This is a genomic window from Pseudophaeobacter sp. C1-32P7, from assembly GCF_041008775.1.
GTDB lineage: Bacteria > Pseudomonadota > Alphaproteobacteria > Rhodobacterales > Rhodobacteraceae > Phycobacter > Phycobacter gallaeciensis_A.
Window position 1 is genome coordinate 112,994 of sequence record NZ_JAXGFR010000008.1, and the last position, 54,461, is coordinate 167,454.

The 54,461-nt window shown below is 61.5% G+C and carries 66 protein-coding genes and 1 tRNA gene (2 of these 67 running past the window's edge); 43 read left to right on the top strand and 24 right to left on the bottom strand.

The window, feature by feature from the left end; genetic code table 11:
* The 4 genes from SM763_RS13155 to acs all read right to left on the bottom strand — a co-directional run.
* On the bottom strand, positions 1-549 hold the 5' end (the start) of the coding sequence (locus SM763_RS13155; RefSeq protein ID WP_274829061.1) for a sodium:solute symporter family protein. 1,233 nt of this gene lie to the left of the window's left edge; the window shows 549 of its 1,782 coding nt (coding positions 1-549); the start codon lies at positions 547-549; its stop codon lies off the left edge, out of view.
* Between the two features lie 2 nt (positions 550-551).
* Positions 552-836 (bottom strand): DUF4212 domain-containing protein, encoded by a 285-nt coding sequence (locus SM763_RS13160; RefSeq protein ID WP_065270513.1) that lies wholly within the window; start codon positions 834-836, stop codon positions 552-554.
* 217 nt (positions 837-1,053) lie between these two features.
* Positions 1,054-1,737, bottom strand: coding sequence for an adenylate kinase (locus tag SM763_RS13165; RefSeq protein ID WP_368998793.1), 684 nt, complete (start codon positions 1,735-1,737; stop codon positions 1,054-1,056).
* A gap of 4 nt (positions 1,738-1,741) precedes the next feature.
* On the bottom strand, positions 1,742-3,703 hold the full coding sequence (acs, locus tag SM763_RS13170; protein WP_368998794.1) for an acetate--CoA ligase: 1,962 nt from the start codon (positions 3,701-3,703) through the stop codon (positions 1,742-1,744).
* 500 nt (positions 3,704-4,203) lie between these two features.
* On the opposite strand from acs, the gene SM763_RS13175 reads away from it, so the two are divergent.
* From SM763_RS13175 to SM763_RS13190, 4 genes are all read left to right on the top strand, one after another.
* The gene (locus SM763_RS13175; protein WP_065270510.1) at positions 4,204-5,220 is read left to right on the top strand and encodes a C4-dicarboxylate TRAP transporter substrate-binding protein; all 1,017 of its coding nucleotides are present in this window, start codon (positions 4,204-4,206) and stop codon (positions 5,218-5,220) included.
* Positions 5,221-5,301: 81 nt separating this feature from the next.
* On the top strand, positions 5,302-5,973 hold the full coding sequence (locus tag SM763_RS13180; RefSeq protein ID WP_368998795.1) for a TRAP transporter small permease subunit: 672 nt from the start codon (positions 5,302-5,304) through the stop codon (positions 5,971-5,973).
* A 9-nt stretch (positions 5,974-5,982) separates the two neighbouring features.
* Positions 5,983-7,383, top strand: a complete 1,401-nt coding sequence (locus tag SM763_RS13185) for a TRAP transporter large permease (protein ID WP_065270508.1) — start codon at positions 5,983-5,985, stop codon at positions 7,381-7,383.
* Positions 7,384-7,795: 412 nt separating this feature from the next.
* Positions 7,796-9,289 carry a globin-coupled sensor protein gene (locus SM763_RS13190; RefSeq protein WP_065270507.1) on the top strand — a complete coding sequence of 498 codons (1,494 nt, stop codon included), beginning with the start codon at positions 7,796-7,798 and terminating at the stop codon, positions 9,287-9,289.
* 127 nt (positions 9,290-9,416) lie between these two features.
* On the opposite strand, the gene SM763_RS13195 is transcribed toward SM763_RS13190, so the two are convergent.
* The 4 genes from SM763_RS13195 to SM763_RS13210 all read right to left on the bottom strand — a co-directional run bounded on the left by SM763_RS13195 (position 9,417) and on the right by SM763_RS13210 (position 13,829).
* The gene (locus tag SM763_RS13195; RefSeq protein WP_368998796.1) at positions 9,417-10,661 is read right to left on the bottom strand and encodes an MFS transporter; all 1,245 of its coding nucleotides are present in this window, start codon (positions 10,659-10,661) and stop codon (positions 9,417-9,419) included.
* Positions 10,662-10,792: 131 nt separating this feature from the next.
* Positions 10,793-11,938, bottom strand: a complete 1,146-nt coding sequence (locus SM763_RS13200; protein WP_368998797.1) for an ABC transporter permease — start codon at positions 11,936-11,938, stop codon at positions 10,793-10,795.
* On the bottom strand, positions 11,935-12,873 hold the full coding sequence (locus SM763_RS13205; RefSeq protein WP_368998798.1) for an ABC transporter ATP-binding protein: 939 nt from the start codon (positions 12,871-12,873) through the stop codon (positions 11,935-11,937). Before SM763_RS13205 ends, SM763_RS13200 begins: the two co-directional genes overlap by 4 nt.
* Positions 12,870-13,829 (bottom strand): HlyD family secretion protein, encoded by a 960-nt coding sequence (locus tag SM763_RS13210; RefSeq protein WP_368998799.1) that lies wholly within the window; start codon positions 13,827-13,829, stop codon positions 12,870-12,872. The genes SM763_RS13205 and SM763_RS13210 overlap by 4 nt, the downstream gene beginning before the upstream one ends.
* A 218-nt stretch (positions 13,830-14,047) precedes the next feature.
* On the opposite strand from SM763_RS13210, the gene SM763_RS13215 reads away from it, so the two are divergent.
* The 10 genes from SM763_RS13215 to SM763_RS13260 are packed head-to-tail and all read left to right on the top strand — an operon-like array spanning position 14,048 to position 21,425.
* On the top strand, positions 14,048-14,923 hold the full coding sequence (locus SM763_RS13215) for a universal stress protein (RefSeq protein ID WP_133245339.1): 876 nt from the start codon (positions 14,048-14,050) through the stop codon (positions 14,921-14,923).
* A gap of 1 nt (position 14,924) precedes the next feature.
* Positions 14,925-16,379: a F0F1 ATP synthase subunit beta gene (atpD, locus tag SM763_RS13220; protein WP_274833439.1), complete on the top strand. Its 1,455-nt coding sequence runs from the start codon at positions 14,925-14,927 to the stop codon at positions 16,377-16,379.
* Positions 16,376-16,834, top strand: coding sequence for a F0F1 ATP synthase subunit epsilon (locus SM763_RS13225; RefSeq protein ID WP_368998800.1), 459 nt, complete (start codon positions 16,376-16,378; stop codon positions 16,832-16,834). Before atpD ends, SM763_RS13225 begins: the two co-directional genes overlap by 4 nt.
* Complete coding sequence (locus SM763_RS13230; protein ID WP_065270499.1) at positions 16,831-17,118, top strand: AtpZ/AtpI family protein; 288 nt, start codon at positions 16,831-16,833, stop codon at positions 17,116-17,118. Before SM763_RS13225 ends, SM763_RS13230 begins: the two co-directional genes overlap by 4 nt.
* Positions 17,115-17,402: an N-ATPase subunit AtpR gene (locus tag SM763_RS13235; protein ID WP_368998801.1), complete on the top strand. Its 288-nt coding sequence runs from the start codon at positions 17,115-17,117 to the stop codon at positions 17,400-17,402. The genes SM763_RS13230 and SM763_RS13235 overlap by 4 nt, the downstream gene beginning before the upstream one ends.
* Entirely contained in the window at positions 17,402-18,070 is a 669-nt protein-coding gene (atpB, locus tag SM763_RS13240) for a F0F1 ATP synthase subunit A (protein WP_368998802.1), read from the top strand. Before SM763_RS13235 ends, atpB begins: the two co-directional genes overlap by 1 nt.
* Before the next feature lie 13 nt (positions 18,071-18,083).
* Positions 18,084-18,329 (top strand): F0F1 ATP synthase subunit C, encoded by a 246-nt coding sequence (locus tag SM763_RS13245; protein WP_065270496.1) that lies wholly within the window; start codon positions 18,084-18,086, stop codon positions 18,327-18,329.
* A 2-nt stretch (positions 18,330-18,331) separates the two neighbouring features.
* The gene (locus tag SM763_RS13250; RefSeq protein ID WP_368998803.1) at positions 18,332-19,066 is read left to right on the top strand and encodes a F0F1 ATP synthase subunit delta; all 735 of its coding nucleotides are present in this window, start codon (positions 18,332-18,334) and stop codon (positions 19,064-19,066) included.
* Between the two features lie 3 nt (positions 19,067-19,069).
* Positions 19,070-20,614, top strand: coding sequence for a F0F1 ATP synthase subunit alpha (locus SM763_RS13255; RefSeq protein ID WP_065270494.1), 1,545 nt, complete (start codon positions 19,070-19,072; stop codon positions 20,612-20,614).
* Entirely contained in the window at positions 20,568-21,425 is an 858-nt protein-coding gene (locus SM763_RS13260; RefSeq protein WP_165832657.1) for a F0F1 ATP synthase subunit gamma, read from the top strand. Before SM763_RS13255 ends, SM763_RS13260 begins: the two co-directional genes overlap by 47 nt.
* An 11-nt stretch (positions 21,426-21,436) precedes the next feature.
* Here the strand turns inward: SM763_RS13260 and SM763_RS13265 are convergent, their stop codons facing one another.
* The 15 genes from SM763_RS13265 to SM763_RS13335 all read right to left on the bottom strand — a co-directional run bounded on the left by SM763_RS13265 (position 21,437) and on the right by SM763_RS13335 (position 31,550).
* Positions 21,437-21,796, bottom strand: coding sequence for a SpoIIAA family protein (locus SM763_RS13265; RefSeq protein ID WP_065270492.1), 360 nt, complete (start codon positions 21,794-21,796; stop codon positions 21,437-21,439).
* A 70-nt stretch (positions 21,797-21,866) separates the two neighbouring features.
* Entirely contained in the window at positions 21,867-23,246 is a 1,380-nt protein-coding gene (locus tag SM763_RS13270) for an MBL fold metallo-hydrolase RNA specificity domain-containing protein (RefSeq protein ID WP_368998804.1), read from the bottom strand.
* 6 nt (positions 23,247-23,252) lie between these two features.
* A complete protein-coding gene (locus SM763_RS13275; RefSeq protein ID WP_274837183.1) occupies positions 23,253-24,083 on the bottom strand; it encodes an LOG family protein in 831 nt (276 codons plus the stop codon).
* Positions 24,084-24,439: 356 nt separating this feature from the next.
* Positions 24,440-24,529, bottom strand: a tRNA-Ser gene (locus tag SM763_RS13280).
* A gap of 501 nt (positions 24,530-25,030) precedes the next feature.
* The gene (locus SM763_RS13285) at positions 25,031-25,291 is read right to left on the bottom strand and encodes a pyocin activator PrtN family protein (protein WP_274866363.1); all 261 of its coding nucleotides are present in this window, start codon (positions 25,289-25,291) and stop codon (positions 25,031-25,033) included.
* Complete coding sequence (locus tag SM763_RS13290) at positions 25,288-26,904, bottom strand: DNA cytosine methyltransferase (RefSeq protein ID WP_368998805.1); 1,617 nt, start codon at positions 26,902-26,904, stop codon at positions 25,288-25,290. Before SM763_RS13290 ends, SM763_RS13285 begins: the two co-directional genes overlap by 4 nt.
* 230 nt (positions 26,905-27,134) lie before the next feature.
* Positions 27,135-27,434: a hypothetical protein gene (locus SM763_RS13295; RefSeq protein WP_368998806.1), complete on the bottom strand. Its 300-nt coding sequence runs from the start codon at positions 27,432-27,434 to the stop codon at positions 27,135-27,137.
* A gap of 13 nt (positions 27,435-27,447) precedes the next feature.
* Positions 27,448-27,678, bottom strand: a complete 231-nt coding sequence (locus SM763_RS13300) for a hypothetical protein (RefSeq protein ID WP_368998807.1) — start codon at positions 27,676-27,678, stop codon at positions 27,448-27,450.
* Positions 27,679-27,766: 88 nt separating this feature from the next.
* Positions 27,767-28,759 (bottom strand): DUF2303 family protein, encoded by a 993-nt coding sequence (locus SM763_RS13305; protein WP_368998808.1) that lies wholly within the window; start codon positions 28,757-28,759, stop codon positions 27,767-27,769.
* A 46-nt stretch (positions 28,760-28,805) separates the two neighbouring features.
* Positions 28,806-29,225, bottom strand: coding sequence for a YfdP family phage-associated protein (locus SM763_RS13310; RefSeq protein WP_274835890.1), 420 nt, complete (start codon positions 29,223-29,225; stop codon positions 28,806-28,808).
* An 18-nt stretch (positions 29,226-29,243) separates the two neighbouring features.
* Positions 29,244-29,519, bottom strand: a complete 276-nt coding sequence (locus SM763_RS13315; protein ID WP_274835889.1) for a hypothetical protein — start codon at positions 29,517-29,519, stop codon at positions 29,244-29,246.
* Between the two features lie 148 nt (positions 29,520-29,667).
* Complete coding sequence (locus SM763_RS13320; protein ID WP_368998809.1) at positions 29,668-29,973, bottom strand: hypothetical protein; 306 nt, start codon at positions 29,971-29,973, stop codon at positions 29,668-29,670.
* 240 nt (positions 29,974-30,213) lie between these two features.
* The gene (locus tag SM763_RS13325; RefSeq protein WP_368998810.1) at positions 30,214-30,495 is read right to left on the bottom strand and encodes a hypothetical protein; all 282 of its coding nucleotides are present in this window, start codon (positions 30,493-30,495) and stop codon (positions 30,214-30,216) included.
* A gap of 346 nt (positions 30,496-30,841) precedes the next feature.
* Positions 30,842-31,066, bottom strand: coding sequence for a hypothetical protein (locus SM763_RS13330; RefSeq protein ID WP_274835886.1), 225 nt, complete (start codon positions 31,064-31,066; stop codon positions 30,842-30,844).
* Positions 31,067-31,187: 121 nt separating this feature from the next.
* Positions 31,188-31,550, bottom strand: coding sequence for a helix-turn-helix domain-containing protein (locus SM763_RS13335; RefSeq protein WP_274835885.1), 363 nt, complete (start codon positions 31,548-31,550; stop codon positions 31,188-31,190).
* Positions 31,551-31,597: 47 nt separating this feature from the next.
* On the opposite strand from SM763_RS13335, the gene SM763_RS13340 reads away from it, so the two are divergent.
* The 9 genes from SM763_RS13340 (at position 31,598) to SM763_RS13380 (ending at position 36,058) form a co-directional block, all read left to right on the top strand.
* On the top strand, positions 31,598-31,861 hold the full coding sequence (locus SM763_RS13340) for a helix-turn-helix domain-containing protein (RefSeq protein ID WP_368998811.1): 264 nt from the start codon (positions 31,598-31,600) through the stop codon (positions 31,859-31,861).
* On the top strand, positions 31,858-32,181 hold the full coding sequence (locus SM763_RS13345) for a hypothetical protein (RefSeq protein ID WP_274835883.1): 324 nt from the start codon (positions 31,858-31,860) through the stop codon (positions 32,179-32,181). The genes SM763_RS13340 and SM763_RS13345 overlap by 4 nt, the downstream gene beginning before the upstream one ends.
* Positions 32,178-32,765: a hypothetical protein gene (locus SM763_RS13350; RefSeq protein WP_274835882.1), complete on the top strand. Its 588-nt coding sequence runs from the start codon at positions 32,178-32,180 to the stop codon at positions 32,763-32,765. Before SM763_RS13345 ends, SM763_RS13350 begins: the two co-directional genes overlap by 4 nt.
* A complete protein-coding gene (locus SM763_RS13355; protein WP_368998812.1) occupies positions 32,758-33,231 on the top strand; it encodes a hypothetical protein in 474 nt (157 codons plus the stop codon). The genes SM763_RS13350 and SM763_RS13355 overlap by 8 nt, the downstream gene beginning before the upstream one ends.
* Positions 33,228-33,509 carry a hypothetical protein gene (locus tag SM763_RS13360; RefSeq protein ID WP_368998813.1) on the top strand — a complete coding sequence of 94 codons (282 nt, stop codon included), beginning with the start codon at positions 33,228-33,230 and terminating at the stop codon, positions 33,507-33,509. Before SM763_RS13355 ends, SM763_RS13360 begins: the two co-directional genes overlap by 4 nt.
* The gene (locus tag SM763_RS13365) at positions 33,502-34,008 is read left to right on the top strand and encodes a hypothetical protein (protein ID WP_274835879.1); all 507 of its coding nucleotides are present in this window, start codon (positions 33,502-33,504) and stop codon (positions 34,006-34,008) included. Before SM763_RS13360 ends, SM763_RS13365 begins: the two co-directional genes overlap by 8 nt.
* On the top strand, positions 33,998-34,645 hold the full coding sequence (locus tag SM763_RS13370; RefSeq protein WP_368998814.1) for a hypothetical protein: 648 nt from the start codon (positions 33,998-34,000) through the stop codon (positions 34,643-34,645). The genes SM763_RS13365 and SM763_RS13370 overlap by 11 nt, the downstream gene beginning before the upstream one ends.
* Complete coding sequence (locus tag SM763_RS13375; protein WP_368998815.1) at positions 34,642-35,253, top strand: hypothetical protein; 612 nt, start codon at positions 34,642-34,644, stop codon at positions 35,251-35,253. Before SM763_RS13370 ends, SM763_RS13375 begins: the two co-directional genes overlap by 4 nt.
* Positions 35,254-35,476: 223 nt before the next feature.
* On the top strand, positions 35,477-36,058 hold the full coding sequence (locus tag SM763_RS13380) for a hypothetical protein (RefSeq protein ID WP_368998816.1): 582 nt from the start codon (positions 35,477-35,479) through the stop codon (positions 36,056-36,058).
* On the opposite strand, the gene SM763_RS13385 is transcribed toward SM763_RS13380, so the two are convergent.
* On the bottom strand, positions 35,977-36,669 hold the full coding sequence (locus tag SM763_RS13385) for a hypothetical protein (protein ID WP_368998817.1): 693 nt from the start codon (positions 36,667-36,669) through the stop codon (positions 35,977-35,979). The genes SM763_RS13380 and SM763_RS13385 overlap by 82 nt on opposite strands.
* Before the next feature lie 293 nt (positions 36,670-36,962).
* Here SM763_RS13385 and SM763_RS13390 point away from each other — a divergent pair, with 293 nt between their 5' ends.
* From SM763_RS13390 to SM763_RS13485, 20 genes are all read left to right on the top strand, one after another.
* On the top strand, positions 36,963-37,316 hold the full coding sequence (locus SM763_RS13390) for a hypothetical protein (RefSeq protein WP_274835874.1): 354 nt from the start codon (positions 36,963-36,965) through the stop codon (positions 37,314-37,316).
* Between the two features lie 40 nt (positions 37,317-37,356).
* Positions 37,357-37,755, top strand: coding sequence for an HNH endonuclease signature motif containing protein (locus SM763_RS13395; protein ID WP_368998818.1), 399 nt, complete (start codon positions 37,357-37,359; stop codon positions 37,753-37,755).
* Positions 37,756-37,894: 139 nt separating this feature from the next.
* Positions 37,895-38,293 (top strand): P27 family phage terminase small subunit, encoded by a 399-nt coding sequence (locus SM763_RS13400; RefSeq protein ID WP_368998819.1) that lies wholly within the window; start codon positions 37,895-37,897, stop codon positions 38,291-38,293.
* Positions 38,280-39,947 carry a terminase large subunit gene (locus tag SM763_RS13405; RefSeq protein WP_368998820.1) on the top strand — a complete coding sequence of 556 codons (1,668 nt, stop codon included), beginning with the start codon at positions 38,280-38,282 and terminating at the stop codon, positions 39,945-39,947. Before SM763_RS13400 ends, SM763_RS13405 begins: the two co-directional genes overlap by 14 nt.
* Positions 39,944-41,224 carry a phage portal protein gene (locus tag SM763_RS13410; RefSeq protein ID WP_368998821.1) on the top strand — a complete coding sequence of 427 codons (1,281 nt, stop codon included), beginning with the start codon at positions 39,944-39,946 and terminating at the stop codon, positions 41,222-41,224. The genes SM763_RS13405 and SM763_RS13410 overlap by 4 nt, the downstream gene beginning before the upstream one ends.
* Positions 41,221-42,153: a S49 family peptidase gene (locus SM763_RS13415; RefSeq protein ID WP_368998822.1), complete on the top strand. Its 933-nt coding sequence runs from the start codon at positions 41,221-41,223 to the stop codon at positions 42,151-42,153. Before SM763_RS13410 ends, SM763_RS13415 begins: the two co-directional genes overlap by 4 nt.
* 104 nt (positions 42,154-42,257) lie before the next feature.
* Entirely contained in the window at positions 42,258-43,580 is a 1,323-nt protein-coding gene (locus SM763_RS13420) for a phage major capsid protein (protein ID WP_368998823.1), read from the top strand.
* Between the two features lie 84 nt (positions 43,581-43,664).
* The gene (locus SM763_RS13425; RefSeq protein ID WP_368998824.1) at positions 43,665-44,024 is read left to right on the top strand and encodes a hypothetical protein; all 360 of its coding nucleotides are present in this window, start codon (positions 43,665-43,667) and stop codon (positions 44,022-44,024) included.
* Between the two features lie 12 nt (positions 44,025-44,036).
* Entirely contained in the window at positions 44,037-44,612 is a 576-nt protein-coding gene (locus SM763_RS13430) for a hypothetical protein (protein ID WP_368998825.1), read from the top strand.
* A complete protein-coding gene (locus tag SM763_RS13435; protein WP_368998826.1) occupies positions 44,612-44,935 on the top strand; it encodes a phage head closure protein in 324 nt (107 codons plus the stop codon). The genes SM763_RS13430 and SM763_RS13435 overlap by 1 nt, the downstream gene beginning before the upstream one ends.
* 13 nt (positions 44,936-44,948) lie before the next feature.
* Positions 44,949-45,428: an HK97-gp10 family putative phage morphogenesis protein gene (locus SM763_RS13440; protein WP_368998827.1), complete on the top strand. Its 480-nt coding sequence runs from the start codon at positions 44,949-44,951 to the stop codon at positions 45,426-45,428.
* Positions 45,425-45,793, top strand: coding sequence for a tail completion protein gp17 (gene gp17, locus SM763_RS13445; RefSeq protein WP_368998828.1), 369 nt, complete (start codon positions 45,425-45,427; stop codon positions 45,791-45,793). Before SM763_RS13440 ends, gp17 begins: the two co-directional genes overlap by 4 nt.
* 51 nt (positions 45,794-45,844) lie before the next feature.
* Positions 45,845-46,294, top strand: a complete 450-nt coding sequence (locus tag SM763_RS13450) for a phage tail protein (RefSeq protein ID WP_368998829.1) — start codon at positions 45,845-45,847, stop codon at positions 46,292-46,294.
* Entirely contained in the window at positions 46,291-46,650 is a 360-nt protein-coding gene (locus tag SM763_RS13455; RefSeq protein WP_368998830.1) for a hypothetical protein, read from the top strand. The genes SM763_RS13450 and SM763_RS13455 overlap by 4 nt, the downstream gene beginning before the upstream one ends.
* A gap of 98 nt (positions 46,651-46,748) precedes the next feature.
* Entirely contained in the window at positions 46,749-46,979 is a 231-nt protein-coding gene (locus tag SM763_RS13460) for a hypothetical protein (protein ID WP_368998831.1), read from the top strand.
* A 1-nt stretch (position 46,980) separates the two neighbouring features.
* Complete coding sequence (locus SM763_RS13465; RefSeq protein WP_368998832.1) at positions 46,981-51,777, top strand: hypothetical protein; 4,797 nt, start codon at positions 46,981-46,983, stop codon at positions 51,775-51,777.
* Positions 51,777-52,682 (top strand): hypothetical protein, encoded by a 906-nt coding sequence (locus SM763_RS13470; protein WP_368998833.1) that lies wholly within the window; start codon positions 51,777-51,779, stop codon positions 52,680-52,682. The genes SM763_RS13465 and SM763_RS13470 overlap by 1 nt, the downstream gene beginning before the upstream one ends.
* A gap of 12 nt (positions 52,683-52,694) precedes the next feature.
* The gene (locus tag SM763_RS13475) at positions 52,695-54,005 is read left to right on the top strand and encodes a hypothetical protein (protein WP_368998834.1); all 1,311 of its coding nucleotides are present in this window, start codon (positions 52,695-52,697) and stop codon (positions 54,003-54,005) included.
* A 12-nt stretch (positions 54,006-54,017) separates the two neighbouring features.
* A complete protein-coding gene (locus tag SM763_RS13480; RefSeq protein ID WP_368998835.1) occupies positions 54,018-54,353 on the top strand; it encodes a hypothetical protein in 336 nt (111 codons plus the stop codon).
* Between the two features lie 3 nt (positions 54,354-54,356).
* Positions 54,357-54,461, top strand: the start of a protein-coding gene (locus SM763_RS13485) for a hypothetical protein (RefSeq protein ID WP_368998836.1). It continues 216 nt past the right edge of the window; the window shows 105 of its 321 coding nt (coding positions 1-105); the start codon lies at positions 54,357-54,359; its stop codon lies off the right edge, out of view.

Here is a 54,461-nt window from a genome sequence, read left to right on the forward strand (position 1 = left end):
GACATATTGCGCGACCTGCGTATAGGTCACGCCCTTCATGCCGCCGAAGACCGCATAGGCAAAGACCACACAGGCACCGATCAAGAGACCGGCGGTGTTGGACACCTCAAGGAAGCGACCAAAGGCAACGCCCACGCCGGTCATCTGGCCGATCACATAGGTGGTGGAGGCGACGATCAGGCAGATCACCGCCACGATACGCGCGGTCGGGCTGTAGAAGCGATCGCCGATGAATTCCGACACGGTGAACTTGCCGAACTTGCGCAGGTAAGGCGCCAGCAGCAGTGCCAGCAGCACGTAGCCACCGGTCCAGCCCATCAGGAAGGAGGAGTTGTCATAGCCGGTAAAGGCGATGAGACCCGCCATCGAGATGAAGGAGGCTGCCGACATCCAGTCCGCTGCCGTGGCCATGCCATTGGTGACGGGATGCACACCCCGGCCGGCCGCATAGAATTCAGATGTGGAGCCAGCACGGGCCCAGATCGCAATGCCGATATAGAGCGCAAAGGACGCGCCCACGAACAGTAGGTTGATGGTAAACTGATCCATGATCATTCCTCCTCGACGCCGAATTCACGGTCGAGACGGTTCATTCGCCAGGCGTAGAAAAAGATCAGGCCCAGGAAGACCAGGATCGATCCCTGCTGGGCAAACCAGAAGCCCAGGTCGGTGCCGCCGACGGCGATGCCCGAGAGCATCGGGCGCAGCAGAATGCCGAAACCGAATGAAACGACAGCCCAGATCACCAGGCTGATGAGAATGATGCGCACATTGGCCTGCCAATAGCCCTTGTCGGCCTCGGCTGCCTTTGCGGCATTGGTTGTGTGGTCCGCCATGGCGGCTCCTCCTTGCTACGGGTTCTGCCTGCCTTGCGCCGGGCGCTGGGCAAGCCTTCTCTGTTTGCCTGCGTTGCCCGCGTTGAAACGGGCAGCCATCAGGCATTAGTCCTTTGGTTGCCAAAGCGAGCTTTGGCGGGTCCATCGGGTATTTCAGGGTTTGGGATGGCCCCCCGGCGGCCGCAGAGCCGACCGGGGATCCGGGTATTGGCCGGGCCTAGGGCGCGGCGGTCTTTACAATCTTTGCCAACCCTTCGGCGACCGCATCAATCTGGCCCATGGCGTCGATCTTCTGCAGCACGCCCTTGCCGTCGTAATAGGCGATCAGCGGGGCTGTCTGTTCGTGATAGGCCGCAAGACGGCTTGCCACTGTTTCGGCATTGTCATCGGCGCGCCGCTTCATCTCGGTGCCGCCGCATTTGTCGCAGGTGCCAGCAACTTTCGGCTGCTTGAACGTGTCGTGATAGCCTTCGCCGCAGCCGCCGCAGGTGTAACGCCCGGCGACGCGGGTCACCATGGCATTATCGTCCACCTCAAGGCTGATGGCAGCGTTGATCTTCTGGCCGGTTTCGGACAGCAGCGCATCCAGCGCCTCGGCCTGAACGGCGGTGCGGGGGAAACCATCAAGGATCACGCCCTTGGCGCAGTCGGGTTCGCCCAGACGGTCGCGCAGGATGGCGATCACGATCTCATCAGAGACCAGACCACCGGATTCCATCACGGATTTCGCGGCTTTGCCGGCCTCGGTGCCTGCAGCCACGGCGGCGCGCAGCAGATCACCGGTCGACAGCTGCACCAGACCAAAGCTGTCTTCCAGCATGCGGGCCTGTGTGCCCTTCCCGGCGCCCGGAGGGCCGAGAAGGATCAGAACAGCAGGGCGGGTCATCACGTTCGTCGACATGCGGTTACCCCTTGTTCGCGCGGTTGGCGATCAGATCGTCCACCACCGACGGATCGGCGAGGGTTGAGGTATCGCCGAGCGAGCCAAAGTCGTTTTCAGCGATCTTGCGCAGGATGCGGCGCATGATCTTGCCTGAGCGGGTTTTTGGCAGGCCGGGCGCCCATTGGATCACGTCCGGGCTGGCAATCGGGCCGATCTCGGTCCGAACCCATGTGCGCAACTCCTTAAGCAGCTCGTCCGAAGGCTCGCGGTCGTTCATCAGGGTGACATAGCAATAGATACCCTGTCCCTTGATCTCATGCGGGTAGCCCACCACGGCGGCCTCGGCCACTGCGGCATGCGCCACCAGCGCACTTTCGACCTCGGCGGTGCCCATTCGGTGACCGGAGACGTTGATCACATCATCGACACGACCGGTGATCCAGTAATCGCCATCTGCGTCGCGGCGGCAGCCGTCACCGGTGAAGTAATAGCCTTTGTAGTCGGCGAAATAGGTCTTCTCGAACCGTTCGTGATCGCCCCAAACGGTGCGCATCTGGCCGGGCCAGCTGTCCTTGATGCACAGGACACCTTCGACACCGTTGCCTTCGATCTCTTCGCCGGATTGCGGGTCCAGAACCACCGGTTTGACGCCAAAGAAGGGCTTCATCGCCGCGCCGGGTTTCAGCGCATGGGCGCCGGGCAGGGGGGTCATCAGGTGACCGCCGGTTTCGGTCTGCCACCAGGTGTCGACGATGGGGCATTTGCCCTTGCCGACGACATCATTGTACCAGTTCCAGGCTTCCGGGTTGATCGGCTCACCCACTGTGCCCAGCAGGCGCAGCGAGGACAGATCGCATTTCTCGACCCATTCGTTGCCTTGGCCCATCAGCGCGCGCAAAGCGGTGGGCGCGGTGTAAAACTGGTTGACCTTGTGCTTTTCGCAGACCTGCCAGAAGCGGCTGGCGTCGGGGTAGGTCGGCACGCCTTCAAACATCAGCGTGGTGGCACCATTGGCCAGCGGACCATAGACGATATAGCTGTGGCCGGTGACCCAGCCCACATCGGCGGTACACCAGTAGATATCGCCATCGTGGTAATCAAAGGTAATCTCATGCGTCATCGCCGCATAGACCAGATAGCCGCCGGTGGTGTGCACCACGCCCTTGGGCTGACCGGTCGAGCCGGAGGTGTAGAGGATGAACAGCGGATCCTCAGCGTTCATCTCGGCAGGCTTGCAGTAGTCGTTCGCCTCGATCGCCATCTCGTTGTAATCGTAATCGCGCCCGTCGATCCAAGTGGTCTGGCCGCCGGTGCGTTTCACCACGAGGCATTTCACCGTGTCCTTGCAATGCAGCAGTGCCGCATCGGCATTGGATTTCAGCGGCGTCTTGCGGCCACCACGGGGGGCTTCGTCGGCGGTGATGACAACCTTGGCGTCCGACCCGTTGATCCGTGCCGCCAGCGCATCGGGGCTGAAGCCGGCAAAGACGATGGAGTGGATGGCGCCGATCCGGGCGCAGGCCAGCATGGCATAGGCGGCCTCGGAGATCATCGGCATATAGATCACGACCCGGTCGCCTTTGCGCACACCCATGGTTTCTAGGATGTTGGCCATCCGGCAGGTGCGGCGATGCAGTTCCTTGTAGGTGATGTGCTGAGCGGCCTCGTTCGGGTCGTCCGGCTCGAAAATGATGGCGGTCTGGTCGCCGCGGGTTTCCAGGTGCCTGTCGATGCAGTTGGCCGCCACGTTGAGCGTGCCATCGGCATACCAATTGATCGACACGTTGCCGAAGTTGTAGTTCACATCCTTCACCGAGGTGAAAGGCTTGATCCAGTCGATCCGTTTGCCCTGTTCACTCCAGAACCCTTCGGGATCTGCGATCGAGGCCGCATACATCTCTTCGTATTTGGCGGCGTCCACATGGGCGCGCGCAACAACGTCGTCCGACGGCGGATACACTTTGCCTTCAGGCTGCGTGGTCATCTGGTGTCCTCCCTGACTTCCCTTCAGTTTGTCACCGGACAGCCACGGGGGCCGGGTGTCAAACCGTTTCCTTCCTCGACGGCCATAATAGGGAAAGTTGAAAATTTGTGAATAAGGGGCCGGAAAGTAACGATTTGTTTGTGAATGAATTTCCTGCGTGCCTTGCACTTGTAAATTTTCAGGGCGAAATCCGTGCAAAACCCAATTTTTACGGGTGATTGGGAGTCAACGATACCGGCACTCTGCCTGGGCGGGTATGGGGCTTTTGTGCAAGATTTCCGAAGGGAGGGGGTGTTGCTGTCGGTACGGACATGCGGCAAATCGCGCGCGGATCCGCACGCCGTACCTTTTGCCGGGTTCTGAGGTGGGCTCACGGAGCTGTCAGCAAAACGTCCGGGCCGGGGCTTGGCAGTGCGCCGCCTTACAGGTAGCTTACTGCGCAAGCGTTCCAAAGGACAATGTCCACGACTGCAAGGAACGCAGAATGGGAGAGATACAACATGAATAAACTTCTGACTGCCGCCGTGGCGGCTGCTGCGGGATTTGCAATTGCCGGTGAGGCCGCTGCGACCGAATGGAACGTTTCGGTCTGGGGCAAACGCCGCGCCTTTACTGAGCATGTCGAGAAACTGGCCGAACTGGTCAGCGAAAAGACCGATGGCGCCTTTACCATGAACGTCAGCTATGGCGGCCTGTCGAAACCGCGTGAGAACCTGGACGGGATCTCGATCGGTGCCTTCGAAATGGCACAGTTCTGCGCCGGCTATCACCGCGACAAGAACCCGTCGATCACCGTGCTGGAGCTGCCGTTCCTGGGCGTGAACAACCTGGCCGAAGAAGTTGCCGTCAGCCACGCTGTCTATGCACATCCCGCCGCTGCCAAGGATCTGGCGCGCTGGAATGCCAAGCTGCTGATGACTTCGCCCATGCCCCAGTACAACCTGGTCGGCACCGGCGAGCCCCGCGACGAGCTGGCTGAATTCGACGGCATGCGTGTGCGCGCGACCGGTGGTCTGGGCAAGGCCTTCGAAGCCGTGGGCGGGGTCCCGACCTCGGTGCCTGCGACCGAAGCCTATAACGCGATGGAATCGGGCGTTGTTGATACGGTCGCCTTTGCGCAGCACGCGCATCTGTCCTTTGGCACCATCAACAAGGCAGACTGGTGGACCGCGAACCTGAACCCCGGCACCGTGAACTGCCCGGTTGTGGTCAACACCGACGCCTACGACATGCTGAGCGATGCCGAGCGTGAGGCGCTGGACAGCTCGGTTGACGAGGCGATTGCGCATTACCTCGACAACTACGGCAAGCTGCTGACCAAATGGGACAGCGTGCTGGAAGAAAAAGGCGTTGAGAAAGTCATGATCTCGGAAGAACAGCTGGCCGCGTTCCGCGCCAAGGCTGCCGACCCGATCCGTGAACAGTGGATCAAGGACATGACCGCTCAGGGCATTCCGGGCCAGGAACTCTATGACCTGGTGATGAAAACTCTGGAAGACACACGCGCGGGCAACTAAATCCCGCGTTGCAGGAGCAGGCCGGGACCACTCTCCCGGCCTGTTTTTGTTTCCGTTCTCTTGAAATGAAAGGTGGGGGCCATGGCGGGAAACGCCGCGGTATTGGAAGACGACAGTCTTGTCAGTCGTCTTGACAGACGTTTGTTGCAGGTCGAACAGGTGCTGGCGCTGATCAGCGGTCTGGCGGTCTTTTCTCTTATGGTGCTGGCAGTGGTTTCTGTGGGCGGGCGGAATGCCTTTAACGCCCCGCTGCCGGGGTATGTCGACTGGATCGAACAGGCGATGCCGCTGATCGCCTTCATGGGCATTGCCTATGTGCAGCGCGAAGGTGGTCATATCCGTATGGATATCGTGATTGGTGCCCTGCGCGGCCGGGCCCTGTGGCTGTTCGAACTGTTCTCGGTGCTGTTGATCCTTGCGTTGATGATCTGCCTCGTCTGGGGCAGCTGGGCGCATTTTGCGCGTTCGTTCGATTTCGCCGCGCCCCTGTGGAGCCGTGACAGCTCGATCGACATCGGTATTCCGCTCTGGCCGGCCAAATTGCTGGCGCCGGTGGCCTTCTCGGTTCTGTGCTTGCGTCTTGTGCTGCAGGTTTGGGCCTATGGGCGGGCGCTGGTTCTGGGGCTGGACGCTCCGGCAGCAGTGCCGCTGATTCAGGATGCCGCCGCGCAGGCCGCCCATGAGGCAGAGATGCTGACCGGCCATGACGACGCGCCCGGCGACGGCGCCGACTGCCGAAACTCTCAAGGATAGGAAAAGCACATGGAACCGATTGAAATCGGCCTGTGGGTCACGGGTTTTCTGTTGATCCTGGTCGTCACCGGCATGCGCGTTGCCTTTGCCGCAGCTCTGGCCGGTCTGGTTGGGCTGACATGGATCTTCTGGGCCAAGTTTGGCTATGATCCCTCCCGCTTTACAAAGGCGCTGACCATTGCCGTTAAAACCGCCGGGCAGGTGCCACATTCCAAGGTCTCAAGCCAGGCATTGTCGCTGATCCCGACCTTCATCCTGATCGGCTATCTGGCCTATTACGCAGGTCTGACCAAGGCGCTGTTTGAGGCAGCCAAACGCTGGATCGCCTGGTTGCCGGGCGGGCTTGCGGTTTCGACCGTTTTTGCGACCGCCGGCTTCGCCGCCGTGTCTGGCGCCTCTGTTGCGACTTCGGCGGTGTTCGCACGGATCGCGATCCCGGAAATGCTGGCCATCGGATATAACAAGCAGTTCGCGGCTGGCGTTGTGGCAGCAGGGGGCACGCTGGCCTCGCTAATCCCGCCCTCGGCGATCTTGGTGATCTACGCCATTATCGTTGAACAGGACGTGGGCAAGCTGTTGCTCGCGGGCTTTATCCCCGGCGCCTTCTCCGCAGTGATCTACGGGCTGCTGATCGTCGGCATCGCGATGATCTTCAAAACCGTCGGCCCACCGGTCAAAGGCTTCACTTGGAAGCAGCGGTTTGCGGCCCTGCCGGGCGCGCTGCCGATCATGTTCGTGGTCGTGATTATCATCTTCTTTGTCTACAATCCCTTTGGCGAAGCCTGGGGCACCCCGACAGAAGGGGGCGCACTCGGCGCCTTTGTGGTCTTCCTGATGGCGCTGTGGCGCGGCATGAAATGGGCCGAGCTCAAGTCGGCGCTGCTGGAAACCGCGAAACTGGCGGTGATGATCTTCTCGATCATCTGGGGCGTTCTGATCTACGTGCGCTTCCTCGGTTTTGCCGATCTGCCGGGCGCGTTTTCGGACTGGATCACCTCGCTTGAGATGTCGCCGATGCTGATCCTGATCTGCATCCTCTTGGCCTATGCGGTGCTGGGGATGTTCATGGACGCCATCGGGATGCTGCTGCTGACCTTGCCGGTTGTCTACCCTGCGGTGATGGCGCTGAACGGCGGCGAAGCCGTGTCGGCTGCGGATAGTGCATTCGGCATGAACGGCACCATGTGTGCGATCTGGTTCGGCATTCTGGTGGTGAAGATGGCTGAGTTCTGCCTGATTACACCGCCAATCGGTCTCAACTGCTTTGTTGTGGCCGGGGTACGGGATGACCTGACGGTGCAGGACGTGTTCAAGGGCGTGACACCCTTCTTCATCGCCGATGCCATTACCATCGCGCTGCTGGTCGCCTTCCCGGGGATTGTGCTCTACCTGCCATCGCTGGCTGGATAAACGCAAACCGCAGCACAAAGAAAGCAGGCCGTCCCTCATTCTGTGAGGGGCGGTTTTTTGTTTGAAAGCCAGAAAATGGGTAGCGGGTATGCCTTGGGGTACTAGCTTTTCCTGATTCGAAACGCCGGTGCTATCGTTAAATGTACGATAAATGAAACTGCGGTCGCAATGCGATCACTTTGCTGCCTGCTCATTTTTTGAGCGTTATCCGTTTGAAAAGTAAGTAGACATCCCAATCCACATGCGAAAGCGCGCTTGATTACGCCTTTTGGATGTTACAGCCACGCATCTGCACTTTTGATCGGAGAAACACAATTGTCTAAATCTTAAATATTGAAGGCGCTAATTCCGCAAATTCATCGTGAAAAATTGTATCACGATGAGATCTTGTAAATTGTAGTGAGGACAAACAATGGTGCGTGACACTCAGGATACCCTTGCAAAGTTTGCTTTGACGGGGAACGACCACGAACAATTGGTTCGGGCTGGCAAGATGGTCATGCCGATCCTTGATGATGCCCTCGAACATTTTTATTCGTTTGCGGTCGCAGATCCCGAGATCGCGCAATTCTTTCCGGACGACAGCGTGATGGCCCACGCCCGGTCCGCGCAAAAAAAGCACTGGCAGCGGCTTCTGTCCGGTACCTTTGACGAGGCCTACTTCGCCTCAGCCGAACGTGTCGGCACGGTGCATTTCAAGATCCAGTTGCCCTTTTCGATGTACCTCTCCGGCTATTCGCGGGCCAATGCATATATCCAGCAGCGCTTGCTAGAACGCTCTGGGGCGCTTTTGGGTAAATTCGCCAAGCGCAAACATGGGGAAATCCTTGGCACATTGACCCGTGCCTTTGCCTTTGACACCTATCAGGTGATTGAGGCCTATTTCGCGGCGCAGAAGGCAGAACAGGACACGGCGTTTAAGTATCTGAGTGACGGAATTAAGCGGATGTCGGAACGGGATCTGTCGCAGAGCATCCCCGGCCCCGATGAAAGCGACTACCCCGCACGCTACGATCAGGTGCGCCAGTCGTTCAACGAATTGATGGGCTCTATGCGGGATATCATCGTTACCATTCAGGACTCGACCGGCAATCTGAACCGCGTGGCCAGCGAGGTGAGCCAGTCTGCTGGGGATCTGTCCCGCCGGACCGAAACCCAGGCGGCGACGCTGGAAGAAACCGCCGCGGCGGTGGAAGAGATCAACAACAGCATGCGTTCCTCAACAGAATCGACATCAAAGACCGAAGAGGTGGTTCTCGTCACCCGGAACAACGCCGCAACAGGAAATGAGGTCGCCGAACAGGCGGTCCTGAAAATGCGCGAGATTTCGGAGTCATCGGTGCAGATTTCCCAGATCATCAGCGTCATCGACGACATCGCCTTCCAGACCAACCTGCTGGCGCTGAATGCCGGGGTCGAGGCGGCCCGTGCAGGCGATGCCGGTCGTGGCTTTGCCGTGGTAGCCTCCGAGGTGCGGGGACTGGCGCAGCGTGCCGCCAATTCCGCAAAAGAGATCAAAAGCCTCGTGACGTCCAGCACGCAGCATGTCGATGCAGGCGTCGCGATGGTGGATCAGGCGGGGGCCGCGCTTACCAGTATCGTTCAGGAGATTGAGACGGTTTCGGGGCTGACGGCAGATATCGTCAATTCGGCGCGGGCTCAATCTACAGGCCTGTCTGAGATTTCGGTTGGCGTGTCGCAGCTTGATACCGTGACGCAGCAGAATGCGGCCATGGTCGAGGAAACGGCTGCCGCCATTATGTCCCTGCAGCAGGATACACAGGTGCTGTCGGATCTGGTCGGAACCTTCCGGGTGTCAGGGAACGCACCAGTGCCTATCGGAGTCACAAGGGCGGGCCTGTCGGAGGCTCCGTTGGAGTTGCTGCCGCGCGCCGTCGGGTACTGAGGCTCATGCCCGGCCTGTAGACCGTGGGGGGCGGAGAACAGCCCGAAACAGGGCGCCCGATAACCCAAAGCGACGCTTGATCGGCGCGAACTCTGCGGACAAGCCTCGCAGGTTGACGGCGCTTGCCTCAGCGCAACGCGGCACGGCTGCGGTCCGGGACGAAGGCCAGGCAGACCACTGCGAGTGCGCAGGCCAGCATCATGTAAAGCCCGGGGGCGGTTGCGACCCCGGTGCTGGCGATCAAGCTGGTTGCGATCATCGGCGTGAGGCCGCCAAACACGCCGACCCCCAGGTTGAACGCAACCGAATACCCAGACAGGCGATCCTCTTCGGGGAACATCTCTACGAACAACGCCGGGCCAGAGCCAAGCGGAACCGAAAGCAGGGCGAAGGCAAGCACATGGAACACTACGACCGGCAGCATCGCGCCACCAGATCGCAGCATCCAAAGGTGCATTGGCCAGCTCAAGAGACCCAGCCCCAATAGTGCCACGGCGATCCACGTGCGCCGGGCGAGGAACCTGTCCCCGACGATGGCGCCAAGCGGCATCAGGGGGATGACCAGAATCGTCATGGCGGTGTTGATGGTCAAGGCTGTGCTGCGCTCGACCAGGTTCTGACCTGACAGCCATTCCGGCAGGTAGACGAAGGTGATGTAAAAGCACGTCCCATAGCTGGCAGCAAAACCCAGCGCGAGGAGGGTTTCTTTCAGGTTGGTGGTGAAGGCCTGCAAGAGGGGAGAGGTTTCCTCGCGTGCGGCGTCATGTTGGCCGAAACGTTCGGACCCATGCAGGTTGCGCCGCATCAGGATGGCGGTAACGCCAAGCAATGCTCCGCCCAGAAACGGAAGGCGCCAGGCGCCGTCCTGCATGCTTTGCGCATCAAACAGGGTAGTGACCAGCGCGGCCGCGCCGACCCCCAGGAGCGATCCAGTCATGGAGCCGATATTCGCCCAGCTGCCGGTAAGACCGCGCCGTCCCGTCGGTGCGGTTTCAACCAGATAGGTCGCAGAGGAGGAAAACTCGCCTCCGACAGAAATGCCCTGTAGGATCCGCACCAGAACCAGCAGCACCGGTGCCAGAACGCCGACCTGCGCATAGGTTGGCAGCAGGCCGAGCAACAGGGTCGGAAGCGCCATCATAGCTACCGAGATCTGCATGGTGCGTGCGCGCCCATAGCGATCTCCGAACCAGCCAAAGACCGCCGCCCCGAGTGGCCGCATCAGAAAACCGGCCGCGAAGATACCGTAGGTGGCGATCAGGCCTGCGGTCGGGTCTTGGGATGGAAAGAACACCGGCGCGATAATGCCCGCCAGATAGCCGTATAGCGCAAAGTCGTACCATTCCACGACATTGCCGATAAAGCCCGCCATAATGCGGTGCCTGAGTTCGGGGTCTTGAATTGCGCCGGTCTGTTGCTGCACGATCATCGGCCTTGATCCGCTCCTTTGGCGTGTTTCGACATCGCCCTTCTCTGCGGTGTCATGTTTCCATGCATCTGCATTCAATCAAGCCTTTTCCTGAACCGCAGCGATGCAATGGTCATTCCCAGCACCGCAAAGCCGATCAACCAGGCAGCTTCGGGCAGAACGTCGGCCAATCCGGCATCGCGTAGAAAGACGCCGCGGATGATCCGCAGAAAGTGCGTGACCGGCAGCAGATCGGCTAGGTGCTGCGCGCCTTCCGGCATGCCCTCGTAGGGAAACATGAACCCCGACAAAAGGATCGAGGGCAGCAGCACGAAAATCGTCATCTGCATCGCCTGAAGCTGGTTCTTGGCAATCGTGGAGATGACCAGCCCAAGCGACAGACTCGCGATGATGAAAAGCAGGGTCACCACCAGCAAGGTCCAAACCGACGCGGTGGTGGTGACCGAAAACAAGGCCCATCCAAGCCCGAGGATGATGGTGACCTGTATCAGGCCGATCCCGACAAAGGGCACGATCTTCCCGATCATCAGCTCCAGCGGACGGATGGGGGTCGCGATGAGCATCTCCATATTGCCCCGTTCGGATTCGCGTACGATTGCCGCGGCGGTGAACATGATCATCGTCATCGTCAGGATGATCCCGACCAGACCGGGCACGATATTGACCACGGTTCGTTGCTCGGGGTTGTAAAACAAGGCGACTTCAAAGGTGGGGGTGGGACGGGTCGATGGTTGGCGCAGCAGCGCCTCAAGCGGCATGGTGCGCAGGGACCGGATCGCGCCGGCCACCAGCGTGTCCGACCCATCGGCGATCCATTGGGCGACGGGGCGCGCGGTGGTGTCCGTTGCGCCCTGGGAAAACCGTGCGCCCACCGCCGGATTGCGGACAAGACGCTGGCTGACGTCCTTCGGAATGATGAAGGCCGCTCGGACCTCGGCCCGCATGATCGCGCCTTCGGCCTCTGCCACCGTGGCGAACCGGCTTTCAAAGCGGACCACCTGGGTGGCTTCTACCATCTGCACCAGCGCGCGGCTGACGTCCGTATTGCTCTGATCGACGATGGCGGCGGGGATGTGGCGCACCTCCGTGTTGATCGCATAGCCGAACAGGACCAGCTGGATCAGCGGGATCATCACAATCATGCCAAAGGTCAGCCGGTCCCGACGCAGTTGCAGTAACTCCTTGCGGATGATGGCGAGGATATGCCGGTAGGAGATCACGCCGCCCTCTCCGCGGCTCTTTCCCCTGTGGCCAGCACGAACACGTCCTCAAGGTTGGGGCGCGTGGGCTGCGTTTGGATCTCTGCAAACTCCGCAACGGCCGCTGCCACCGTCGCTTGCGGATCATTGGTTTCCGGGGCGACAAGCACACGCAGCCGCGATCCGACCTGCGCCACCGACAAAATACCTGTGGTGGTCGAAAGATGGCGGCGGACGGGCCTCAGGTCCGGACCCGAAACTTCGACGACGCGCCCCTGCACGCGCGCCATCAGATCACGTGGCGCACCTTCTGCCCGTTTTCGCCCCTGATCCAGGATCGCGATCTGGTGGCAGCGTTCGGCTTCATCCATCAGGTGGGTGGACACGATGATCGTGGTTCCGCCCTCGACCAGATCAAACAGCTGTTCACAGAAACTGCGCCGTGTTTCCGGATCGACCGCGGCAGTGGGCTCATCCAGAAACAACAACTCGGGCCGGTGCAGAACCGTCGCGGCCAGCGCAAGACGCTGGCGCTGCCCCCCGCTCATCTCACCGGCAAATTTATCGGCCTGCGCGGCCAGATCGTAGGTGTCGAGCAGTTCTTTGATCCGGGCGCGTTTTCGGCGGCCGCCGAAATCGTGGATATCGGCGATGAAGCCGAGGTTCTCCAGAACAGTCAGGTCGCGGTAATGCGTGAAACCCTGCGTCATATATCCGATGTGGCGTTTGAGCGGTTCTGCATTGCCCGGAAGCCGCGTACCCAGAACCAGAGCCTCACCGGCGGTGGGTTTCAGCAAACCAAGCAGCATGCGCATGGCGGTGGTCTTGCCCGATCCGTTTGGGCCCAGCAGGCCGTAGACTGTACCTTTGGTGATCTTCAGATCAACCTTGTCGACCGCCGTCTTGGTCCCGAACATGCGGGTCAGCCCATGGGTTTCCACGACAACTTCGCTCATGGCAGATAGGCCGTCACGGGCAATCCGACCGGAAGATCACCGGCCTGCGGTGGCATGTCCACTTCGGCCATATAGACAAGGCGACTGCGCTGTTCCTTGTTCAAGGCGTAATAGGGCGTGAAGGCAGGCTCGGACTTGATCCAGCGGACGGTGCCGGAAAAGCGGCCCTCGATCCCATCGACCTCAACCTGCACTTCTGCGCCGATCTTGAGGCCTGCCCGGGCGGGTTCCGGAACATAGATCCGGGCAAGGGGTCGATCATCCGTTAACAGGATTGCCACCGGGCTGCCCATCGGCACGCGCTCTCCGAGGCTCCAGGGCAGGTTGTCGAGAATGCCATCACGGGATGCGACGATTGTGAGGTTCTGCAGCCGGATCTGCTCGGCAGCGACCTGCGCATCGGCTGCTCTCAGCTTGGCCTCGGCAATGCGAATGTCCTCTTCGCGCGCGCCGGTTTCGATTTCCAGCAAGGCCTGTTCGGCGCTTTGCAGTTCCGCCAGGGCGGCATTGCGCCGCGCGATGTCCTGATCAAGGCTGGCCTGCGTGATCGTCCCGCGTTTCAGCAACTGGCTGTTGCGCTCGACCGTACTCTGCGCCTCGTGATAGACGGCCCGGGTTCCATCGACCCGGGATTGTGCAATCGCGATTTCTTCCTCGCGCGCGCCGGTTTGCAGCCGCTCCAGATCGGCCTGCGCCTGCGCCCGGTTTGCCAGCGTCACATCAAGGTTGGCTTGCGCCAGCCTGTCATCAAGTTGGACTAGAACCGTCCCCGCCGTCACGCTCTGACCTTCGGCGACGGGCAATTCGGTTATGATCTCGTTGGCGGTCGCGGTGAGAGCAACGCGTTCGCGCGCAAGCACGCCCAGCGCCACATGCGTATCGGGTCCCTGACAAGACGGAATTAGAAAAGGCAGGGCGAAGAGCGCCCGTGTCGCCTGCACCATGAAACTCATCATTGCGATGCCGGTCTCCCCGTCATGACAGCCTCAGCCAGTCTGCACATGTTTTGAACGTCAGGTTCATAGGCGCGACCATAGGAACGGCGGCAGCTGCGATCCCTGATTTATGTCAAAGCGTAGGCGCAGGACCGCTTTATCGTCGGTCGGGAATTGGAGGCGATCCCAGCTTTTTGGTGGTCTCTTGGGATAAGGCTGCGTCGGTAAAGGGACAAAACATGGCAATGCGGAACATCGTGATGCCGATTGCACCGGGGCGCTATGACCCGTCAAGCCTGCGCCGGGCCATCACCCTTGCCAAGCGTCTGCCCTGCCATCTGGACGTGGTCTTTCTGCTTCCGGACCCGAAAGAGACATTCATCTATACAGGCATTGAGCCGACCGAACAGGACGGTCCTTTGTCCGACATCCGAGACCGCATGGAAGATCACGGGCGCAGCGCGGCCGAGGCGTCGCGCCGGTTGTTTGCCAAGCTACGTAAGGAGGCCGGGTTGGAGCTGCGGCAAAAACCGTCGCTCGCGTCGACTGCCAGCGGCGCATGGCACCGGATCAAGGGGGAGCCGCAGGAGATGATCACCCCCCTGGCCAGACGCGCAGATGCGACGATCTTTACGCCTGAGACCGCTAGATACACTCTGATGGCGGATAATGTTCTGGAGGCTGCCTTGTTGCGGTCAGGGCGCCCGGTGCTCTATCTGCCGGGGGAAGACGGCCAGCAGGTAGATATATCCCGCGTCATGATTGCCTGGGATGGCAGCAGCGCCTGCGTGCGGGCGATCTCGGCCTGGCTCGCCAGTGGTTTGCCGTTGCAGGAGGTATTTCTCGTGCACGTGGCGGACCCGCATGAGGACCAGCCGAACAGCGACAGTATCCGCGACCATCTTGCCTGGCACGGTGTTCCCTGCACGGTCGAGACCCGCCGCAAGGGCGCCGAGCCCGTCGGTGCCGTGCTGGCAGAAGCCGCAGTCGATCTGCACTGCGGGCTGATCGTCATGGGTGGATATGGTCATTTCCGCAGCTGGGAGGCGATTTTCGGAGGGGTCACGCGCTATATGATACACCATGCCCAACGTTCTCTGTTTATGATGCATTGAGATGAGCGAGACCGTAGCAGATATCCAGACACCCTCGCCAAGCGACAGCACAGGCGCGCATGGGGCCGTCTCCCGCATTGACGGCTCCGTCATTGAGGTGCGCTTTGCAGAGGGCGATTTGCCAGAGATCAATAGCGCGCTTGAGGTACAGTGGGACCGCCCGAGCAAACTGCTGCTGGAGGTACAACAACACGCCGACCCGACCCATGTGCGCTGCGTTGCCATTCATGAAACGGCGGGGCTGGCTTGCGGAATGCCTGTCCTGGCGACCGGCAGCCCGATCACTGTGCCAGTTGGAGAGCAGGTGTTGGGCCGTATGATCAACGTGGTCGGAGAGACGATCGACAAGGGGCCGGACCTGCCCGAAAGCACGCCACGCCGCGGCATTCACCGGCGCGCACCGCTATTGTCGGTACAGAATGCAGGCACCGAGGTTTTTTCGAGCGGGATCAAGCTGATCGACCTTCTTGCCCCGCTTGCACGCGGCGGAAAGGCCGCCATGTTCGGTGGCGCCGGGGTTGGCAAGACTGTTCTGATCATGGAACTGATCCGCTCCATCGCTGACCGTTACAAGGGGCAATCGGTCTTTGCCGGGGTTGGGGAGCGGTCCCGCGAGGGACATGAGCTGTGGCTCGACCTCAAACGCTCCGGCGTGATCGACAGAACGGTTCTGGTCTTTGGTCAGATGAACGAGCCACCCGGTGCGCGCTGGCGCGTGGCGCTCTCTGCCCTCACCGTTGCCGAGTATTTCCGAGATGAAATGGCGCAGGACGTCTTGTTCCTGATCGACAATGTTTTTCGCTTTGTTCAGGCCGGTTCAGAGGTCTCGGGCCTGCTGGGGCGTTTGCCGTCGCGCGTGGGCTATCAGCCAACGCTGGCGACGGAAATCGCAGAGCTGGAGGAACGGATTGCCTCGGTCCGCAGCGCAGCGGTTACCTCGATCCAGGCGGTTTATGTTCCGGCAGATGATTTCACCGATCCGGCGGTCGCGGAAACCTTCACCCATCTCGACAGTGCTATCGTGCTCAGCCGGGACATGGCCAGCGAAGGTCTGTATCCCGCGATTGATCCGCTCGCCTCAAGCTCATCGCTCCACGATCCCCTGATTATCGGTCAGCGCCACTATGATACTGCCGAGCGGGTGCGGCGCCTGATCGAGCAGTACAGGGAACTGCAGGAGATCATCTCGCTGCTCGGGATCGACGAGCTGAGCGCGACGGACCGGCAGGCCGTCGGGCGCGCGCGGCGTCTGATCCGGTTCATGACGCAGCCGTTTGTCGTGACCTCACAATTTACCGGACGGGCCGGGGTCTCGGTCAGTCTTGAAGACACGCTGACCGGATGCGAGGCCATTCTGGACGGCGAGACCGACGATTGGGACGAAAGCGCGCTTTATATGGTGGGCACGCTGGAAGACGCCCGGGCGGCGCAAGCCAAGTTGCGGCAGAGCACATGAAACTTGTCGTCGCCACCCCTACGGAGATTGTCGAGGAGGTCGATGACATCGTCTCGGTCCGTGCAAACGACGATACCGGCGCTTTTGGCATCCAGCCCGGACATGCGGATTTCCTGACGGTCCTGCCAATTTCGGTTGTCAGCTGGCGGACCAAAACGCGTTCCGGAGTGGTTGTCATCCGGGGTGGCATCCTCACGGTGCAGGGCGGGAGCAGGATCGACATCGCCGCCCGCGGCGCCTGGCGCGAGGATCAGCTTTCCGATCTCGGGTCCAGCGCGATTGCGGAATTGCAGCGCGAGGACAGCGACGAAGATGTGACGCGCAAATCCGAACACCGCCTGCATCTGGCCACGATGCGCCAGATCGAACGGTTGCTGCGGGGCGCGCGCAAGGAGACGACCACGCCACGACTGGACGCCGGGGCCAGCCCGGGGGCAGGGGAGGCGCGATCATGAGTGATCCGGACAACAACGAACGCGATGAAATGCTGAAGGTCATCCGCACAACCCAGGACCGGCGCCAGAAATGGCAGGAGGAGGGCGAACGTCCCCTGTGGAAGAACCTTTCGATGATCGGCGCGCTGGGCTGGCTCATCGTCGCGCCAACGCTGCTCGGCGTTTTTTTGGGCCGGTGGCTTGATAGTAAGCTGGGCACCGGTGTTACTTTCAGCGGCGCCCTGACATTTGCGGGCGCCTGTTTCGGCTTTTTCCTTGCATGGCACAGGATGAATGAGAAATGACATTATACCTTTTGTTGAGCCAATTCCTGAACCTGCTTCCCTGGCTGCTTGGGGGCCTCGTCCTGGGGGCTGTCTATTTTGTCCTTTTAGGGCGGACGGTTGCGGCAATCGAAGCTGATGCGGGATGGCGCCGTGCGGCGGTGTTCGTTGTCCTGCGGCTGGTGCTGGCGACCGGGGCATTCGCATTGGCGGCCATGCAGGGCACGGCGCCGCTGATCCTGACGCTGCTGGGGTTCATCGCGGCGCGCATGATCGCCATCCGGCGGGTCAAAGGACAGGGCTGATGGACGCGAGCCCGCTGCTGCCCGATATCCTGTTTCACATCGGCCCGGTGCCGATCAGCCGCGCCGTGGTCACGACCTGGGCGTTGATGCTGGCCATGGCAGCGTTCCTGCGCATCGCCTTGCGCAAACCCGCCCATGATGCCGGTCCTGTTCAGGCGGCGCTCGAAGTTGTGCTGCTCGCCATCGTGAAACAGCTGCGCGAGATCCTCGGGCGTGATCCCTGGCCCTTCCTGCCGCTGCTTGGGTCACTATTTCTGTTCCTCTGCCTTGCCAATCTTGCGGCTGTGCTGCCCGGTGCCACACCGCCCACCGGACATATTGAGACGCCCGCCGCGCTGGCGCTGATCGTCTTCCTGTCGGTGCATTTCTACGGTCTGAAGATTCGCGGCACGGGGCCATATCTGCGGCACTATCTGGAGCCGAGTCCGCTTCTTCTGCCGCTGAATATCCTGTCGGAGCTGACGCGAACCTTTTCGCTGATGATCCGCCTGTTCGGCAACATGATGAGCCACGAGTTCGTCCTGGCCATCGTGGTGTTTCTGACCGGCCTTCTGGTTCCGGTCCCGTTTTTGCTGCTCGGGATCCTGATCGGGATAATCCAGGCCTACATCTTCACCGTTCTCGCCGCCGTCTACATCGCTGCCGCTGTCGGCGCGGTCGAGACATAAGGAAAGGGAAATCATGGACTATATCGAACATGTCAGCGTCATCGGAGCGGCAGTCGCCGTGTCATTCGGTGCGATCATGCCCGCCTATAGCGAGGGGCGTGCCATCGCTGCGGCGATGGAGGCAATTTCCCGGCAACCAGAGGCCGCCGCGACATTATCGCGGACGCTGTTTGTCGGCCTCGCCATGATCGAAACCATGGCGATCTACTGTCTCGTCATCGCGCTGCTGCTTCTTTACGCCAATCCGTTTGTGGGCTGAGAATGCAGATCGACTGGTGGACACTGGGACTTCAGACGGTCAACTTCCTGATCGTCATCTGGCTTCTCAGCCGGTTCCTTTATCGTCCGATCCGCAGGATCATCGAAGAGCGTGAAGCGGCGGACAAGGCCGCAAGCGATGCGGCCAAGGACCAACTGGAAGAAGCGCAGGCCGTCCGGCGCACCTATGAGGACAAGACTGCGCAGCTCGCTGCAGAGCGGCAGGAACGGGAAGCCGCCTTTCACAAATCCCTAGAGGCCGAAAGGGATAAACGCCTTGAGGCGGCGCGCAAAGAGGCAGCGCAGCTGCTGACAGACGCGCGTGCAAAAATTGAAGAGGACAAACATCAGGCGCTGCAATCGCTCAAACATCAGATTGAGGCGCTTGCGACAGATCTGGCGCGGGTGGCGCTCCGTGGTCCCTGTACAGTTCCGGAAACGCTTGCGCAGGTTCAGGCCCATCTTGACGGTCTGGCACAGGGCGATCTCGACACGCTCAAGGTCGACCTGCAGGCTAAGGATGCTGCAATGACCGTGGTGATGGCTCATGGCCTCTCGGATGAGGAGAAGGCGGCCTGGAATGCCTGCCTGTCCAAGTATTTCGGGGCGGACGTAGCCGTGGTTTTCACTGAAAAGGCCGAGATCCTTGGCGGGGCGGAATTGCATTTCCCACATGCCGCCCTGCGGTTTTCCGTGGCCGGCCGGCTGAAACGCGCCGCGCAGGCGCTGGAGGTCTGAGCCATGGTTCTGGAAACCCCGCTTTCTGATTGGATCTCCGGCGCCCGCGACCGGCTGGAGCAGACCCGCCTTGCGCCTGAACTGGAGCAGGTCGGACGCGTAGAGCAGATCGGGGACGGTGTCGCGCATGTTTCGGGATTGGGGCAGACGCGTCTTGATGAGCTTTTGCGTTTTGAGGATGGCAGCATGGGAATGGCGATGACCATCGCCGAAGACAGCCTGGGCTGCGTGCTGTTGTCGCCCTACGAGGAAATCACCGCAGGCAGCCGGGTCTTCAACACTGGAACCATCGCACGGGTTCCGGTTGGCGACGGGCTGCTGGGGCGTATCATATCACCGCTTGGAGAACCTCTGGATGGTGGGCCGCCGGTGGTCGCGGCGCGGTATGATCCGATCGAAAAACCTGCGCCTGGCATCGTTGATCGTGATCTTGTCACCGAACCCTTGCTGACTGGCCTGACCGTGGTCGACGCGATGATCCCCCTTGGGCGGGGGCAGCGTCAGCTCATCATCGGGGACCGGAAGACGGGTAAGACCTCGATCGCGGTCGATACGATCATCAATCAGCGCGACACCGATGTCGTCTGCATCTACGCCTCCATCGGGCAGAAAAGCTCGACTGTGTCGCGCGTGGTCGAATCCATCCGCGCGCATGGGGCAATTGATCGCTGCATCTTCGTTGTGGGGGCCGCTGATGCCGCGCCCGGGGCGCAGTGGATCACCCCCTTTGCGGCCTGTAGCATCGCCGAATATTTTCGCGACCGGGGCCAGCATGCGCTGCTGGTGATGGACGACCTGACCAAACATGCGATGGTCTACCGACAATTGTCGCTTCTGCTGCGCAAGCCCCCTGGGCGCGAGGCCTATCCCGGCGATGTCTTCTACCTGCATTCGCGTTTGCTGGAACGGGCTGCGAAACTGGCGCCCGATCTTGGTGGCGGCTCGCTGACGGCCCTGCCGATTGCGGAAACGCAGGCCGAGAACCTGACCGCCTATATTCCCACCAACCTGATCTCGATCACCGATGGGCAGATCATCGTGGGGCAGAAACTGTTCTATGAGGGGCAAAAGCCCGCGGTGAACGTCGGATTGAGTGTCAGTCGCGTCGGTGGCGCCACGCAGGCCAAGGCGATCAAGTCTCTCGCCCAATCGCTGAAGCTGGACTACGCGCAATACCTTGAGCTGGAAATCTTCACCCGTTTTGGTGCGATGGTGGATGACAAGACTGCCAGAACCATCGCTCATGGCCGTCGGTTAAGGGCGATCCTCGCGCAGCCCGAGTACCAGCCCTTGCCGCTTTCGCTGCAGGTTGCCCTGCTGCTGGCCATATCCGACGGCATGCTGGATGAGATGCCGCTGCCGGATATTCCCAAGTTTCGGGAGATGCTGGCGCAGCGCCTGCCAAGCCAGCGCCCCAATGTGGTGGCCGAAATAGACAAAACGCATGCGCTTTCTGATGAGGCGCGCGATGCGCTGCGTGAGTTCGCGCGGTCCTGCGCGGATGAGTTCAACCGCATCCACCGCGCTGAGGGCGCGTCAGGTGGTTGAACTTGCCCGCATAGAGGCCCGGCTCGAAAGCCTCGGGCAGCTTGGCGTTCTGGTCACGGCGATGCGATCCATGGCGGCTGTGCGGGCACGCGAAGCTCAGGATGCGCTGATCGGCACACAGGCTTTCTGTGCCACGGTGGACCGCGCGATCGCGAGCCTCAGCCAATTGCCCGGGCGCAAGACACCAGACGAGACTGGCGCGCCAGTCCTGCTGGTGATCACCTCGGAAAACGGATTCGTGGGCGGCTTCAACACGCGCATCATGGAGCATGTGCAAGAGATCCGCATGCCAGAAGAGAGGCTTGTGCTGATCGGGCGGCGCGGTCAGATCCTGGCGGGCGAGATGCACATGCAGCCGGAGATTGCGCTGCCGATGACTTCGCGAGTGAGCGGTGTGACGCAACTTGCGCGGCGGGCGACCAACCGGTTGATGGGGGCGACACACGCGCGGGTGGTCTTTGCCCAGCATGAGAAAAGCGGCACCTACGCGGTCGTGCATCGCTCTGTCCTGCCGCTCGCGGCAGATCCCCCGCAGAATGCCGCTGCTGCGCCGCCGTTGCACCATTTGCCCACGCCAGAGCTGCTGGACCGGCTCGCGGGGGAATATCTCTTTGCCAAGATCGCCCATGCATTGATGGAAAGCCTTGCCTGTGAAAACAATGTGCGGCTGCTGACCATGGATGCGGCGACGCGCAATATCGACTCCCGTTTCGACAAGTTGCGCAGAGAGGAACGGCAGGCCCTGCAGGAGCAGACGACATCGGACATGCTCGATGTCATCGTTGGCTCCGAGGCGGTCGAAGGCAAATAACGCCCACAGGGTTAAGCCCGCACCCAAGCCCAGGCGGCATCAAGCGCATCGCCATCGAACACCTTGACCTCGCCCTTCATCAGGAACGCGCTGAGCTTGAGGCACCAGACGACCCAATCGGGCGCGCCGACAAGGGCGAGACGTTCAAAATCCGAGGCATGCTTTAGCCCGAAAGACATGTCGTCCCAGGCGGCCCTGATATCCCACCCTTCAAAACCGCTGTCCGCGAAGAACAGGAGGCGCAGTTTGCCGTAGGTGTCAAAACGCGCTTCGAGTTCGGGCAACAAAGTGGTGTAGTCCTCTTCGTGCAAAAGCCCGGAGGCCCGTATACCGACGACGGGCCCTTCGCTTTCGTTCATGATTTTGAGCATCGTCCTGCGGTCCTTTCTGTTTACCTATGCGTGGCGGGTATCACCGAAAGCCGTTTCCCCCGACGCGCCGTCAGATTTCGAAACTCTGGTGCATGGTCGGAAACTCGATCCGCTCCGATTTAAGGCCCTTTGCAAAGGTTTTTCGCGCGTCTTCTTCCCCGTGGATCAGGAAGGTAATGTCGGGCGTGCGGTTCTTTTCATGCCAGGCGCGCAGTTCCTTTTTGCCTGCATGGGCGGAAAATCCGTTGATCGTGTGGATGCGAGCCCGGACCGGGATGTGATCGCCGAACAGTTTCACCGACTGAGCGCCGTCGATGATGATACGCGCGAGCGTGCCCTCGGCAGCGAAGCCGACGAAAATAACACTGCATTCTTCGTGGGCGAGGTTGTGCCTCAGGTGTTGCCGGACGCGCCCCCCCGTGCACATGCCCGACCCCGCCATGATCACCGCGCCAGAGTGTATGTGGTTGAGCTGCATCGATTCTGCCGTCTCACGCGTGAATTCCAACTCGGGCAGTGAAAAGGGATCTTGCCCCGACCGGATCTGCTCCGCGATTTCGCGGGTCATCGCCTCGGGATGGTTGCGAAAGATCTTTGTGGCTGAAATCGCCATTGGGGAGTCGAGAAATACCCTCAAATCCTGTGGCAGGATATCCCGTTTGGTGCCTTCATTCATGAAGAAGAGCAGCTCCTGCGCCCGCTCCAGGGCAAAGGTTGGAATGATGACATTGCCGCCCCGTGCCTGCGTATCAGAGATGGCTTCGAGCAATTCATCCACCGAGGCCTCAAGCGAGCGGTGATCGCGATCGCCATAGGTGGTTTCCATCACGATGATATCCGCATCACCCGGCGGCTGAGCATTGCTCAGGAACGGCCTGTCCGATGGGCCGATATCGCCCGAGAACAGGATGCGGCGATTGCGCCCGTCCTCGGTGACGCTAAGTAGGATGCTGGCCGAGCCAAGGATATGGCCCGCCTCATAGAAGATGGCGCTTGCGTCGTGCCCGAGGTGGATGGGCACGCCGTAGTCAGCGATGCGATTGAAGTGGTCAAAGCTCATGACCGCGTCGAGCGTGTCATAGAGCGGCTGATGTTTGTGCCCTTTCTCGGAGTGCCGTTGCCGCCGACGCGCCTCTTCTTCGTGAAGATGCGCGGAATCGAGGATGACCAGCCGGGCCAGATCCCGGGTTGCGGCAGTGCAGATGATGTCGCCCCGGAAGCCCCGGTTCACCAGCAGCGGAATGCGTCCGCAATGATCCAGATGCGCATGGGTAAGCAGCAGGACGTCGATAGAGGCAGGGTCGAAGCCGAAGTCGCCGACATTCTCTTCCTTGAGTTCGTGGCCGCCCTGAAACATGCCGCAATCCACCAGGATCTTGAGGTTGCCAACCGTCACCAGATGGCAGGACCCGGTGACAGTACCAGCGGCGCCGTGAAACGAAATCTGCATCCTCTATTACTCCTGTTCGACGATGGATTTTCCGGCACGGGCGTACCAACGTTGGATGTCCTCCCAGATTTCCTCGGCCGTTTCGGCGAACCAGAAAAGGTCCCGGTCCTCGGGGGCGATGACACCCTCGTCGACCAAAAATTCGGGATCAAAGGCGCCGCGCCAGTAGTCTTCCCCGACCAGGATCAGCGGCATCGGCGCGATCTTACGGGTCTGGATCAGGGTGAGGGCCTCAAAGAACTCATCAAGCGTGCCATAGCCACCGGGAAAGATCACCAGGGCACGTGCCCGGAGCAGGAAATGCAGCTTTCTGATCGCGAAATAGTGGAACCGGAAGCAAAATCCGGGGGTCAGATAGGGGTTTGGGAACTGCTCGTGCGGCAGGGTAATGTTCAGTCCCACGGTTGTTGCGTCCATATCATGCGCACCGCGGTTTGCGGCTTCCATCAGGCCTGGCCCACCGCCCGTAACCAGTGCCAGCTTGTCGCCGTTCGTTTGCTCCTGTGCCCCGACGATGCGTCCGAATTCACGCGCAACCTCGTAATAGTGGCTTTTGTCCAGTAGACGCCTTGCGATCCTCAGATCGCGTTCGAGGCCCGAAGGCCAGTGCTCTGCAGGACCGTTCTGAACCGCCTCTAGCTCTGCCACCTTGCGCTGAGCGGCTTTCGGCTCCGGGATCCGGGTGCTTCCGAACACCACAATGGAGTGTTTGATCCGATGGTGTTCAAGGAGCTGCTCTGCCTTGAGATAGTCTAACTGCAGCCGGACGCCGCGGGTGTCTTCACTTTGCAGGTAATCGATGTCCTCGTCCGCGCGCCTGTACTCTGGTGACCTCATGATCGCCTGTACCAGAGACAGAGCCTCCGGATCTTCATGAGAGGGCTTCGGGGTTTTCCAAGGCAGGTCCGTTTGCCGCCGCTCGGGGTGCGCCGGCTCCGGCTTATGCGATTGTTTCGATCTGTGTTTCACCCTGTGCCTCCGCAGGGCGCCCGCTCTGCCGGGCGCTGGGGCATTATCGCAGCCCACAGGTCCAGCACGTTGACAAAGATCAATGGCGTAGAGCGTTCGTGTGACCGCTCCTTTAGCCATGGAGACGTAGACGCCCGGCGCTGGGCCACGCCCACATGGTCGCCTGAAATGGCAACGATATCCAGCCACAACCAGGTCTGAAAATTGAGCATCTAAGGGGGGTATGGCGGAGAGACAGGGATTCGAACCCTGGAGACGGTTTCCCGCCTACACACTTTCCAGGCGTGCGCCTTCGACCACTCGGCCACCTCTCCGTGAGGCGCACTTCTGATGTATTTCGGGGGGGATTGCAAGACCATTTTCGGCAAAAAATCCAATGTTTTTCGAGGGGCGAAATGTCCGGTTCTAAGGTCCTTCAGGATGGCCTGTCTGCAATGCTCGCAGTGGGCAATTCCTGCCTTGTTCGGGGCGGTTATTCGCCGCGAAATCTGGTTTGGTTCTGGTTTGGGGCAGGGGGGCGACGTTCACGGCGCTGTGGGTTTCCCGTGGCTCCCTGTTGCCTCCGGTGAAATGTGCTACACCCCAGCCCTGTCGAATCGTGTATGACTGGGCATCCCGGCCTGCGCCGAAGGCAGGCCGGATTGAGGATGGAGCCAAGGCTGTGAATACCAAGCTGGAACAAGCAGCGCGTCTGAGTGTGGCGCCGATGATGGACTGGACGGTGATCTATTAAATAACGTTTTATATCAATGCGGTATTTGTATTTCTTGGGTGGTGTTGTTCAGGGTGTTGTTCAGGCTGCCTCCTAAAGAGGCCTAGCCATACATTTTCTGGAACTCTCTTTGGCCTTCTGCGCGGCGCGCATCGAGATAATCGGCTAAGTCCTGCAGGTGAATGCCCTTGGCCGATTTTTGGCTGGCCTCCATGCGAACCATCGGCAGAGCTAGGTGCCCCTCGCTGATCTTCCGCAAGAATTTCGGCAGGGTCAGGTGTGAAAAGTAGTCTTCGCGCACCTTGTCTGCCGGTATGATCGCTTGCCCATTGTATTGAGCCATCAAAAGGAATGCGGTGTTCATGCTGCTGCCTCCTGTTCGATCATGTGTGCACAGTTCGCGCGGATCAGCGCGGCGGCCATCACCGGCGGAACGCTGTTGCCGCACATGCGGGTCTGCTCTGTCTTGGTGAGGATACGCCCGCCCGCCTCTTCGATCTGATAGCTGTCAGGGAAGCTCTGGGCGCGGAACTGTTCGCGCGGGGTAAGCATCCGCATGCCGATATCTGTGATCGCGTAGGTGGTCCCGTCGATTTCGACCGTGACTAGGCCGAAGGTGTCACGGGTGGATAGAGTGTGCAGGGGTTCATCGGCTCGCTGGCCGAGACCTTGACCGTAGTATTTCTGCAGGAAGGCTGCGACGAGCGTGCCATGCTGACCACCAGCGCATATCGATGGGTGTGGCGCCTGGATATCCCGGGCGCTTCGGCTGCTGCCGTGCATATTCATCAGATGCGCAGCAACGATCTGCTGTTGTGTGCCGCGCGTCGTTAGGGTGCTGAGCGGTGCTGTTGCTGACCGCCCAGCGTTGTTCTTCATGCGCTCACCGGCGTTGTGCTGGGCGAGGAAGGCCGCCACCAGCGCATGCTTGCCGCCTCCCGCGACTATAGTGCCCAGAGGCTTATCCAGACCGGGCACCCGGGGTGCTTGGCCGGGACGTTCTCCATAGCCGGTTTGCACCAGTGTAGGCACGATCAGAGTGTTCTGATCTTTCGGGCTGGCTGTGACGGTGTGCAGCGGGTCCAACCCGCTACGGATCCCGCCGCCTTGCTGAGCATAGGTGACCAGAAACGGCTGTTTCGCCTCGATCACGTAGCGCATCACGCCCCGGGCCACGCGGCGTAGTGTTGCATCGACAAGAGGGCGCTTGGCGCGCAGCCCATGCTTGGCCATGATTTCTTCGCTGGTGTCGAAAATCGACGGGCAGGGTAAGGACCAGTCGATGATTTCCGCTGCAGTGCGCCACGGCTTGCGCTGTCCTGCTGTCACCTCGGCGCTGCCTGGTGCGCCGTGTGTCGGCTCCGGCCAGATTATTGGCCGGCCGTCGCAGCGGGCGATCAGGAACAGCCGTTTGCGGATCGTGGGGGCACCATAGTCGCAGGCCCGTAATTCGCGCCATTCGACCTTGTAGCCGAGGCGCTTCAATTCCTTGACCCAGTGCTTGAAGGTCTGGCCGCGCCGGTCCGGACAGGGGCGGTTCTCTGGTGTCAGTGGCCCCCATTGGCGGAACTCTTCGACGTTCTCCAGCGCGATCACGTCCGGGCGCGCCCGTTTGGCCCAGAGGACAACCACCCAAGCCAGATCCCGGATGTTCTTTTTAACCGGTTTGCCTCCCTTGGCCTTGCTGTGGTGCTTGCAGTCGGGGCTAAACCAGGCGAGGCCGACGCGGCGGCCCTTGCAGACCTCGGCGGGGTCCACGTGCCATACATTGCTGTTCAGGTGCATTGTCTGGGGGTGGTTCGCCTCGTGCATGGCCAGCGCGGCTGCATCGTGGTTGATCGCTACATCCGGGCTGCACCCCAGCGCCATTTCGATTCCGGTGCTGGCGCCGCCGCCACCGGCAAAGCTGTCAATTATCAACGGGCGGGCGTCGATCGGGCTGGCATCAGGAAAATCGAGTTGCAGAAGGGCGTTCATGGGGGATCCAATCTGGCGGGTTCTTGGGGTGCTAGGCCGGTCAGGTCCAGTCTGTTTCGTGCTTCCAGATCGTGACCCAGAGAAGCACCACGCGTGTGACCAGAATTTGGTATTCAGTCCGCGTTTCGGTGATCCTGGAGTCAGATCGGTGGGTGATCGTCGGGTTGCTTTGGCGTCTTTCGATGTGGCGGAAAATTCCAAACGCTGGCGGCATGTGTGCCTCCTGGGGGTTAGGATTCAGGGGTGCGAGGCTTCGGCAAGGGCGGGTGCGCCGTCCAATGCGTGTGGTAGCCCGGCCAATCGCTGTCGTTAGGCGTCCCGATCCAAGCGGGTTCATCGACCGGGAAGCGCCACCAAACGACCGGACCATCGTCTTCGTGCCAGTCGTCAATCGGGTGTGCTTGGTACTGTTGAGACGTAATGTCAGGCGCTTTCACCTTTGTTCCAGCAAGCGCTAAATTGCAGAGAATCTGCCCGTCCTGCCGACCGGCCATATAGGCTGCCTCTTGCTCTGGTGTTTTGGCGGTCATGGGGCCTCCGGGGTTAGCTGGGTTGATCCAGATAGGTTTGGGCGGTGCGCGGCCATTCACGGTCAGCGCCCTCGGCTATGGATCTCGAAAGCATGGCGCGCAGCTCTTCGATTTGCGCCTGCATAACACTCCGTTTCCCTGCATCCCGGATGATCCGGGCTGTGGCGTTGGGGCCTGCGTCGTCAGGAATGTCGAGGTTGTCTGCGAGGTGGTCCGGGTGAAAACGGGGTTCGTCATCGCACATGGTCAGCGCCTCCAAGGCGGTTTTAGGGGGTGGTTTCCGTCGCTGCCCCCTCGATCGATGAGGGGGCACAAAAAGAAACCGGGTGGGATCAGGTGGTTTCGGGGCTGCCGTAGAACAGCGGCAATTCGGTGCCTTCCCGAACCTTCTCGACCGCCATCTTGAAGGCGTCTTCAAAGCTCTTTTCCGGGTTGTAGGGCGTCATGATGAATTTCACGGTGGCGCCGCTCTTGCGGTAACGGAACCGGACAGCCATGCGGTAGGGAGCTTCCCCGCGGAACACTGGGATGGCGATAATGATCAGGTTCGGGATGTTCAGAGGCTTGCCCTTTTCATCCTTGTGTTCGTTGATGAAATTGACCTGAGCCTCGCCGGTGTCGCGGTTCGTCGTCACGGACAGATCGCTTTGTTCAAAGACCTGGAACTGCCGGGACATTTGCAGCAGCTGGTGCAGCTGGCCGAACTTCCCTTCAATCTGCTGGGCGGTGGTAATCAGCCGGTTCTCCCAGCCCTGATTTGTGTCTTTGACATTGCCGTTAATAATGGCCGGGGTTGGGTCCAGAATGTCCTTGGCGTTGGCTTCGATGAACTCGCCCATTTCATCCTTGTCCAGCGCCTTGCCTGAAATGCCCATCCATGCCTTCCATTCGTCAGACAGCGGGAAGCTGTAAACCGCCTTGTGGTGGCAGTGGCGGGCCGAGGGATCGCCTTTGACGTTGAAGGGATCGGCGGGGCCTTTGGCGTGATAGTCGGCAATGCAGGTCAGCCGGGGGGCGGCCATATCGGGCTTTGCGAACAGCGCCGAGGTGTCGCCGGAAAACCGGTTCGACCAGTCGATGAGGCTTTGCAGGTCTTCGATCTGTGCGGTGCCCTTGCGACGGGCAGGTTTCAGGTACTCTGCTGCAGCGCGCACATCGCTGGTCAGGTTCTTGATGTCACGGTGCTGGGGAACGGCAACCATCTGCGGCTTGGTCAAATCCAGATTATCCGCCAGTTCGACGGGATCATGGATGCCGATTTTTTCCATGACGTCGCGCATGGTCTCGGCGGGGTTCTGCATCACTTCGGGGTCGTCATATGACATTTTGGGTTCTCTTCTGCTTCAGGGTGAAAAGGGGTGGCTGGTAGGCTTAATCCACGTCGCGGATTTCACCGGTTTCCGGGTCGTGATCGGGCAGATCGCGCACCGGCTGGTGCATCTGTTTCATCATGGGGCTGTAGAGGGTCAGTTCGCCCTGGTCGTTGATGAAGGCGGCGGCGCTGGAGGGCGGCTTTTTCGGTCCCTTGAAAGTGGCAGTTGCGCCCATGGCCACGTCGCCGGAATTGCCAAGGGCATAGTTGACGGTGATCGTCATGGTGCCGCTGCAGCCCTTGGTGCCGTGTTCGGCCTTGTGGTCCAGCAGATCGCACTGCAGCTGACGGTGATCTGCCAGCAGCTGCTTCAGAAAGGCGCCGCCATCAAACAGGGACAGGATCTGTTCAACGCTGCGCATTTTGTAAGGGTCACGGGGTTCCGGTGCGGGTGTGGCGGTGGGGAGTTTGGCGGTCATCACGTCAGGTTCCTTTCCTTATCGTGGGGTTGGGATGCGGCCTGCCCATCCATCGAACTCGGTGCGAAGGATGTTGAACCGGTCGCGGGCGGTGGGGTTGGTGGCGAGGTCGCGGCGGCTGCCGATCTGGCAGCATTGGCGCAGGTACTCGGCGGCAGCGGCGGTGGTGAACTCGGTATTTGGGAAGCCGCTGCGCACGGCGGCAAATCGGCGGAACTGCGGGTCGTTGCACAGCATGCCGGCCTGTTGCGGCGCGGGCAAATTGCAGAAAGGTGTGCGCTGTTCTTGTCCCATTTGATTTTCCGGTTTGTGGTTTTTTATGGGGCGCGGCGCGGTTTACCGTGAGTGAGGGCTTTTTGGGGAAGTGCCGCGCCCCCGGGGTGTCTGGTGGGCCGGGGCGCTGCCTCTGCGATCCCCGACCCCTGCTCGGCCCGGCCTTGTGTCAGGCCGTGGCTGTCCTGATCGTGTCTGGCGCCATGCCCTGGCCGTTGTAGGGGCAGTCAGGGCGGCCATCTGTGGCGCGGATCGCGGGTTTCAGGGCGGCGGCGATCCAGTTGTCGATCGCCTGATCCTCGCCCATTCCGCTGGCGTTTACGTCATGCAGCTGGATTTCCATAAGGGCGCGGCGTGGCATGGGGTATGGGTACAGACCGCCGGTTTCGATCACGGCGCAGGCAACAGCATCGCGGCGTTCCCGGCCTGTCAGCTGGCTAATGGTCTGGGCAAATCTTGCGGCTTCGGTGGGCATGAACTGATCCTCGTGAAAAGCGGCGCGGGCAGGATGTGTTTGGAGGAGGATTGACCCGCCCGCGCCATTTCGCGCCCCTGCGCAAGGGCGCGAAACCTCAAGAAAAAGCGGCGCGTGTAATCCTCCAAAAATCACGCGCCGCTATCCGGCTATCTGGGGTGTGGTGGTGCCCGTGGGTGTGTCCTGCCGTGTGGCGCCGGTTTGGCTGCGATATGGGGCAGGGTGATGCGGGCCAGATGGTCAGGCTGCATGGCAGTTGCGACGCGGGTAGCCTTTGGCCTCTGCAATGTCGCGGACCTTCCGGCCCACGCGATCAAGGGTCTGGTCGATCGGTTCCGGCGCAGGCGCGGGGCGGTCGATCAGGTGACGCGATTGCAGGCGGCTGGGGTCGAACCCCTTGCCACGGGCGGCCAGCATGGCGCCCCAGGCAGCGGTGAACAGGCTAGGATCGTCAATGTGATCCTCGGGTGATGCGACAACGCCAAGGGCGCCACGGATCACTGCGTTTGATTTGACTTGCATTCAATCCTCCATCGGTTGATGAAGGTCAAAGTATAGACAAAAACTACTATGTCAATGCAGAATAGACAAAAAAGACTACGTAACGCGAATCAAAAGCCCCCGTGTTTGGGGGGGCTGATAGAAGGGAGAAATTGAATGGCGAATGAAGTGTCTGCCAGAGATGTGTGTGTGAAGTCTGGGGTGGACCGGGTGTCCACTCCAGACGCAGGACTTCAGTTGCTGCCGTTCGATGAGTGGCGGTTTTACTATTTAGCCGAGCGTGGGAGATTGGCGGTAGGTGCCTGGCTGAATACCCAATTCAACAGCCTACTTTGGGAAGTGGTGGAGGTGAAGCTGGGCGAGCCGGTTAGACTTTGCGGACGATCCGATCGTATTTGAGAACTTCAAAGGTGTTCTCGTCAATGAAATTGACTGGGCTTCCGTCGCGAAGTGCTAGGGACTTCATTCCCTTGATCTTGCTGGCCTTCCCTGACAGCGGTCTGTGTTCGCGAATGTCTTGATATTCTTCGATCCAGAAGGTGTTGCCGTTATCGTCGATGCATTCGATTGATCTTACGTGCACGGTAGGCATTTAGTTTCCTCTTGTATTTATTGGTGCTGAAATGATGGTTCCTGCATGTTGCGGATCAAATTTGCGGTGTTTTTATTCCTCCTGGGTGGAGCAGGAGGACATAAATTGACTGATATTGAACTTATTCATTTTCTTCGTCGGATTCTGGCTGAGGAAGATTTGCAGCGGCGGCAAGACCTCGTCCGTAGCCTAAAAGCTCTTTCAGCAGGTGGTCGGGTAGCTGAAGTGCTAGGTGTGCGATCTCTTGCTCTACGGGGTTTGTTGCCTCGCTCATGAATTCCTCCAGCGTCGTCCCCAGGGCGGCGCAGACCTTTCGGGCGGATTCTAGGGTGGGGCTTTTGCTGTCGCCGTTTATCCAGTGGCGAATTGCTGCATTGCTCAAGCCTGCCTTCACGGACAGTCCGGCGGCAGTGAGTTCGGGGTCGCTGTCAATCCGCTGTTTGAGGCGGATCAGGAAGGGTTCAATGATTTCTGGCTCACTCATGAGGGCATTCTATCGGTAGAATAATACGACTTCGCTCGTAAAGTTTGTTGACTGAGATAGACAAAAACTACTACCTGTCGAGCATGGAACAGTTCATGGAAGAAGTCCGCGCCTATGCGGAGCAGTATGGGGTCGCCCCCTCGACCGTCATCCAGAGGGTTGGTGTCGGGGGCGGCGGCACTTGGGCGAAATGGGAAAGTGGCACGGGTAGTCCGACACTGCGCACCGTGGATCGTCTTCGCAAATACATGGCCGACAATCCGCCGCCCGATGATACGCCCTGTGATCCGCATACGGAGGATGCCGCATGACGCGTCCCCGGCTGACCTTGATTGTGAACAATGATGTGTCATGCGCTGACCCTATCGCGGGGTCGGCTCAAACCTCTTGGTCAAATAGGTTTGAGCCTTTTGCGCTGAAATCCAACGCGGCAGATCTATGGTCTGCCTATTTCCGTGAGCGGTTCAACACCCCACGTGAGGTAGCGCTGTTCTGTGATGTGAGCTTCCAGACCGCATTGAACTGGTGGGGGGCAGTTACGGCCCCCACCAGCCATATTGCTTTACTGGTCATGCTGACTGATCCCGAGGCTCCGGCGTTTTTCGGCACAGAACTGGCGAGGGCGGCATGAAACGGGCTGATCTATCCGCAGTAACCAACGCTCATGATCCGAAAATGTGGGCCAACTATTGTCCCGGCAACCGTCTTGAAGCCCGTATATGCGCCAAAACTGTTCTTGGCGTTGTAGTCCCCGCAGAAGACATCTTTTGTCCGCCCGTCAGAGTATGTGACGCGCTCATGGCGGAAGTTCCTGAACTGGACCGAGAAAGGATCCTTGAGCTGGCTTTTGATGGTTTGCTGGAAGATCTGAGTTTCTTTTTTTGTGACTGGAATTCTTTGGGAGCTTTTTGCGACGGGCATCGCGCAGGCCGAAACCAGGAGGGCCATGGCGATGAAGCTGGCAAGCCGTTTCATGAAACGTCTCCATTGAAATTTATCGTTAATATCTTGGCGATCATGGATGTCGCTGCGGCAAGATGCAAGGCGGCCCGGTACGAGAAGAACACCGCAGGCAGTGGGTTCGCCACCCGCGCCAGCGCCGACCGGGGGCAGGCGCGCCTGCATATGGTGGCCCCCGTTACCTCTCTGTTGAGAACCTTGCGCGCGGCTGCTGGTGTGGCTGCACGCCTTTTTCCGGGGGTGTGTCATGGGTGAATTGAAGTACCCCGTTCGGGACTATTCCGGGCCGCCTGACTGGGATGATCTGGGCGTTGATTACGCAGGGTCGGGCCTGCTGTTCTTTGGCCTGTCCGTTGAAGAGTTGATCCGCCGGGCGCGGGGGCAGGTTGCTTTTTTGGCGGTGCCATATGCAGAGCTGACCACGGGGCGCGCCCTGGTGGCGCAGGAGGCCGCCGAATGGCGCGCGCAGCTGCTGCCGGATCTGGTGACTGTGTCACCTGCTGTTGATGTCGAAACGTTGTTGGAAACCGGGCGCGCCTCGGTCAGCCCGGCAAACAATACTGCCCGCTGGCGGCGCATGACGCGGATGTATCTGAAGCCTGCGGACGCTGTCGTTATTCCCCCGATCTGTGGGTGCGAAATATCGCGTGAGGTCCACCAGATTGCAGAATCGGCGCTGACTGCGAACCGGCCTGTTTATGTGATTGGGGTACGGGTATGAGCGCGCACAGCCCCAAAACCCGCGCCCGCCATCCCAACCCGACGACCTACCGGCGGGAGCCTTTCCAGGTGGCTCATATTCGGTTCGAGGTCTGCGACCACCCGGATCATGGCAAGACATTCGCCCTTTTTGCAGGCGAGGCGGCAGACCCAAAGATGCAGCGCCCGCTGTTCACAGGGTTTGTCCAGCGCGGCATGGGAACGCAGTTGCGCCGCCTGGCGCATCGGATTGATGAGCTGGAAGCGGGGCTGCCGCCCGAAGGGGGCGAGGATGGCTAAGCCAAAATATCAGGATATCACGATCCGGGGCGTCACTTATCCGGACGCAAAAACTGCGGCTGCTGCGCTTGGTGTCGGGCGAAACACGGTCCTGAAGGCGTTGCGCAAAGGGCGGCTGGATGGCGTTGGCTTGGATCGTAAGGGCATTCCCGAAATGCCGGTAAGAATCCGCGGTAGAGATTTCAAAAACGCGGCGGCGGCAGCGCGTCATTTCGGGGTGGGTCGCAGTGCGATCTATGCAGCTTTGGCCTCAGGGGATCCGGACAGGGTGCGGCGCAAGCGGATCTCGCCGCTGCATTGTTCCAAGCCTTTTTCCGTTGGTGGGCTGCGGTGGCCGTCCTTGCGGGCGGCCAGCATCGATCTGGGTTTTTGTCCTGAGTACGTTTCGAAAGCCTACCGGCTGAACCGAAAGAGCGCAAAACAACGCATTCTGGCTGCTGCGATGCGCCTTGCCCATCAGCGGCAGCCCGGTCTGACAGGGGGCGGTGATGGCATTTGAGGATGTCAGCAGCAGCCAGGGCCGCAGGGGCCATCCTTGCATGAGGGCGATCTGTGATGAGTGCGGGCGGGACGAGGTGTTTGCCTGTCTGGCTGGTGATTCAGGTCGGGCCTCCAAAAAAGTTCAACAAATGGGCTGGGCGATGGTGAAGGGGACACTTCACTGCCCGGCCTGCGAGCGGAAAAGAAAGGCAGGAAGCATGGCAAAGACCGGATCCAGACAGGTGGCGGCCAAGAAAGCCACGACGCCGCCACCGCCCAAGCCGGGGGTGCGTCAGCCGACGCGCGAGCAGCGCCGCGAAATCATGGGCTTGCTGGAAGTATCCTATGATCCCGATGCTGGACGCTACAAAGGCACTGAGACAGATGAAACCGTGGCAGATGTTCTTGGCGTTATGCCGGGCTGGGTGGCTGAAATCCGCGAAGGCTTCTTCGGCCCATCAGGCGGCAATGAGGAATGCGAGGCGCTAGCTGCTGAAATCGTCAGCTTTTTGACCGCTGCGCGCGCTCAAATGATGGAGCAAAATGCGGCGATCGGAAAGTTGGGCGCGCTGACAGAGCAGGCGCGCGGCCTGGCTGAACGGTTGGCCAAGGTTGAAAAGGCCGTTGGCCCGCGTGTCATGGCGAGGGCGAAATGAGCGCAACAGCCAATCACCTGCAGCCGGTGGATGTCGGCGGCCTGCCGGAATACCCGATCGAGGCGGGCGAGCGGCTTGAGAGTCACTATTTCGTCGAGTTCCACTATCAGCGGTGGCTCACCAGTGACACGCGGCTGCTGGCGGATCTTGAGGTCCGCTCTGTCTTTCTGGACCTGGTATTTTTGTCCCAGACCCAGTCGCCGGTGGGGACGCTGCCGACCAATCCAAAGCTGCTGGCCAAACTGGTTGGCGTTTCGCAGGAGGTCTTTGACGGCCTGTGTGGGCGCGAGGTCGGGCCGTTGCATGGCTGGTCCCTGTGCCTGTGTGATGGTGTTCAGAGGCTTCACCATCGGGTTGTTCTGGAGCTGGCGCTGAAGGCCGTCACCTCAAAGAAGCGGAACGCTGCAGCCAATGCCAATGAGCGGCTGCGAAAGCGTTTTGCCAGCATCCGCAAGAGCCTGGGGGATATTCCAGGCGGTGCCCGGTTTGCCGAAAGCCAGTCGATGGTCGAGCGGATCAGTGAATGGATCGAGGCGGAGTATCCCGGCGGCAGTTGCACCGTCACCCGCGTAAAAGAGGCGCTCACCGCCCTGTCGATGCAGGAATAAATATCTTCCGAAATTCTTCCGCCGGAAGAAAACGGAAAGCCCACGGAAAGTTTCAGGAAAGTTTTGGAGGATTTTGGAAGTTCCCCGGCCTGATTTCTTCCGGAAATCGCGGTTCTGAAAGGAGATAGGAAAGAAAAAGATAACGAAAAGATAAACGCAGGCGCGCCGCAATTGGCGCAGGTGGATGTGGATAAGTCGGGCGGGGCTTAGAAGAGGCAGGCAGATGGATACGAAAGAGCAGGCAGTGGGTGAAAAGCGGGTGCAGGTGCATCTGATCGATACATTGGTGCGGCTGGGGCTGGTCAAGCCTTCCGGAATGACGGTCGCGCAGTTCGAAATGATGCAGGAGGAACTGCGCGGTAAGCTGGCCTATATGACGGAGTTGAACCTGCAGGCGCTGGCCGAACAGGTTGGCAATCTGGCGGGCGGAAAAAACAGAGATCGGTTCCCGATCGCGGCCAAGATCCTGAAATGGGCAGCGGACATACAGGCGCCCGCAGATGATGCATCGCCGTTGTTTCGCGCGGTGTTTGGCGGGGAGTTGGGGCGCGCGGCCATGGCCGAGGATTTCGGGCCGGAGCTGCTGATGCATCTGCGTCGGAACCGGGTTTGGCCAAGAGAATTTGACGTGCGGCAGATCCGCGAACGGGCGTCGGACGCTAGGCGGCGCATTGCCAAGATCGAGGAGGTAGAGCGTCGTGGTGGTAGTCTGAGCAATGATGATCAGGTGTTTCGGGCTGGCCGTGCCCGTGCTGCAGAGAAATGCAAGAGTATTGTTCGGCTGGTAGCGGAGGGTGCGCAGTGACTGAACAGGTTGTGATCGTTTGCCCGTCCGGTGTCGCCCGACTGCAGGAAGAGGCTGAGCGGATCGCCGCGATCAAGGCGCGCGGGGCGGTTCCGGTTCAGTGCGGCGACGCGATCCCGGATGCGCCCGCGCGTGGTGCCTTCAGGGTATTCGCGCCGATGCAGCTTTGTCCGGTAGGTTCTGATGGCTATGAGGCGCAACCCGTTGGTTATCGTGGCCGGTCGGCCATCAGGAATGCGGATGTGTTCGATGTGATGGCGGCCAAGGCTGCGAGTAAGGGGAAGCCGCCCCCGTTCAGTCCTGGTCAGGTTTCGATGGCGCGTCATTACCGTGATTTGGTCGAGCGGCATCAGTGCGCGGGTCTCAGGTGTTCTTCGGTCGAGGCCTTGCGGTCTGGTGGCGATGGTCAGGGCGGTGGCTTCATGGATGCGGTTCTCCGGGACCGTGATGAGATTGACAGGCTGCGGCGGCGTGTTGGCACAGGTTGCGCGATAGAGGTTCGGCGGGTTCGTCCATCCAAACGCGGATCGCGGGTCTCGATCACAAACCGTAGGCTGGTTGATATGGTTTGTATCGAGGACAAGAGCTTGCGGGATGTCCTTCAGTTCCACGGGTGGTCTGTCTATGGCGAGACAGTCAAGGCTGTTCGCGTTGCTTTGGGTGGAGTTTTGGACGCTATGGCCGGGCCTGTTCGTGGGGGAGGAATTCAGGCGTTCAACAAAGGGGCTTGACGCTTACCTCATCGGCATGCCACTGAATATGCATCATCACGAAATGCGCCCACGGGAAACCGGCGGGCGCATTTCTGTTTCTAACCATGCTTTCCCCTCGTGTCCGATGTTCTCCGCGCCTCTCTTCAGGGGCGTGTTGGTGCGGGGAATTCTCAGTTCGAAAGGAAATGGCCGTGGCCAATATCACAGCAACGAAGATGGATCTGTTCGGCTCCAAGGCGGTGACCGAAACTGTTTTGGGTGCCAGCGATACGCTGACCTACAAAGAAGCTGACGCTACCAGTCCTGTGCTGGTTCTGCGGAACCCGACCGCAGGTCCGGTGTCCGTCACGATCGACGGCGACGGCGGCGGAAGTGTGCATGTTCCGGGTGTCGGCGCGGTGGATGTGTCTGCGGGGATAGTCATTGGCCCGATTGCAGCTGGTGCAGTCGAGGCAGTCAGCCTCCATGCCATCAAGGCATACCTCAAGGGCACTGTGACCCTCACAGGCGGCGACGGTCTGGCGGCAAGCCTGCTGGAATTCTGACTGGGTTTCTTGCGGTGGTCTTTCGTGAGGTGGTTTCCCTGTGGCGCGGTTGAAGATCTGCGCGGCTTCGGGCTGCGAGGAATTCGCATTGCCTGGGCTGCCGCATTGCGAGGAACACGAGGCTGCGCGGCAGGCCAAGCTGAAGGATCGGCGGGCCAAGGCGCAGACCTCGGAGGCGGCGATCCTCGGGCGCAGGCTCTATGCCTCGGCCAAGTGGAAGGCTGCGGCAAAGGCTTTCCTGCGCAGGCACCCGCTTTGCAAGGATTGCGCTGATCTGGGCGCGATCGAACCGGCAACGGACGTTGATCACATTAAGCCGCATAAGGGCGATCGCAGATTGTTCTGGGATCGGTCGAACTGGCAGGCGCTTTGCCATCGCTGCCATAGTCGAAAGACGGCGCGCGAAGTCTTTCACACCCCCCCCCCGGGGGGTATCTGAAAACTAAGGCCAATCTGCCCTAAACCGGCGGGGGAACCTTTGTGTTCGCGAGCGCGAATTTGGAGAAAAAAGCCCACCCTTTGATGATGGAGAAAACGGGATGAAGGGGAAGAAACCGAACCTGCATAACGTGGTCCCCATGAAAGGCGACGTTCAGAAGAAAGCGCCGGAAGCGCCGGATCTGCTGTCGGAGGGAGCCAAGGCTGTTTGGGTCCGGCTTGCCCCTGAGATGGTGAGAAAGGATCGGTTGGAGCCGATCTTTGAAGACCTTTTTGGGCAGTTTTGCGAGGCGGCAAATGACGTGATCGAACTGTCGTCCATCATTGCCATGGAGGGGCGCACCTACACGGTGAAAACACGCAACGGCATGCAGCAAAAGAAGACTGCGGCATGGCAGGCACGGCTGGACGCACTGGCCACATTGAAGGCGCTGGGAGGACTTTTCGGATTGTCTCCGGTTGATGACAAGCGGTTGAGTAATCCGGGTCAAGGCGATCTGTTTGATGAGATGGTGAAACAGCTCAATGGAACCGATTGATCACCCGGTGTCCCGCTATGCCATCGGTGTGGTGGAGGGCGATATCGTCGCCGGTGACCTGGTGCGGATGGCTTGCGAGCGGCACCTGATGGATCTGGAGACCGGCGCAGATCGCGGGCTGATCTTTGACTGCGAGGCCGCCAGCCGGATCATCCGCTGGGGCGGGATGTTGCAGCACACCACGGGGCCGATGGCGGGGCGGCCGCTGAAGCTGGAACCCTGGCAGGAGTTCCGGCACGGGTCGGTGTTTGGCTGGAAGCATTCGGAAACCGGCCTGCGCCGGTTCCGCTCCACCTATCACCAAGTGGGTAAGAAGAACGGAAAGACCACCGACACGGGCGTGCCGATGCTCTACACGCAGCTGTTTGATGGCGAGGCTGCACCGCAGGGTTATTGCGCGGCCACGACGAAGGATCAGGCGGGGCTGCTGTTCAAGGAAATGAAGCGGATGATCAAGCGATCACCGTTTCTCAAGCAGATGATGAAGGTCTGGCGGACCTCGATCGAGACGCCGCGCACGGATGGGCTGATTTCCTGTCTCAGCCGCGACGGCGATTCCTCGGATGGGATCAACCCGAGCTTTCTGGCCCGGGACGAAATGCACCGCTGGACCGATCGGGAGCTGGCGGACACGATCGTGGAATCGATGATCGCGCGGGATCAGCCGATCGATTGGGTGATCACCACCGCCGGGCAGGACCGGGCGTCCTTGTGCGGCGAGCTGCGCGACTATGGCGAAAGCGTTTTGCGCGGCGCGGTCGAGGATGACAGCTTCTTCGGGTTCATCGCGGAACCGCCGGCCGATTGTGATCCGGCAGATCCGAAGTTCTGGGCCATGGGCAATCCGAACCTTGGGGTGAGCAAGAAGGTCGAGGCGATGCAGGACACGCTGAAAAAGGCGCTGGCCATTGCGGGTCGGATGCCAAACTTCAAGCGGTTCCACCTCAATCTCTGGACCGAGGGCGCGGAGACGTGGATCGCCCGGGATGTCTGGGACCAGGGCATGGCCTGCGCGCCGTTTGATCCGGCCATGCTTTATGGGCGCAAGGCCTGGGTGGGGCTGGATCTGTCGAACAAGGTGGACACCACGGCTATCGTGGTGGCGGTTCCGGTGGATGGGCTGATCTACCTGATCACCTACACGTTCATTCCGGAGGGGCCGAAGGGGTTCATCCAGCGGGCACAGACGGAAAAGCGGGAATATGTCGGCTGGCGCGATCAGGGCTGGCTGGAGGTTCACAAGGGCGGGACGATCGATGAGGACCAGCTGGTCAACCGGCTGGAGTGGATCCGCAAGGCGTTTGATCTGCAGGAGGTCGCTTATGATCCCTGGGGCATGAAGTACCTGGCGGACAAGCTGGACAAGCGGCGGTTCCCGATGGTCGAGCATCGGCAGGGCTATGCGTCGATGTCGAACCCGATGAAGCGGTTTGAAGAGAAGGTCGCCCAGAACAAGATCCGGCACGGGGGCAATCCGGTGCTGGGCTGGCAGGTCGGCAACGTCCACCGGGACGAGGACGCCGCCGAGAACGTGAAGCCGAACAAGAAGAAATCAACGGGCCGCATTGATGCGGCGGTTGCCGCCATCATGGCGCTGGGGCGCGCCGAGGTGGGCGAAGAGAAACGCAAGGCGCGGGAAGTCGAGGTCGTATGAGGTTCTTTGGATGGGATATTGCGCGCGGTTCAGATGAGACCGTTGTGCAGCGCGTTGAACCGCCTGTCATGGCTGCGGCGGCGGAGACCTCCGGCACGGCCAGCCCGCAGGCCTGGATGACAGAAATCGGCTGGGGCAGCGGGGGCGGCCCGGTGAACAAGCGGCTGCCGCGCGTGACGCCGCAGCGGGGTGAGCAGCACGGCACGGTTTTTGCCTGCTGCAACAATATCGCCGGGGATCTCTCCAAGGTGCCGCTGAAGATCTGGGAGCGCAAAAGCGACGGGCAGGAGGTGCGGGTGCGCGATCACCCGGCGGCCTATCTACTGAATGTCGAGGCCTCGGACGGTGTGCCCGCGAAGATCATGCGCTTTGCCCTGGTCTATGCCTGGGCCTTGCGCGGCAACAGCTTTGCCTACGGCCCGCGCGATGGTGGCGGCGAACTCGAAATGATCGAGCTGATCGACCAGACCGCCTGCACCCCGCTGCGGGCGGGCCGGTCGCGGTTCTATGACTTCACCGACGGGGCCGGAGTTCAGCGGCGTGCGGCGAGCCGGTCGATGGTGCATCTGCGCTACCTGGCGCTGGATGGCTGGGCGGGCCGGTCTCCGCTGCAGGTTGCCGCGGAATCGGTTGGCCTTGCCTTTGCCGGGCAAGAGTCTGCGGCGCGCTCGATCTCGGGCGCCCATGCCAAGGCTGTGATGAAACTCGGTGAGTCTTACATGGACGAAGAGGCCCGAGATCGCCAAGCGAGGCGTCTGAAGGGGTATTTGATGGATGCTAACTCTGACGGCATTCCGGTTCTGTCTGCGGATGAGGATATCAAAAGCCTGGACCTGACGGCTGCGGATCAGGAGCTGCTGGCCAGCCGCAAGTTCGATCGCGAGCAACTGGCCGCGATTTACCGCATGCCGCCGTCCAAGCTGCAGATGCTGGAGTATGGCGTGAAGGCGAACGGCGAACAGCAGGCGATCGACTATCTGACCGATTGCCTTCTGCATTGGTCCGGATTGGCCGAGCAGACGCTGGCGCTGTCGATCCTGACGCGGGGCGAGCGGGAACGCGGGTTGTTCCTGCGTCATGACTTCGGCGCGCTGCTGCAGCCGACGATCAAGGATCAGATCGAGGCCGTCACAAAGGCGGTTGGCGGGCCGGTCTACACGCCAGACGAGGGGCGCGCGAAGCTTGGCCTGCCTCCGACCAAGGGCGGGGACAAAATGAACCCCGCGCCGAACATGACGCGGGACGATAGCAAAGACACGAAAGGGAAAGACACATGAGCCGCACAACTGTTGCCGCCCTGATGGGCGCTGCGCCGCTGGCGATTTCCGAAATCGGCCTGCCGATGCTGGGCCTTGATCTGCCGGGGCAGGAGGTTGCGGCGCTGCCGTCGATCCAGGCGGCTGGTGAGGGGATCACGTTTGAACGGGGCCAGCGCTTCGCCATTCACCGCGGCATTGCCTATGTGCCGGTCAATGGCATTCTGACCCCGAATTCTGCGGTTCTTGAACGCTTTCTCGGCTGGTCCACCTATCACGGGCTTGCGGAAACCATGGCTGCGATCACGGCCAGCGATGAGGTCCAGGCGGCGGCACTGCTGTTTGATACGCCCGGCGGCTCTGTGGTTGGCATTCAGGCGGCGGTCGAGGCGATCCGCGCGGCGGTGCTGGTGAAGCCGGTGCATGCGCTGGTGAACCCGCTGGCGGCCTCGGCGGGCTATTGGCTGGCCAGCCAGTGCAGCGACATCACCCTGACGCCCGGGGGCTGGGTCGGATCGGTTGGCACGATGCTGACCGGCGCGCAGCCGATGCAGCCCGGATCGGGCGGCGATCAGGTCTTTATCCAGACCTCGGCCCATGCCGGTGCCAAGCGGCCTGATCTGTCCAGTGAAGAGGGGCAGCGCCTGTCGCAGATCCGGCTGGACCAGATGGAAGCGGAGTTCCTGGCGGATGTTGCCGAGGGGCGCGGCATTGCAGCTGGCGACGTGCCGGGGCGGATGAGCCGCACGGACAGCGATGCGGACGGGGGCGATGTGTTCTGGGGGCAGGACGCGATTGATCGCGGTCTGGCTGATGGTCAGGAAACCCTGGCCGAGTTCCTGACCCGCATCGCGGTGACTTACGCTCCGCAGCCGCAACCGCAGACCCGGCGCCGGTCAGGCGCCTACCTGGCCAAGGCCCGGGCGGCACAGGCACAAGCCTCACTCTGAATTCTCATTGGCAGGTTTGCCGGTGATCACCTCGCAGCGCAGGCGGCGGGGTCTTTGGGCTGCGCGATTGCAGCCTGTTCCATGTGACAAAGGAGACAAGCACCATGGATATCAATGATCTGCGCCGCATGCTGAAAGCGGCAGCGGGAAAGATGGAAACCACCGCCCAGGCGATCGAGGATCTGGAAGCTGCGGATGATGCAGAGGCCAGCGCGATCGAGGCGGCGCAGGCCGAATTTGACGCTGCCGAGGCGGAGTTCAAAGGGCTGCAGACCCGGGTGAAACGTGCTGAAGCCGTGGAGCAGGCAAAGGCCGAGACCGCGACCTCGGAGCTCAGCACCGGCGGCAGTAACCCGGGCGCTGGGATCGGCGCGCCTGCGCCCGCACAGGCCAAGGCCGCGGGGCAGGAGGGGATCGAGGTTGGGTTCATGGCCCATGCCCTGATCAACGCCAAGGGGGACCGGGACAAGGCAGTGGAGCGGCTGGAGCAGGATGGGCACAGCGCCATCTCTGCGGCCCTGTCGGGGGCCAGCGAAAGCGCTGGTGGTGTGACCCTGCCGCGTCCGCAGGGGCAGGCGGTGATCGAACTGCTGCGCCCGAAGGTGACAGTGCGCGCATCGGGCGCCCGGGTGCATGACATGCCTGCAGGCGAGCTGCGCAATGCGCGGCAGGCGACACCCTCCAGCGCGGCCTATGCCGGAGAAAACGCGGCCATCGTGGAAAGCCAGCCGACCTTTGACAAGGTCGAGGAGAAGTTCCGCAAGCTGACCTCGCTGGTGCCGATCGGCAATTCTCTGCTGCGTCATACCAGCGCCTCGATCGCGCTGATGGTGCGGGATGATATTATCAAGGAAATGGGCCTGAAGAACGATCTGGCCTTCCTGCGGTTTGACGGCACCGGCAATCTGCCGAAGGGCCTGCGCCAGTGGGCGCCGGTTGCCAACTGGGCCACCATCGCCGTGAAGGATGCCACCTCGGTCGAGGCGGCGATCCGCGCCATCGTCAGCAAGGTGGAAGATGCCGATGTTGGCCTGATCAATCCGGGCTGGATCATGCGGGCCAGCGCCAAGAACTTCCTCGCCAGCCTTCGCTGGGCCAATGGCTTCAAGGTCTTCCCGTCGATCGATGACAGTGGCACCCTGCACGGCGCGCCGATCCGCACCACCTCGCAGGTGCCCGATAACCTTGGCGTTGGCGGCGATGAGACCGAAATCTATTTTGCCGACTTCAGCGAAATCATGATCGGTGACTCTCAGCAGATCACCTTGGCCTCCAGCACTGAAGCCTCCTACGTCAACCAGGCGGGCGATACGGTCTCGGCCTACCAGAACGATCTGACCCTAATGCGCGCCATTGCAGAGCACGACATGGCGCCCGCTCATGACGCGGCGATCGCGGGTCTGAACGGGCAGGGCTGGACCCTCTAAGGCGGCTCCAAAGCGGATGCAGCTTCGGCCCTGGCGATGATCGCCGGGGCTTTTCTCTTTCTCCAGACATCAAGGATTGCTGACATGGCAAAAGAAATCGTGGAATTCCTCAAAACCCATGGCCGTTACGTGAAGGGCGACATTGCCGGGTTCGAACCGGCGGTGATCGCCAACTGGCCGAAGGGCACCTGCCGTCCCTATGATCCGGATCGCTCCAAGCCCGCTGAGCGTGAAGCGGCTGACCTGGAGGCTGATGCGCAGGATCTGGCGGTGCGCGCTGCTGAACTGCAGGCTCGCGAGGATGAACTGGCCGCGCGCGAAGCCGCGTTGATGGAGCGCGAAGCCGGTGCGGCCACTGCCCCTGCGCAACCCGCAGATCCGGCAGCTGGTGGCGATGCGGCCAAAACTGCCGGCGCGCCGCCGAAACAAGGCGCCAAGGCGTAAGGGGCCGGGCTGATGCGGGTGATCGAGGCCGGGGAGATCCCGGCAGGTGTGGATCTGGCCGACTTCAAGCGGTCGGTTCACATTGCTGCGGAGGATCTGGACGATGACGGTGCGCTGCAGCTGGCGCTGCAATCGGCGGAAGCCGTTGTCGCCACGGCCACCGGTCGCCCGCTGACGCCGCGCGCTGTTGAATTTGTCGTGGTGCGCGGGGCCTGGCGGCGCTGGTGGTTCCCGGTTTTGCCGGTGCAGGAGCTGCTGGCGCTGGCGGTGGATAATGGTTCGGGCGGCTGGGTTGATCAGCCGCTTGATGACGCATGGGTCCAGCAGGCCCATGATGAGCCGCAGCTGGTGCTTGGGTCCAGCTGGGCCGGGCATGGCGTAGCGGGTGAATTGCTGCGGGTGCAGGCCCGGGTTGGCGGCGCCGATGACAGTGCGGTCAACCGGGCGCGGCAGGCGATCTTCCTTTTGGCGAAAGAATGGTTTGAGGCCGGGATCTCGATCGAGGGGGACGAAGCGCCGCGCCTGTCGTTTGGTGTGCGTCTTCTGATGAAACAGGCCCGCTATCAGCGGCCCTGCGAGGTGGCCTGATGGGGCGGCGGCTGGATCGAACGGTGACCTTCCTTGAGGCGGTCACCGCCAAATCACCCACGGGCAACAAGACCAAGGCCGGATGGAATGAGCTGTTCTCAGTTCCCGCCAGCTATCAGGCGCTGTCGGACGGGGAGCGTTGGCGGGCTGGTGCGGTCGAGCAGAAGGCCGAGGCGCGGTTTACGGTGCGCTACTCGGCGCGGGCTGCGGCGATCCTTGGCGCGAACCGGCTGCGCTTTGAAGGCGCGGATTGGGAAATCACCGGCAGCAAGGAAATCGGTCGGCGGCGGTGGATCGAAATCACCGCCTGGAAGATCCGGTAGCGGGGGCGCGGATATGTCAGTCAAGATGAAGATCGAAGGCGCCGGTGATATCGAGCGGGCGCTGGGTCAGCTTGCGCGGGGCACGGCCAAGGGCGTGCAACGCCGCGCGATGAAAAAGGCGCTGCAGCCGGTAGCGGCGATGGCCGATGCGTTGTCGCCCTTCACGGTGAAGGTCACCAGCAAGCTGACGGCCCGGCAGGCACGAGAGGCGCGTAGCGACCGGGGGCGCAGCAAGGTGGTGCTTTATGTGGGGCCGGTGCAGCCGGATGGCGGCGATGCACCGCACGGCCACCTCTACGAGTTCGGCACCGGGCCACGGGTGCAGGCCACGACCGGCAGGTTCGTCGGTGCGATGCCTGCGCGTCCCTTCATGCGGCCCGCCTGGGATGCGAACAAGGCGCAGATGCTGGAGACCCTGAAGCGCGAGACCTGGGCCGAGATTGAAAAGACCGTGGAGCGGGCGCGGCGCAAGGCAGCGCGGGCGGGCACATGATGGAAGCCGATATCTATGCGGCGCTGGAACCGCTCGGCCATCCGACGCTTTGGGGCGGGTTCGATGATTTTGACGCTGGTGAGGCGTTCCCGCGCATCACCATCCAGCGGATCAGCAATGCGACGGGGTATTCCCTGAAAAGCCGTGCCGATGTGGAGACCGCGCGAATTCAGGTGAACGTTTATTCGGATGATGCGGATCAGGTTTTTGCGCTTGGTCGTCAGGTCTCCCAGACCCTGACAGCGTATCGCGGCGGGTCTGTGATCCGCTGCAAAGAGATATCCCGCCGGGATGGGACGAACCCCTCCGGCGGCGATGTGATCCGGCTTCAGATGCTGGACATTCAGGTGCGCTACCGCGCCTGACCTCTGGCCGGGTGACCGGCTCAATCAACAAATGATGGAAGGAAGAAGCCAATGGCAGAGAATGTCATTCCGGGCGATCTCGTTGACATGGAATGGTCCGTCGACGGGGTGGATGGGAACTTTGCGGTGATCAAGGGCTGCAAGACGATCGGGATCCCGGAGGTCGACCAAGAATACCGGGACCGGACCTCGCTGGACAGCCCGGGCCGGTTCAAGGAATGGGGCCTTGGCCTCAAGGATGGCGGCGAGATCACCCTCAACTGCTTTTACTCGACCGAGCTTTACAAGCAGGCGGCGGCCTATAACGCGGCAGGCAAGCCGGTGTTCTTCCGGGCAAAGCTGCCTGCGGGCGAGGGGCAGAGCGCGGGCGATCTCTTTGCCTACAAGGCCTACGTGGTGCCGACGATCCCCACCACCGACCAGGACGGCGATCTGATGACGGATCTCAAGCTGCGCACCACCGGCGCGGTTGACTGGGTAGAAGGGACGGCAGCGGTATGATCAATCACGCGAAGATGAAGGTGGGTAAGACCACCCACAAGCTGAAGTTCTCCACTGCTGCGCTGATGCGGATGGAAGCGGAAAATGACGGCAAGCCCTTTGATGCGCTGGTAGATCATCTGATCACCGGCAAGGGCGGTGCGTCCTTCGTGGTCTCGGTGCTGGCCGCCGTGATGAACGATGGCGCGGGCGGCGAGCGGGACGAGGCCGTTGCCCTGGTCGATGGGGCTGGCGGCGTGCGCAAGGTGCTGACCTCTCTTGGCGAGGCCATCGCGGTTGCCTTCCCGGCTGAGGCTGATCCCGACGCTGATCCTGATGAGGACGCGGAGGGAAACGCGGAAGCCGCAGGGGCGTAGACTGGCAGGCGCTCTATCGGTCGTGGTGCAGGCTGGGTCTGCACCACGATGATTTTGGCGCGGTCACCCTGCGGGAATACGATCTGATCACCCGGGCGGTGATCGATGGCAAGAACGACCAGGTCCAGGCGCGGCGGGTGCTGCAGCAGGAGCTGGCGGTTCTGATCAGCCATGCGTTCCACAGCCCGAAGACCATCCCCGACTTCACCAAGGCGGGGGCGGAACACTCCGGCAAAAGCAAGCGGGACAAGAAGAGCGATGCGCAGGCTGTGGAGCAGCTGCGCGCCTCGCTGATGAGCCTGCACTTCCACAATCAGAAAGGGGCATGAGATGGCCGCGATTATCGGCGCTCTTCGGGGCGTTCTGTCCATGGATTCGGCTGCCTTTGAAAGCGGCGCCAAGCGGGCACAGTCCACCATGGGCAAGACCGAGCGGCGCATGCTTCGGATGGGCGCCAATATGGAGAAGGCCGGACGGCGCATGTCGCTGGGCCTGACCCTGCCGCTGGCGGGCGCCGCTGCGGTGGCGGTCAAATCCAGCCTGCAGATGGTGGATGCGCAGGCCAAGATGGCGCAATCCCTCGGCACCACCGTCAAATCCATGCAGGTGCTGGACCGGGCAGCGGATCTGTCGGGCGTGTCGATCGGGGAGGTGCAGCAGGCAACCATCCAGCTGACCAAGCGGCTGAGCCAGGCGGCGGGCGGATCCGGCGCGGCGGCCAAAGCGCTGAAGCGGCTGCATCTGAACGCCTCTGATTTGCAGCGCCTGCCGCTGGATGAGCGTCTGGCCCGGATCCAGGGCGCGCTGGCGGAGTATGTGCCGCAGGCAGAGCGCGCGGCGGTGGCCTCGGATCTCTTTGGCAGCCGGGCCGGGCTGATCTTCACCCGCATTGATGGCGCCACTCTGAAGCTGGCGGCAGAGGATGTGGGCCGGTTTGGCGTGGCCATCTCCGAAGTGGATGCGGACCGGCTGGAGACGGCCAATGATGCGATGTCTCGGATGGGGCTGGCCGGTCGGGGTCTGGCCAATCAGCTGACCATTGCGCTGGTGCCTGCGATGCAGTCGGTGAGCGATGGCGCGGCCTCGGTCGCGGAATGGTTCAACGGGCTGGGCGAGGGGACCAAGCGGGTGATTGCGCTTGGCACAGCAGGCGCGGCGGCGCTGGGGCCGCTGGCGGTGGGGCTGGGCCTCACTCTGAAGCTGACCGCGCCGCTGGGTGTGGCGATGGCGGGGATGCTCTCCACCGTGGCGCTGGCACCGGTGCGGTTCCTCGCGGCTGCAAAGTCTGCGGTGGCGCTGGAAATGGCGCTGGGGGCCACCACGACCCGGGCGGCGCTTGGCAGTGTGGCCATCAAGGGCCTGTCGCGGGGGCTGGTGCTGTTGCGCGGTGCGGTGATCACCACCGGGATCGGCGCGCTGGTCGTGGGCGCGGGGTACCTTGCCATGAAGTTCCATCAGCTGGTCACAGCGACCGGTGGTTGGGGCATGGCGCTACAGGCGCTTGGCGATCTCGCCTCGGGCGTCTGGCTGGGGATCAAGACCAGTGCCCGCTCGATCGGCCCGGCGCTTGGCGCGGTTTGGGAAACCGTCAAGGAAGGCTTTCTGCGCATGATGGGCACGATCTCGGAAAACTGGTCGGCCTTCCTGTCGGGGCTTGCGGTTCGGGTGAAGAATATCCCGGGTATGTCGGGCGCCTTTGATGCGCTGAATGAGGCCTCTGGCCGCGCCTTTGAAGGTGTTGCGAGGTATGACGCGCTGGCGGTGCGGGCTGCAAACAGCAGCGCGGCGCTGAAGAAAGAGGCCAAGGGGCTGGTGCGCGAGGGCTGGGATAAGGCCACGGCTGCGCTCAAGACCCTGACCCTGCAGATGGAGAGCGCCAATGCGGAACTTGATGCGGGCGATGACAGCGCCGATGCGTTGAAGGACAGCCTCGAGGATCTGAATGATACGCTGGATGACGGATCGGGCGGCGGCACCAAGGGAAAGCTGAAGGACACGACGAAAGAGGCGGAGTCTCTTTCCAGGGAGTTGAACGGGCCGCTGTCCTCGGCGGTGGATGGCGTGGCGCGCTCCTTTGGCGACTGGGTTGCGAATGGCCTGCGGGATTTTGAGGGCCTCTGGGACGGGATCGAGCGGGCTGCAAAACGCGGATTGTCGGATCTGGCATCCGCGATCACGCAGAACAAGTTGAAGCTGGGGCTTGGTCTTTCTGTGACCGCTGCTGGTGGGACAGCCAGTGCCGCGACCAGTTCGGGTGCGACCATTCTTGGGGGTGGAGCCTCGGGGGGCTTCGGCAGTATCCTGGGCCTTGGAAATCTTCTCGGAGCTGGGGCGGCAGGTGCGGGCATAGGTGTCAGCGCTCTGTTCGGTGCTGGCGGGGGGATCGGAACCTACTTCGGGGCTTTGGGGGCGCAGGCCGGATCTGTCTTTGCAGGTGGGTTCTCGGCAAGTGCGGCAGCGGGGCTGGCCGGTATGGCTTTGCCGCTCGTTGCTGGCCTGGCCCTGATCTCTAAGGGTCTCAGCCGCAAATACGCAGGCTCGGGGATTCGGGGGCGTTTTGGCGCTGATGGCTTTGAAGGGTCCTCGATCGACTTCTACAAGGGCGGGTTCCTGCGTTCCAACCGCACCGACTACAAACCGCTGGAGGCAGACTTCGAGGCGGCGCTGGATCAGAGCGTCACCGGGCTGACCGATGGTGTGAAGGATATGGCGGCCTCGCTGAACCTTGGCACCAAGGCGCTGGAGGGCTTTACCAGCGAAGGCTTCACGCTCTGGACCAATGGCAAGAGCCAGGAGAAGATCCAGGAGGAACTGCAGGCGCGCATTGAAGAGACCGGCGCGGAAATGGCCGAGCTGGTGCTGGGAACGGATGACTTCAGCCGCGCCGGGGAAACCGCGCTTGATACGCTGGGGCGCCTGTCGGGCAGCCTCACCGCAGTCAACGATGCGGCGGATCTTCTGGGCCATGGTCTTTTTGATGTCTCGCTGAAGGGCGGCGATGCGGCTTCGCATCTGGTCGATCTCTTCGGCGGCGCCGAGGCCATGGCGGGATCCGTCTCGGCCTACTTCGGGGCTTTCTACTCCGAAGGCGAGCGCACGGAGGTGATCCTGCGGCGTCTGCGCGAAGAGTTCGGGGATCTCGGTGTTGCCATGCCCGCAAGCCGGGACGGCTTCCGGGAGCTGGTCGAGGGGATCGATACCACCACCGAGCACGGGCGCGCGCTTTATGCGGGCCTTCTGCAGATGTCCGGCGCCATGGCCGAGGTGCTGCCGCAGGTCAGCGCCTATTCTGCCGAGCTGGCGGACATGGTTGGGGAGATCGGCGGCGAGCTTGGCGCGCAGATCGATGCGGCCCGCGCCCGGGTCTCCGAAGAACGCGCCACGGCGGAAAGCTGGCGCCGTGCGGGCAGCGGGCTCCGCGACCTGGTGGATGGTCTGATCACCGGCGATCTGACCGGCGCCAGCACGGCGCAGGCCGAGGCGGCGCAGCGGGCGCGGCTGGACGGTGCCCTGGCAGCGGTGCGTGGCGGGGATCTCTCGGCAGCGGAAAGCCTGCCGGAGCTGGCGCGCGCCTATCTGCAATCGGCCCGGGCCGGTGCAGGATCTGCGCTGGAATACCGGCGGATTGCGGCAGAGGTGCAGGGTCAGCTGCGGTTTGCGGCTGGGGTGGCGGATCTGGAAAGCGGCAATGATGAGGTTCTGGCCGGTCTTTACGAGCAGCAGATCGAGGTTCTGACCTCGCTTGGCAGCTTCCTGCAGCTTGAAGGGTTGACCGGCGATCAGATCGCGGATCTGAGCCAGGGCGTTCAGGATCTGGCCGCGGACTGGGATGGCACCGTCAACGCATTTGAAACCTCCCTCGGCGCGCTGGAGGATGCCATCAGCCAGGCCGAGGCCTTCAGCTATGACGATCTGGTGGGCGCGCTGGATGTAGCGGTCACGCTGGCCGATGATGCGCCGCGCTGGCTGCGCCGGATGGTAGAGCAGGCGGACAGCGGGATCCGCACCACGCTGGACTTCATCATCCGCCGGGATGATCTGACGGCGGCGGACCGCTGGATTGCCACCCATGCCCTGTCGCAGCATGTGGCCAGCCTTGACCTGGTGCTGCGCGAGGATCTGGACCGGCAGACCCGCAAGCTGGTTCTCACCAACACCGAAGAGCTGCGCCGCAAGCTGATGCTGCAGCTGGGTCGGGATCTTGATCCGGACACCCGCGCCCTGGTGCTGACCCGCAGCGCCAACCTGTCGCGCCGGGTGAACGTGGCGCTGACCCGGGAGAGCGGCGATACCGTGGAGCGGCTGACCCGCCTGCAGGATCTGATCGGGGCGCGGGGGCAGGCCGGGCGCCTCAGCTTTGGCGGCGCGGTGCGCCTGACGGCGGATACCGTCTTCAGCGATCTGACCTCGGCCACCGGGGATCTGCTGCAGCCGATGGAAAACCTGCGGAGCATGCTGGGAGAACTGCGCGCGGCGGTGCGGCTGGACACGGCAGAGCGGCAGGCACAGTCCAAGGTTGCCTCCCTGCAGATCCGTGGCGCCGGGCTGGCGGATCGCACAGAGGTCAAACGGGCAGGGGGCGCCGAGCTGATCGGCCAGATCGAGGATCTGCAGGCCTCCACCGGGATCAAGCTGCTGCGCGGGACAGGCGAGGACGCCATCCTGCGTCAGCGGGAGGATGGCACCATTGCCTATCGCGCGGATTACACCAGCGGCGGCGCGGGGCTGGCGGCCTTCAACGCGGCCTTCCGGGGCGCTGATGGTCTGGAAGCCAAGATCGCGACCTACAATGAGCAGATCAGCGGCAGGAATGATCGGCTGGAGCGCCTGCGGGCGCAGATCCGGGGGCTAGGCGGCATTCCGCAGTTTGCCGCAGGCGGTGCCCATGCAGGCGGTCTGCGCATTGTCGGGGAACGCGGCTGGGAGATCGAGCGCACCGGCGCCTCCCGCATTCACAGCCATGCGGAGTCCGTGGCGATGCTGGACAACCGCTTCGTGGTGCAGAGCGTCAACGCCCTGGCCAAACAGGTCGGGGTGCAGGGGCAGAGCATGGAGCTGTTCGTGCGCAAGATCGCGCAGTTCCTGGAGGACTGGGATGAAGCCGGGCAGCCGGAGGTGCGGGTCTGATGGACTTCAACATCATCGCGCCGATGGCCGTCACCAATACCGAGCTGACCGCCTCCAATATCCCTGAGGATGATCATCCCGAATGGGCGGCAGGCACCACCTACGCCAAGGGTGCTCTGGTGATCTCGCTCTCCTCGCACCGGATCTACCAGAGCATGCAGGATGGCAACCTGGGCAAGGATCCTCTGACGGATGATGGCAGCTGGTGGTTTGACCTTCGGGCCACCAACCGCTGGTCTGCCTTTGATCAGCGGCGCTCCAACACGGCGTCGCATCCAGACCAGATCACCTACTCGATCACCCCGACGCAGGATTGCGATGCGATCGCGCTCTTCGGCCTTACCGCCGGGTCGGTGCGGATCGAGGTCTGGGACGGTCCCAGCCAGATCTATGATGAGACCTTTGTTATGGTCGACACCGGCCATGTGGTCAGCGTCTACACCTGGTTCTTCGGCGGCATTGTCTACACCCGCCAGAAGGTTCTGAACGGCTTTCCGGGCTACATCGGCCACCGCATCGACATCACCATCGCGGCGGTGGGGGCCACGGCCAAGGTGGGCCACATCGTTCTCGGGCGGAACCATCTGCTGGGGCAGGTGATGAACCTGCCGCGCATCTCTTTCGTCAGCCACAGCCGCAAGGGCTATGACGATTTTGGCGATGAGATCCTGGTGAAGCGCGGCTCCACCCGCAAGATCGAGGTGGCCTTGCTGGTGCCGACCATCCAGGCGCCGCGCGTGATGGATATCATGGCCGAGATCGATGGTCTTGCGACGGCCTTCTACGCCTCGGGCACGGGGCCAACCTACGGGATTGAGGGGCTGGGGTTCCTCGATGACCACGGCCAGCCGCTGGATGTGGCGGGCGAAAGCACATTCCCCCTGATCATGAAAACACTGAAATAGGACACGAGAGCCATGAGCTATCCGGAGTTCTCCGACTTTCCGCCGATCCCGCAGCGATCAGCGGCGGAGGCGGATTTTGACACCAAGATGTCTGCGCTGTTCCAGCACTTTGCAACCACCCACAGGGCGGAGCTGATCGCGCTGATCGATTTTTTGAAGACGGGCAGCACCATCATTGGCGGTGCGCTGAACGCCACCACCGTGGGGCTGGAAACCCCTGCGGCAGGGAAGTTTACCGCGCTGGAGGCCGACAGCCTCGGCGGGGCGGCGGTGCAAAGCTCAGCGTCAGATACCGATGGTGACGGCAAATTGGTGCGGATGGATGGGGCCGCTGCTGCTGCACTGAGCCGCTTTGGATTCTATCGGTCAGCGGGTGACGCATACAATATTGATGAGGCTACGGCGGGCGAATTCGGGCTTGTCTCAACAAGCAACCCCGGCACATGGCCGTCTGAAAACCCTGGGCCATTTGCGTGGTTAACTTCCCAGAGGATCTATAGTGATGCCGCCGTATTGCAGCGGGCCATTTACGGTTATGCCTCAACGGGAACCCCTGGCAACGTGCGCACGTTCGAGCGTATCCGCGCCAATGATGGCTCCGCGTGGTCTGCGTGGGCAGAGGTTGTGACCAGCGCCAACGTACAGGCTAATGGGTTTGATCGGACCTCGGGGGCATTGCTCAAAGTCGGGGCGTTCGGGTTGGGCGGTCTGGGGGAGGTGATTAATGATTTCTCCACTGCCCCGCAGTTTTGTGAGTTCATCGCTGGTGGCGGCGGAGGTGTGATAGACGGCCCCCCTGACAATGGTGCGTATCGTCCTGGGTTGGTGGCGTTTCGTTCCGCCTCTGACAGATCTTCAATTCTCATGTTCACAACCAATGGGATTGCGGTGCGCAACTACATTGCCGGCGCACCCGACGGTGACTGGATTACGTTGTTCAGCAACAAGAACCTGGTCGGAACCGTCTCCCAGTCCGTCGGCGTCCCAACCGGTGCCGTGATCGAGCGCGGCAGCAACGCCAATGGGGAGTACGTGCGCTTTGCTGATGGGACGCAAATTTGTTGGTGTGAGAAGACATCAACGGATGCGCAAAACATTGTGTCTGGGGCGCTATATCGCACCCCCGGTGTGTCTGTGAGTTTTCCTGCCGCATTTTCGGATGCTTCGAAGGTGCAGGTGCTGCCTGGGCATAGCGACGATACGAGCGCTTGGTTCACCGCAGATAGCCCTGCCGCCACAGCAGCGTTTGTGCGGAGGATGGGAACTACCAACACGCCCACCAACGTCACATACCGCATCACAGCCATTGGCCCTTGGTTCTAAAGGAGCACTCACATGAAAATTTCTTTCAACTGCATAGCCGGTCTGCCCGGTCAGCATGAAACAAGTGCCAGCGTCAGCGGTGACACGATCACCGTGGATGGCGTCGCCTATGACCTCTCCGCCGTGCCCGAAGGCGGCTTTGCCGAACCGGATGGTGAGCATCCCTTCTTTGGCCAGATCGCCCGTATCGGCGGCGAGCTGCACCTGTCCCTGCTCTGGTTCTATGACGCGGCCACCGCCGAGGTTCACCAGCCCGCTGCTGCGCCCGTCCTGGCCGTCACCGAAGGGGAGGTGCCCGATCCCATCACCCGCAAGCCTGCACCGCAGCCAGAACCTCAGGAGGCCTGAGCCATGACCTTCACCCTCAAGATAATCACAGCTGCCGAGGTGACCGAGCAGGATCTGGCGCTGTCCATGGGCGAGGCAAAGGCCGAGTGCCGACGTCGGATCCTCGCT

Coding starts and splice junctions, on each gene's coding strand:
- SM763_RS13160 (WP_065270513.1), bottom strand. CDS start 836: ATGGCGGACCACACAACCAATGCCGCAAAGGCAGCCGAGGCCGACAAG.
- SM763_RS13165 (WP_368998793.1), bottom strand. CDS start 1,737: ATGTCGACGAACGTGATGACCCGCCCTGCTGTTCTGATCCTTCTCGGC.
- acs (WP_368998794.1), bottom strand. CDS start 3,703: ATGACCACGCAGCCTGAAGGCAAAGTGTATCCGCCGTCGGACGACGTT.
- SM763_RS13175 (WP_065270510.1), top strand. CDS start 4,204: ATGAATAAACTTCTGACTGCCGCCGTGGCGGCTGCTGCGGGATTTGCA.
- SM763_RS13180 (WP_368998795.1), top strand. CDS start 5,302: ATGGCGGGAAACGCCGCGGTATTGGAAGACGACAGTCTTGTCAGTCGT.
- SM763_RS13185 (WP_065270508.1), top strand. CDS start 5,983: ATGGAACCGATTGAAATCGGCCTGTGGGTCACGGGTTTTCTGTTGATC.
- SM763_RS13190 (WP_065270507.1), top strand. CDS start 7,796: ATGGTGCGTGACACTCAGGATACCCTTGCAAAGTTTGCTTTGACGGGG.
- SM763_RS13195 (WP_368998796.1), bottom strand. CDS start 10,661: ATGGCGGGCTTTATCGGCAATGTCGTGGAATGGTACGACTTTGCGCTA.
- SM763_RS13205 (WP_368998798.1), bottom strand. CDS start 12,873: ATGAGCGAAGTTGTCGTGGAAACCCATGGGCTGACCCGCATGTTCGGG.
- SM763_RS13210 (WP_368998799.1), bottom strand. CDS start 13,829: ATGATGAGTTTCATGGTGCAGGCGACACGGGCGCTCTTCGCCCTGCCT.
- SM763_RS13215 (WP_133245339.1), top strand. CDS start 14,048: ATGGCAATGCGGAACATCGTGATGCCGATTGCACCGGGGCGCTATGAC.
- atpD (WP_274833439.1), top strand. CDS start 14,925: ATGAGCGAGACCGTAGCAGATATCCAGACACCCTCGCCAAGCGACAGC.
- SM763_RS13225 (WP_368998800.1), top strand. CDS start 16,376: ATGAAACTTGTCGTCGCCACCCCTACGGAGATTGTCGAGGAGGTCGAT.
- SM763_RS13230 (WP_065270499.1), top strand. CDS start 16,831: ATGAGTGATCCGGACAACAACGAACGCGATGAAATGCTGAAGGTCATC.
- SM763_RS13235 (WP_368998801.1), top strand. CDS start 17,115: ATGACATTATACCTTTTGTTGAGCCAATTCCTGAACCTGCTTCCCTGG.
- atpB (WP_368998802.1), top strand. CDS start 17,402: ATGGACGCGAGCCCGCTGCTGCCCGATATCCTGTTTCACATCGGCCCG.
- SM763_RS13245 (WP_065270496.1), top strand. CDS start 18,084: ATGGACTATATCGAACATGTCAGCGTCATCGGAGCGGCAGTCGCCGTG.
- SM763_RS13250 (WP_368998803.1), top strand. CDS start 18,332: ATGCAGATCGACTGGTGGACACTGGGACTTCAGACGGTCAACTTCCTG.
- SM763_RS13255 (WP_065270494.1), top strand. CDS start 19,070: ATGGTTCTGGAAACCCCGCTTTCTGATTGGATCTCCGGCGCCCGCGAC.
- SM763_RS13260 (WP_165832657.1), top strand. CDS start 20,568: ATGAGTTCAACCGCATCCACCGCGCTGAGGGCGCGTCAGGTGGTTGAA.
- SM763_RS13265 (WP_065270492.1), bottom strand. CDS start 21,796: ATGCTCAAAATCATGAACGAAAGCGAAGGGCCCGTCGTCGGTATACGG.
- SM763_RS13270 (WP_368998804.1), bottom strand. CDS start 23,246: ATGCAGATTTCGTTTCACGGCGCCGCTGGTACTGTCACCGGGTCCTGC.
- SM763_RS13275 (WP_274837183.1), bottom strand. CDS start 24,083: ATGAGGTCACCAGAGTACAGGCGCGCGGACGAGGACATCGATTACCTG.
- SM763_RS13285 (WP_274866363.1), bottom strand. CDS start 25,291: ATGAACACCGCATTCCTTTTGATGGCTCAATACAATGGGCAAGCGATC.
- SM763_RS13290 (WP_368998805.1), bottom strand. CDS start 26,904: ATGAACGCCCTTCTGCAACTCGATTTTCCTGATGCCAGCCCGATCGAC.
- SM763_RS13295 (WP_368998806.1), bottom strand. CDS start 27,434: ATGACCGCCAAAACACCAGAGCAAGAGGCAGCCTATATGGCCGGTCGG.
- SM763_RS13300 (WP_368998807.1), bottom strand. CDS start 27,678: ATGTGCGATGACGAACCCCGTTTTCACCCGGACCACCTCGCAGACAAC.
- SM763_RS13305 (WP_368998808.1), bottom strand. CDS start 28,759: ATGTCATATGACGACCCCGAAGTGATGCAGAACCCCGCCGAGACCATG.
- SM763_RS13310 (WP_274835890.1), bottom strand. CDS start 29,225: ATGACCGCCAAACTCCCCACCGCCACACCCGCACCGGAACCCCGTGAC.
- SM763_RS13315 (WP_274835889.1), bottom strand. CDS start 29,519: ATGGGACAAGAACAGCGCACACCTTTCTGCAATTTGCCCGCGCCGCAA.
- SM763_RS13320 (WP_368998809.1), bottom strand. CDS start 29,973: ATGCCCACCGAAGCCGCAAGATTTGCCCAGACCATTAGCCAGCTGACA.
- SM763_RS13325 (WP_368998810.1), bottom strand. CDS start 30,495: ATGCAAGTCAAATCAAACGCAGTGATCCGTGGCGCCCTTGGCGTTGTC.
- SM763_RS13330 (WP_274835886.1), bottom strand. CDS start 31,066: ATGCCTACCGTGCACGTAAGATCAATCGAATGCATCGACGATAACGGC.
- SM763_RS13335 (WP_274835885.1), bottom strand. CDS start 31,550: ATGAGTGAGCCAGAAATCATTGAACCCTTCCTGATCCGCCTCAAACAG.
- SM763_RS13345 (WP_274835883.1), top strand. CDS start 31,858: ATGACGCGTCCCCGGCTGACCTTGATTGTGAACAATGATGTGTCATGC.
- SM763_RS13350 (WP_274835882.1), top strand. CDS start 32,178: ATGAAACGGGCTGATCTATCCGCAGTAACCAACGCTCATGATCCGAAA.
- SM763_RS13355 (WP_368998812.1), top strand. CDS start 32,758: ATGGGTGAATTGAAGTACCCCGTTCGGGACTATTCCGGGCCGCCTGAC.
- SM763_RS13360 (WP_368998813.1), top strand. CDS start 33,228: ATGAGCGCGCACAGCCCCAAAACCCGCGCCCGCCATCCCAACCCGACG.
- SM763_RS13365 (WP_274835879.1), top strand. CDS start 33,502: ATGGCTAAGCCAAAATATCAGGATATCACGATCCGGGGCGTCACTTAT.
- SM763_RS13370 (WP_368998814.1), top strand. CDS start 33,998: ATGGCATTTGAGGATGTCAGCAGCAGCCAGGGCCGCAGGGGCCATCCT.
- SM763_RS13375 (WP_368998815.1), top strand. CDS start 34,642: ATGAGCGCAACAGCCAATCACCTGCAGCCGGTGGATGTCGGCGGCCTG.
- SM763_RS13380 (WP_368998816.1), top strand. CDS start 35,477: ATGGATACGAAAGAGCAGGCAGTGGGTGAAAAGCGGGTGCAGGTGCAT.
- SM763_RS13400 (WP_368998819.1), top strand. CDS start 37,895: ATGAAAGGCGACGTTCAGAAGAAAGCGCCGGAAGCGCCGGATCTGCTG.
- SM763_RS13405 (WP_368998820.1), top strand. CDS start 38,280: ATGGAACCGATTGATCACCCGGTGTCCCGCTATGCCATCGGTGTGGTG.
- SM763_RS13410 (WP_368998821.1), top strand. CDS start 39,944: ATGAGGTTCTTTGGATGGGATATTGCGCGCGGTTCAGATGAGACCGTT.
- SM763_RS13415 (WP_368998822.1), top strand. CDS start 41,221: ATGAGCCGCACAACTGTTGCCGCCCTGATGGGCGCTGCGCCGCTGGCG.
- SM763_RS13420 (WP_368998823.1), top strand. CDS start 42,258: ATGGATATCAATGATCTGCGCCGCATGCTGAAAGCGGCAGCGGGAAAG.
- SM763_RS13425 (WP_368998824.1), top strand. CDS start 43,665: ATGGCAAAAGAAATCGTGGAATTCCTCAAAACCCATGGCCGTTACGTG.
- SM763_RS13430 (WP_368998825.1), top strand. CDS start 44,037: ATGCGGGTGATCGAGGCCGGGGAGATCCCGGCAGGTGTGGATCTGGCC.
- SM763_RS13435 (WP_368998826.1), top strand. CDS start 44,612: ATGGGGCGGCGGCTGGATCGAACGGTGACCTTCCTTGAGGCGGTCACC.
- SM763_RS13440 (WP_368998827.1), top strand. CDS start 44,949: ATGTCAGTCAAGATGAAGATCGAAGGCGCCGGTGATATCGAGCGGGCG.
- gp17 (WP_368998828.1), top strand. CDS start 45,425: ATGATGGAAGCCGATATCTATGCGGCGCTGGAACCGCTCGGCCATCCG.
- SM763_RS13450 (WP_368998829.1), top strand. CDS start 45,845: ATGGCAGAGAATGTCATTCCGGGCGATCTCGTTGACATGGAATGGTCC.
- SM763_RS13455 (WP_368998830.1), top strand. CDS start 46,291: ATGATCAATCACGCGAAGATGAAGGTGGGTAAGACCACCCACAAGCTG.
- SM763_RS13465 (WP_368998832.1), top strand. CDS start 46,981: ATGGCCGCGATTATCGGCGCTCTTCGGGGCGTTCTGTCCATGGATTCG.
- SM763_RS13470 (WP_368998833.1), top strand. CDS start 51,777: ATGGACTTCAACATCATCGCGCCGATGGCCGTCACCAATACCGAGCTG.
- SM763_RS13475 (WP_368998834.1), top strand. CDS start 52,695: ATGAGCTATCCGGAGTTCTCCGACTTTCCGCCGATCCCGCAGCGATCA.
- SM763_RS13480 (WP_368998835.1), top strand. CDS start 54,018: ATGAAAATTTCTTTCAACTGCATAGCCGGTCTGCCCGGTCAGCATGAA.